Origin of the sequence: Catenibacterium sp. CAG:290, from assembly GCF_000437715.1 — a bacterium.
GTDB classification, from domain to species: domain Bacteria; phylum Bacillota_I; class Bacilli_A; order Erysipelotrichales; family Coprobacillaceae; genus Catenibacterium; species Catenibacterium mitsuoka_A.
In genome coordinates, this window is sequence record NZ_FR898808.1 from 1 (window position 1) to 49,534 (window position 49,534).

Annotated in this window: 67 protein-coding genes and 1 pseudogene; 10 read left to right on the forward strand and 58 right to left on the reverse strand. The window is 34.5% G+C overall.

Annotated features, from left to right (window positions below; all coding sequences use genetic code 11):
* Positions 1–37 precede the first annotated feature (37 nt).
* The 7 genes from QVO42_RS04680 (at position 38) to QVO42_RS04710 (ending at position 5,629) form a co-directional block, all read left to right on the forward strand.
* Complete coding sequence (locus tag QVO42_RS04680; protein ID WP_022425012.1) at positions 38–778, forward strand: putative ABC transporter permease; 741 nt, start codon at positions 38–40, stop codon at positions 776–778.
* A gap of 59 nt (positions 779–837) precedes the next feature.
* Complete coding sequence (locus QVO42_RS04685) at positions 838–1,434, forward strand: flavin reductase (RefSeq protein ID WP_022425013.1); 597 nt, start codon at positions 838–840, stop codon at positions 1,432–1,434.
* A gap of 15 nt (positions 1,435–1,449) precedes the next feature.
* Complete coding sequence (locus tag QVO42_RS04690) at positions 1,450–2,796, forward strand: oxygen-binding di-iron domain-containing protein (protein ID WP_022425014.1); 1,347 nt, start codon at positions 1,450–1,452, stop codon at positions 2,794–2,796.
* A 109-nt stretch (positions 2,797–2,905) separates the two neighbouring features.
* Positions 2,906–3,253, forward strand: a complete 348-nt coding sequence (locus QVO42_RS04695; RefSeq protein ID WP_006505676.1) for an ArsR/SmtB family transcription factor — start codon at positions 2,906–2,908, stop codon at positions 3,251–3,253.
* Positions 3,254–3,266: 13 nt separating this feature from the next.
* Complete coding sequence (locus QVO42_RS04700) at positions 3,267–3,485, forward strand: cation transporter (protein ID WP_022425015.1); 219 nt, start codon at positions 3,267–3,269, stop codon at positions 3,483–3,485.
* Positions 3,486–3,500: 15 nt separating this feature from the next.
* Positions 3,501–5,378, forward strand: coding sequence for a heavy metal translocating P-type ATPase (locus QVO42_RS04705; protein WP_022425016.1), 1,878 nt, complete (start codon positions 3,501–3,503; stop codon positions 5,376–5,378).
* Between the two features lie 74 nt (positions 5,379–5,452).
* Positions 5,453–5,629, forward strand: coding sequence for a hypothetical protein (locus QVO42_RS04710; RefSeq protein WP_022425017.1), 177 nt, complete (start codon positions 5,453–5,455; stop codon positions 5,627–5,629).
* Positions 5,630–5,699: 70 nt separating this feature from the next.
* Here the strand turns inward: QVO42_RS04710 and QVO42_RS04715 are convergent, their stop codons facing one another.
* From QVO42_RS04715 to QVO42_RS04730, 4 genes are all read right to left on the reverse strand, one after another.
* Positions 5,700–6,113: a peptide deformylase gene (locus tag QVO42_RS04715; protein WP_022425018.1), complete on the reverse strand. Its 414-nt coding sequence runs from the start codon at positions 6,111–6,113 to the stop codon at positions 5,700–5,702.
* Between the two features lie 65 nt (positions 6,114–6,178).
* A complete protein-coding gene (locus QVO42_RS04720; protein WP_022425019.1) occupies positions 6,179–7,579 on the reverse strand; it encodes a 6-phospho-beta-glucosidase in 1,401 nt (466 codons plus the stop codon).
* A gap of 125 nt (positions 7,580–7,704) precedes the next feature.
* Positions 7,705–8,592: a MurR/RpiR family transcriptional regulator gene (locus tag QVO42_RS04725; RefSeq protein WP_022425020.1), complete on the reverse strand. Its 888-nt coding sequence runs from the start codon at positions 8,590–8,592 to the stop codon at positions 7,705–7,707.
* Positions 8,586–9,116, reverse strand: a complete 531-nt coding sequence (locus tag QVO42_RS04730) for a GNAT family N-acetyltransferase (protein WP_022425021.1) — start codon at positions 9,114–9,116, stop codon at positions 8,586–8,588. Before QVO42_RS04730 ends, QVO42_RS04725 begins: the two co-directional genes overlap by 7 nt.
* Positions 9,117–9,520: 404 nt before the next feature.
* Between QVO42_RS04730 and QVO42_RS10530 the strand changes: the two genes are divergently transcribed.
* The 3 genes from QVO42_RS10530 to aguB are packed head-to-tail and all read left to right on the forward strand — an operon-like array spanning position 9,521 to position 11,031.
* Positions 9,521–9,964 (forward strand): agmatine deiminase family protein, encoded by a 444-nt coding sequence (locus QVO42_RS10530; protein WP_022425022.1) that lies wholly within the window; start codon positions 9,521–9,523, stop codon positions 9,962–9,964.
* 7 nt (positions 9,965–9,971) lie between these two features.
* Positions 9,972–10,145 carry an agmatine deiminase family protein gene (locus QVO42_RS10440; protein ID WP_353867240.1) on the forward strand — a complete coding sequence of 58 codons (174 nt, stop codon included), beginning with the start codon at positions 9,972–9,974 and terminating at the stop codon, positions 10,143–10,145.
* Positions 10,146–10,155: 10 nt separating this feature from the next.
* On the forward strand, positions 10,156–11,031 hold the full coding sequence (gene aguB, locus QVO42_RS04740; RefSeq protein ID WP_022425023.1) for an N-carbamoylputrescine amidase: 876 nt from the start codon (positions 10,156–10,158) through the stop codon (positions 11,029–11,031).
* A 110-nt stretch (positions 11,032–11,141) separates the two neighbouring features.
* Here the strand turns inward: aguB and QVO42_RS04745 are convergent, their stop codons facing one another.
* From QVO42_RS04745 to lepB, 54 genes and pseudogenes are all read right to left on the reverse strand, one after another.
* On the reverse strand, positions 11,142–12,077 hold the full coding sequence (locus QVO42_RS04745; protein ID WP_022425024.1) for an Abi family protein: 936 nt from the start codon (positions 12,075–12,077) through the stop codon (positions 11,142–11,144).
* A gap of 374 nt (positions 12,078–12,451) precedes the next feature.
* Positions 12,452–12,916 carry a group II intron maturase-specific domain-containing protein gene (locus QVO42_RS04750; RefSeq protein WP_353867241.1) on the reverse strand — a complete coding sequence of 155 codons (465 nt, stop codon included), beginning with the start codon at positions 12,914–12,916 and terminating at the stop codon, positions 12,452–12,454.
* Between the two features lie 21 nt (positions 12,917–12,937).
* Positions 12,938–13,159: pseudogene (locus QVO42_RS04755) on the reverse strand (reverse transcriptase domain-containing protein); the annotation flags it as partial.
* A gap of 99 nt (positions 13,160–13,258) precedes the next feature.
* On the reverse strand, positions 13,259–14,266 hold the full coding sequence (locus QVO42_RS04760; RefSeq protein ID WP_022425026.1) for a site-specific integrase: 1,008 nt from the start codon (positions 14,264–14,266) through the stop codon (positions 13,259–13,261).
* On the reverse strand, positions 14,253–14,996 hold the full coding sequence (locus QVO42_RS04765; RefSeq protein WP_288163846.1) for a tyrosine-type recombinase/integrase: 744 nt from the start codon (positions 14,994–14,996) through the stop codon (positions 14,253–14,255). The genes QVO42_RS04760 and QVO42_RS04765 overlap by 14 nt, the downstream gene beginning before the upstream one ends.
* A 211-nt stretch (positions 14,997–15,207) precedes the next feature.
* Complete coding sequence (locus tag QVO42_RS04770; protein WP_022425028.1) at positions 15,208–16,455, reverse strand: site-specific integrase; 1,248 nt, start codon at positions 16,453–16,455, stop codon at positions 15,208–15,210.
* 109 nt (positions 16,456–16,564) lie between these two features.
* On the reverse strand, positions 16,565–17,203 hold the full coding sequence (locus QVO42_RS04775; protein ID WP_022425029.1) for a reverse transcriptase domain-containing protein: 639 nt from the start codon (positions 17,201–17,203) through the stop codon (positions 16,565–16,567).
* Between the two features lie 722 nt (positions 17,204–17,925).
* Positions 17,926–18,672, reverse strand: coding sequence for a TSUP family transporter (locus QVO42_RS04780; RefSeq protein WP_022425030.1), 747 nt, complete (start codon positions 18,670–18,672; stop codon positions 17,926–17,928).
* Positions 18,673–18,889: 217 nt separating this feature from the next.
* Positions 18,890–19,282, reverse strand: a complete 393-nt coding sequence (gene rpsI / locus QVO42_RS04785) for a 30S ribosomal protein S9 (RefSeq protein WP_006505661.1) — start codon at positions 19,280–19,282, stop codon at positions 18,890–18,892.
* 12 nt (positions 19,283–19,294) lie between these two features.
* Positions 19,295–19,729, reverse strand: a complete 435-nt coding sequence (gene rplM / locus QVO42_RS04790) for a 50S ribosomal protein L13 (RefSeq protein WP_006505660.1) — start codon at positions 19,727–19,729, stop codon at positions 19,295–19,297.
* 217 nt (positions 19,730–19,946) lie between these two features.
* Positions 19,947–20,825: a PHP domain-containing protein gene (locus QVO42_RS04795; protein WP_022425031.1), complete on the reverse strand. Its 879-nt coding sequence runs from the start codon at positions 20,823–20,825 to the stop codon at positions 19,947–19,949.
* Positions 20,809–21,546 carry a tRNA pseudouridine(38-40) synthase TruA gene (truA, locus tag QVO42_RS04800; protein WP_022425032.1) on the reverse strand — a complete coding sequence of 246 codons (738 nt, stop codon included), beginning with the start codon at positions 21,544–21,546 and terminating at the stop codon, positions 20,809–20,811. The genes QVO42_RS04795 and truA overlap by 17 nt, the downstream gene beginning before the upstream one ends.
* Positions 21,543–22,343, reverse strand: a complete 801-nt coding sequence (locus QVO42_RS04805; protein ID WP_022425033.1) for an energy-coupling factor transporter transmembrane component T family protein — start codon at positions 22,341–22,343, stop codon at positions 21,543–21,545. The genes truA and QVO42_RS04805 overlap by 4 nt, the downstream gene beginning before the upstream one ends.
* On the reverse strand, positions 22,336–23,187 hold the full coding sequence (locus QVO42_RS04810) for an energy-coupling factor transporter ATPase (protein ID WP_022425034.1): 852 nt from the start codon (positions 23,185–23,187) through the stop codon (positions 22,336–22,338). Before QVO42_RS04810 ends, QVO42_RS04805 begins: the two co-directional genes overlap by 8 nt.
* Positions 23,163–23,993, reverse strand: a complete 831-nt coding sequence (locus tag QVO42_RS04815; protein ID WP_022425035.1) for an energy-coupling factor transporter ATPase — start codon at positions 23,991–23,993, stop codon at positions 23,163–23,165. The genes QVO42_RS04810 and QVO42_RS04815 overlap by 25 nt, the downstream gene beginning before the upstream one ends.
* 40 nt (positions 23,994–24,033) lie before the next feature.
* Entirely contained in the window at positions 24,034–24,912 is an 879-nt protein-coding gene (locus QVO42_RS04820) for a MurR/RpiR family transcriptional regulator (RefSeq protein ID WP_022425036.1), read from the reverse strand.
* Between the two features lie 61 nt (positions 24,913–24,973).
* Complete coding sequence (locus QVO42_RS04825) at positions 24,974–25,498, reverse strand: hypothetical protein (protein ID WP_022425037.1); 525 nt, start codon at positions 25,496–25,498, stop codon at positions 24,974–24,976.
* A gap of 166 nt (positions 25,499–25,664) precedes the next feature.
* The gene (locus tag QVO42_RS04830) at positions 25,665–26,009 is read right to left on the reverse strand and encodes a hypothetical protein (RefSeq protein ID WP_022425038.1); all 345 of its coding nucleotides are present in this window, start codon (positions 26,007–26,009) and stop codon (positions 25,665–25,667) included.
* Positions 26,010–26,023: 14 nt separating this feature from the next.
* Positions 26,024–26,374: a hypothetical protein gene (locus QVO42_RS04835; protein ID WP_022425039.1), complete on the reverse strand. Its 351-nt coding sequence runs from the start codon at positions 26,372–26,374 to the stop codon at positions 26,024–26,026.
* Between the two features lie 184 nt (positions 26,375–26,558).
* Complete coding sequence (gene rplQ / locus QVO42_RS04840; protein ID WP_006505650.1) at positions 26,559–26,921, reverse strand: 50S ribosomal protein L17; 363 nt, start codon at positions 26,919–26,921, stop codon at positions 26,559–26,561.
* A gap of 21 nt (positions 26,922–26,942) precedes the next feature.
* Positions 26,943–27,887 carry a DNA-directed RNA polymerase subunit alpha gene (locus tag QVO42_RS04845; RefSeq protein WP_022425040.1) on the reverse strand — a complete coding sequence of 315 codons (945 nt, stop codon included), beginning with the start codon at positions 27,885–27,887 and terminating at the stop codon, positions 26,943–26,945.
* Positions 27,888–27,940: 53 nt separating this feature from the next.
* Complete coding sequence (rpsK, locus tag QVO42_RS04850; RefSeq protein WP_006505648.1) at positions 27,941–28,330, reverse strand: 30S ribosomal protein S11; 390 nt, start codon at positions 28,328–28,330, stop codon at positions 27,941–27,943.
* 15 nt (positions 28,331–28,345) lie between these two features.
* On the reverse strand, positions 28,346–28,711 hold the full coding sequence (rpsM, locus tag QVO42_RS04855; RefSeq protein WP_022425041.1) for a 30S ribosomal protein S13: 366 nt from the start codon (positions 28,709–28,711) through the stop codon (positions 28,346–28,348).
* Positions 28,712–28,736: 25 nt separating this feature from the next.
* Complete coding sequence (gene rpmJ / locus QVO42_RS04860) at positions 28,737–28,850, reverse strand: 50S ribosomal protein L36 (protein WP_006505646.1); 114 nt, start codon at positions 28,848–28,850, stop codon at positions 28,737–28,739.
* A gap of 26 nt (positions 28,851–28,876) precedes the next feature.
* Positions 28,877–29,101, reverse strand: coding sequence for a translation initiation factor IF-1 (gene infA, locus QVO42_RS04865; protein ID WP_006505645.1), 225 nt, complete (start codon positions 29,099–29,101; stop codon positions 28,877–28,879).
* On the reverse strand, positions 29,082–29,864 hold the full coding sequence (gene map / locus QVO42_RS04870; RefSeq protein ID WP_022425042.1) for a type I methionyl aminopeptidase: 783 nt from the start codon (positions 29,862–29,864) through the stop codon (positions 29,082–29,084). Before map ends, infA begins: the two co-directional genes overlap by 20 nt.
* A complete protein-coding gene (locus QVO42_RS04875) occupies positions 29,864–30,517 on the reverse strand; it encodes an adenylate kinase (protein WP_022425043.1) in 654 nt (217 codons plus the stop codon). Before QVO42_RS04875 ends, map begins: the two co-directional genes overlap by 1 nt.
* Before the next feature lie 22 nt (positions 30,518–30,539).
* A complete protein-coding gene (secY, locus tag QVO42_RS04880) occupies positions 30,540–31,838 on the reverse strand; it encodes a preprotein translocase subunit SecY (protein ID WP_022425044.1) in 1,299 nt (432 codons plus the stop codon).
* Position 31,839: 1 nt separating this feature from the next.
* Entirely contained in the window at positions 31,840–32,280 is a 441-nt protein-coding gene (gene rplO, locus QVO42_RS04885; protein WP_006505641.1) for a 50S ribosomal protein L15, read from the reverse strand.
* A 12-nt stretch (positions 32,281–32,292) separates the two neighbouring features.
* On the reverse strand, positions 32,293–32,481 hold the full coding sequence (gene rpmD / locus QVO42_RS04890) for a 50S ribosomal protein L30 (protein WP_022425045.1): 189 nt from the start codon (positions 32,479–32,481) through the stop codon (positions 32,293–32,295).
* Between the two features lie 13 nt (positions 32,482–32,494).
* Positions 32,495–33,058: a 30S ribosomal protein S5 gene (rpsE, locus tag QVO42_RS04895; RefSeq protein ID WP_022425046.1), complete on the reverse strand. Its 564-nt coding sequence runs from the start codon at positions 33,056–33,058 to the stop codon at positions 32,495–32,497.
* Between the two features lie 15 nt (positions 33,059–33,073).
* Positions 33,074–33,430 (reverse strand): 50S ribosomal protein L18, encoded by a 357-nt coding sequence (gene rplR, locus QVO42_RS04900; protein ID WP_022425047.1) that lies wholly within the window; start codon positions 33,428–33,430, stop codon positions 33,074–33,076.
* Positions 33,431–33,457: 27 nt separating this feature from the next.
* On the reverse strand, positions 33,458–34,003 hold the full coding sequence (rplF, locus tag QVO42_RS04905; RefSeq protein WP_006505637.1) for a 50S ribosomal protein L6: 546 nt from the start codon (positions 34,001–34,003) through the stop codon (positions 33,458–33,460).
* A gap of 24 nt (positions 34,004–34,027) precedes the next feature.
* Positions 34,028–34,423 carry a 30S ribosomal protein S8 gene (gene rpsH, locus QVO42_RS04910; protein WP_022425048.1) on the reverse strand — a complete coding sequence of 132 codons (396 nt, stop codon included), beginning with the start codon at positions 34,421–34,423 and terminating at the stop codon, positions 34,028–34,030.
* 33 nt (positions 34,424–34,456) lie between these two features.
* The gene (locus tag QVO42_RS04915) at positions 34,457–34,642 is read right to left on the reverse strand and encodes a type Z 30S ribosomal protein S14 (RefSeq protein ID WP_003536834.1); all 186 of its coding nucleotides are present in this window, start codon (positions 34,640–34,642) and stop codon (positions 34,457–34,459) included.
* Between the two features lie 16 nt (positions 34,643–34,658).
* Positions 34,659–35,198 carry a 50S ribosomal protein L5 gene (rplE, locus tag QVO42_RS04920; protein WP_006505635.1) on the reverse strand — a complete coding sequence of 180 codons (540 nt, stop codon included), beginning with the start codon at positions 35,196–35,198 and terminating at the stop codon, positions 34,659–34,661.
* A gap of 18 nt (positions 35,199–35,216) precedes the next feature.
* Complete coding sequence (gene rplX / locus QVO42_RS04925; RefSeq protein WP_022425049.1) at positions 35,217–35,531, reverse strand: 50S ribosomal protein L24; 315 nt, start codon at positions 35,529–35,531, stop codon at positions 35,217–35,219.
* A 14-nt stretch (positions 35,532–35,545) separates the two neighbouring features.
* Positions 35,546–35,914 carry a 50S ribosomal protein L14 gene (gene rplN / locus QVO42_RS04930; protein WP_022425050.1) on the reverse strand — a complete coding sequence of 123 codons (369 nt, stop codon included), beginning with the start codon at positions 35,912–35,914 and terminating at the stop codon, positions 35,546–35,548.
* 25 nt (positions 35,915–35,939) lie between these two features.
* Entirely contained in the window at positions 35,940–36,200 is a 261-nt protein-coding gene (rpsQ, locus tag QVO42_RS04935) for a 30S ribosomal protein S17 (protein ID WP_006505632.1), read from the reverse strand.
* Positions 36,201–36,210: 10 nt separating this feature from the next.
* Positions 36,211–36,405, reverse strand: a complete 195-nt coding sequence (gene rpmC, locus QVO42_RS04940; protein ID WP_006505631.1) for a 50S ribosomal protein L29 — start codon at positions 36,403–36,405, stop codon at positions 36,211–36,213.
* Between the two features lie 3 nt (positions 36,406–36,408).
* The gene (gene rplP / locus QVO42_RS04945; protein WP_006505630.1) at positions 36,409–36,819 is read right to left on the reverse strand and encodes a 50S ribosomal protein L16; all 411 of its coding nucleotides are present in this window, start codon (positions 36,817–36,819) and stop codon (positions 36,409–36,411) included.
* 2 nt (positions 36,820–36,821) lie between these two features.
* On the reverse strand, positions 36,822–37,475 hold the full coding sequence (gene rpsC, locus QVO42_RS04950) for a 30S ribosomal protein S3 (protein ID WP_022425051.1): 654 nt from the start codon (positions 37,473–37,475) through the stop codon (positions 36,822–36,824).
* Between the two features lie 11 nt (positions 37,476–37,486).
* Entirely contained in the window at positions 37,487–37,819 is a 333-nt protein-coding gene (gene rplV / locus QVO42_RS04955; RefSeq protein ID WP_006505628.1) for a 50S ribosomal protein L22, read from the reverse strand.
* Between the two features lie 19 nt (positions 37,820–37,838).
* A complete protein-coding gene (gene rpsS, locus QVO42_RS04960) occupies positions 37,839–38,111 on the reverse strand; it encodes a 30S ribosomal protein S19 (protein WP_006505627.1) in 273 nt (90 codons plus the stop codon).
* Between the two features lie 18 nt (positions 38,112–38,129).
* Positions 38,130–38,963 (reverse strand): 50S ribosomal protein L2, encoded by an 834-nt coding sequence (rplB, locus tag QVO42_RS04965; protein WP_022425052.1) that lies wholly within the window; start codon positions 38,961–38,963, stop codon positions 38,130–38,132.
* Between the two features lie 57 nt (positions 38,964–39,020).
* Complete coding sequence (gene rplW, locus QVO42_RS04970; RefSeq protein ID WP_006505625.1) at positions 39,021–39,314, reverse strand: 50S ribosomal protein L23; 294 nt, start codon at positions 39,312–39,314, stop codon at positions 39,021–39,023.
* Positions 39,314–39,937: a 50S ribosomal protein L4 gene (gene rplD / locus QVO42_RS04975; RefSeq protein WP_022425053.1), complete on the reverse strand. Its 624-nt coding sequence runs from the start codon at positions 39,935–39,937 to the stop codon at positions 39,314–39,316. The genes rplW and rplD overlap by 1 nt, the downstream gene beginning before the upstream one ends.
* Before the next feature lie 23 nt (positions 39,938–39,960).
* Positions 39,961–40,644, reverse strand: coding sequence for a 50S ribosomal protein L3 (rplC, locus tag QVO42_RS04980; RefSeq protein ID WP_022425054.1), 684 nt, complete (start codon positions 40,642–40,644; stop codon positions 39,961–39,963).
* A 21-nt stretch (positions 40,645–40,665) separates the two neighbouring features.
* The gene (gene rpsJ, locus QVO42_RS04985; RefSeq protein WP_006505622.1) at positions 40,666–40,974 is read right to left on the reverse strand and encodes a 30S ribosomal protein S10; all 309 of its coding nucleotides are present in this window, start codon (positions 40,972–40,974) and stop codon (positions 40,666–40,668) included.
* A gap of 379 nt (positions 40,975–41,353) precedes the next feature.
* A complete protein-coding gene (locus QVO42_RS04990; protein WP_022425055.1) occupies positions 41,354–42,175 on the reverse strand; it encodes a class C sortase in 822 nt (273 codons plus the stop codon).
* Between the two features lie 69 nt (positions 42,176–42,244).
* Positions 42,245–43,546, reverse strand: a complete 1,302-nt coding sequence (locus QVO42_RS04995; RefSeq protein ID WP_022425056.1) for a SpaA isopeptide-forming pilin-related protein — start codon at positions 43,544–43,546, stop codon at positions 42,245–42,247.
* Entirely contained in the window at positions 43,506–43,793 is a 288-nt protein-coding gene (locus tag QVO42_RS05000) for a hypothetical protein (RefSeq protein WP_022425057.1), read from the reverse strand. Before QVO42_RS05000 ends, QVO42_RS04995 begins: the two co-directional genes overlap by 41 nt.
* Positions 43,790–48,550, reverse strand: coding sequence for a SpaA isopeptide-forming pilin-related protein (locus QVO42_RS05005; RefSeq protein ID WP_022425058.1), 4,761 nt, complete (start codon positions 48,548–48,550; stop codon positions 43,790–43,792). Before QVO42_RS05005 ends, QVO42_RS05000 begins: the two co-directional genes overlap by 4 nt.
* Positions 48,551–48,569: 19 nt before the next feature.
* Positions 48,570–49,118: a signal peptidase I gene (lepB, locus tag QVO42_RS05010; RefSeq protein ID WP_022425059.1), complete on the reverse strand. Its 549-nt coding sequence runs from the start codon at positions 49,116–49,118 to the stop codon at positions 48,570–48,572.
* Positions 49,119–49,534 lie beyond the last annotated feature (416 nt).

The following is a 49,534-nucleotide window of genomic DNA, read 5'->3' on the forward strand; positions in this document are numbered from 1 at the left end:
AACTGATTACGTACATATTATACGAGGAGGTTAATATATGTTAGATGCATTTGCGAATAACTGGACAATACTTGTTATTTCCTTCTTTATCTATAGTTTCTGTGGGTGGATCTGGGAATCACTTATCTGCCCTATTGCCACAGGTCATAAGATACATAACAGTGGTTTCTTAACTGGACCTTGTATTCCTATTTATGGATCAGGTGCGATTGTTGTATGTGCTTTATTTCCTATCTCTAAAGATTGGTCTCTCATCTTTATAGAAGGAGCTATTGTCGCATGCTTTATTGAATATCTCACATCTTATTTCATGGAAAAGATGTTCCATGCAAGATGGTGGGACTATTCTCAAATGAGATTTAATTTAAATGGTCGTATCTGCTTAGAAGGTTTCTTTATCTTTGGTTTCTTCTCCGTGACTGCAGTGAAGAATGTACAGCCACATCTGACTCATATGCTTATTCAATATGATTATATTCCAATGGTTATTGCTTCTACTGTGTGTATCACACTATTCACAAGCGACTTAATTACTACATTTGTTGAAGCCACTCATCTTGCGAAAAAGCTTGAGACAGTCTCTCAGGATCTTAAGAAGTTTGCAGATGAACTAGAACTAGATATTCATAATGAAATTACAACAGATGATATCTTTAAGATTGCACGTCAATTAAAGGATAGTCACCGTGAACATCTTATTAAGAAATATTCACATCGTCGTTTAGTCAAGGCATTCCCTGATATCTTAAACAAATATCACGCAAAAACTCAGAAATAACGCATCTGAGTTTTTTTCTTTTGTGTAAACGTTTATAATAAACAAGAGGAGGTATGACCATGGAAAAGAATGCATTATTTAAACTCAGTTATGGTTTGTATGTATTAGGTGTAAATGATGGTAATAAGTCTAATGGCTGTATTATTAATACAGCCGTACAGCTCACAAGTAATCCTTATCGTATTGCAGTGACTGTGAATAAGGCGAATTACACTCATGATGTATTGATGAAGTCAAAGAATATGACTTTATCTGTACTTGATATTACATGCCCTTTTGATATCTTTAAACGATTTGGTTTCCAGAGTGGTAAAGAGGTTAATAAGTTTGATGGTTTTGATATGTATGATTTGAAAGACTCATTACCTTACTTAACACAATATGCGAATGCATATATGAAAGGTCATGTTATAGAAACATTGGATGAGTTAACACATACGATGTTTATTGTAGAACTTGATGATGCTGTTATCTTAAATGATCATGATTCTATGACATATGACTATTATTTCAAGAATGTGAAACCAAAACCAGAAAAGAAGAAAAAAGGATGGGTATGTAAGATTTGTGGATGGGTCTATGAAGGTGATGAATTACCTGAGGATTTAATCTGTCCTATCTGTAAACATCCAGCATCTGATTTTGAGCCACTTTAAGCAGGAGGAAAAAGAATGTTTAATGTAAGACAAATAAGTGATGATTTTTATTATGTAGGAGGCAATGATAGACGTTTAGAACTATTTGAAAATGCTTATCCTATTCCTGATGGAATAAGTTATAATTCTTATTTATTACTAGATGATAAGACTGTCTTATTAGATACTGCAGATGCAGCGATTGCTCATCAGTTCTTAGAAAATTTAGAACATGTACTAGATGGTAGAACACTTGATTATGTAGTAGTCAATCATATGGAGCCTGATCATTGTGCAACACTTTGTGATATTGTAGTACGTTATCCTGATGTAAAGATTGTGGGTAATACTATGACATTCCGTATGATGAAACAGTTCTTTGATTTTGATGTAGATAGCTATGCTATAGTTATCAAGGAAGGCGATACTTTAGAAACTGGACATCATGTATTAAGCTTCGTTACTACACCAATGGTTCATTGGCCTGAAGTCATGATGACTTATGATTCTACAACAGGTATCTTATTTAGCGCGGATGCATTTGGTACTTTTGGTGCACTTCATGGCAATCTATTTACAAGTGAAATGGATCTAGATGAATCATTTTGGAATGAAGCAAGACGTTATTATACAAATATTGTTGGTAAATATGGTGTACAGGTGACTAATGCCTTAAAAAAAGCATCTACTCTTGATATTTCAATGCTTTGTCCACTGCATGGGCCTATCTGGGATGAAGATATTAACTTAATGGTAGAACATACTGCTTCTTGGGCTGCTTATAAACCAGAAGTAAAGGGTGTTATGATTGCTTATGGTTCTATTTATGGCGGTACTGCCAATGCAGCTGAGATTCTTGCAAGTAAGTTAAGTGAAAAAGGTATTCACAACATTAAAGTATATGATGTATCTAAGACCGATCCATCTTATATCCTATCTGAAAGTTTCAAGTATTCTCATCTAGTATTCGCAAGCGCATCTTATAATGCAGGTTTATTCACACCTATGCAGAACTTATTGATAGAAATCAAGGAACATCTTTTACAGAATCGTACATGTGTTTTAATTGAAAATGGTACATGGGCACCAAGTGCTAAGAAGACTATGAAAGCTATTCTTGAACCATTATCTTGGAATTATATCGGTGAAGAGCTCACTATTAAATCACGTATGAAAAATGCAGATTATGAAAAAATTGAAGCTCTTGCTGATGTAATTGTAGAAGTTATGAATAAAGAACATCATATAAAAGAAGAAGCTCCTGTGCGTAAATGGCGCTGTAAGATCTGTGGTTATGAATATAGCGGAGAAGAACTTCCTGAAAACTTTATTTGTCCTCTATGTAAACATCCTGCTTCAGATTTTGAAGAAATAACTGAATAATACATACAGCCAAGCCGAAGAAACATTTGTTTCTTCGGCTTTTCTATTGACAACATATAAACATATTCATATAATTAAATATGTAAAAACGTTTATATGAGGAGGAGCCATGGAAAAGAGAAATGAATTCTTAAATGCGAATGAAGATGTTGTTTCAAAGGTTTTAGAGAATCAACCTGATGATGAATATCTTTATGATTTAGCAGATTTATTTAAGACATTTGGTGATTCTACAAGAATCAAGATTCTCTATGCTTTATTTGAAGGTGAACTATGTGTAGGTGATTTAGCTACTATATTACAGCTTTCTCAACCAGCCATTAGTCATCAGCTTAAAGTATTAAAGGATGCGAAACTAGTAAAGTTTAGAAGAGAAGGAAAGGTTATCTTCTATTCATTAGATGATGATCATGTAAGAAGTATTTTATCTATTGGAATGAATCATATTGAAGAGTAAAGGAGAAAATAATATGAAAAAGACTTATAAGGTAGATGTAGATTGCGCAAATTGTGCAAATAAGATGGAAGAAGCAGTAAAGAATACTGAAGGTGTTAAGGATGCCACTTTAAGTTTTATGACTTTAAAGTTAAAGGTTGAGTTTGAGGAAGGTGTAGATCCTCAGGAAGTTATGGAAAAAGCAAGAGAAAATTGTAAAATTGTTGAGGATGATTGCGAAATCTTCCTTTAATAAGGAGTGATTGAAATGACAAAGAAGCAAAAAAATGTTTTAAATAGAATTATTATTGCGATTGTCTTATTGATTGTGATTACTGTATTTAAGACAATTGTCCCTGTACCAGGCTATGTTGAGTTTATCCTCTATTTAATCCCCTACTTTGTGATTGGGCATGATATTTTAAGAAAATCTATTAAAAATATCAGTCATGGTCAGGTATTTGATGAAAACTTCTTAATGGCAGTGGCTACTATCGGGGCTATGTGTCTTGGTGAATATCTTGAAGGTTCCGCCGTTATGGTTTTCTATCAGATTGGTGAATTATTCCAGAGTATTGCGGTTGGTAAAAGCCGTAAGAATATCGCCGCTTTAATGGATATTCGCCCTGATTATGCCAATATTATGGTGGATGGAGAGATTGAAGAAGTGGATCCGGATGATGTAGAAATTGGTAGTGAAATCATTGTTAATCCTGGTGAAAAGGTGCCTATTGATGGAATTATTGTAGAGGGTGATACAACACTCAATACAAGTGCCTTAACAGGTGAAAGTGTGCCTCGTAATGCCCATTGTGGTGATGAAATCTATAGTGGTTCTATTAATATGACAGCACGTATCACAGTAAAAACAACAAAAGAATTTGGTGAATCAACAGTTTCTAAGATTCTTGATCTTGTAGAAAACTCAAGTATGAAGAAATCTAAGACAGAAAACTTTATTACGAAGTTTGCAAAGTATTATACACCTGTTGTATGTTATAGTGCGCTCGCTTTGGCTATTATTCCCCCTATTGTCTTAACAATTATGAAACAGCCTGCCCATGTTGGTGACTGGATCTTTAGAGCCCTCACATTCTTAGTAATCAGCTGTCCTTGTGCTCTTGTTATTTCTATTCCATTAAGTTTCTTTGGTGGTATTGGATGTGCCAGCAAGAACGGTATTCTTGTAAAAGGTTCTAACTACCTAGAAACATTATCTGATGTTAAGTACTTTGTATTTGATAAGACAGGTACATTGACTAAGGGTGTATTTGAAGTGACTGATGTTGTACCTGCAGAAGGTTTTGATAAAGACAACTTACTTGAATATGCTGCTTATGCAGAAAGTGCTTCAACACATCCTATCAGCGTCAGCTTAAAGAAAGCTTATAATCAGAAAATCGATAATACACTTGTAGATCATATTCAGGAAATTGCAGGACATGGTGTAGAAGCAGACTATAAGGGTCATCATATTCTTGCAGGTAATGCGAAATTAATGAAGTTAAAAGGTATTGATTATAGTGCTTATACAAAGGCTGGTACACTTGTATATGTAGCAGTTGATGACAAATATGCAGGTTGTATTGTAATTTCTGATATTATCAAGGATCATGCAAAAGAAGCTATTAGTGGTTTGAAATCATTAGGGGCAAAGGAAACTGTTATGTTAACAGGTGATAGTGCTTCTACTGCAGATCTTGTAGCCAATACAATTGGTATTGATACAGTACATAGTGAACTTCTTCCTGCAGATAAGGTAGAAGAAGTAGAAAAGTTGTTAGCTAAGAAATCAGGCAAAGAAAAACTTGCCTTTGTCGGTGATGGTATCAATGATGCACCAGTACTCTCTCGTGCTGATATTGGTATTGCAATGGGTGGTCTTGGTAGTGATGCTGCCATTGAAGCAGCAGATGTTGTTTTGATGGATGATGATCCATTAAAGATTTCCCTTGCAATGAAGATTTCTACTAAGACATTAAAAATTGTGAAACAGAATATCGTCTTTGCATTAGCTGTTAAGTTCATCTGTTTAGTATTAGGAGCACTTGGTATTGCGAATATGTGGCTTGCAATATTTGCAGATGTAGGTGTTATGATTCTTGCAGTAATGAACGCAACACGTGCTCTCACAATTCATAATTAAGGGTATCCTCAGGGATGCCTTTTTGCATAGATAGAGCTTCTTATATTTGATATACTTAAATGGAGGTGTTCTACATGGCAACTACAAATTTAAATATCTACACAGATCAAAAAGAAGAAATATTCAATGAACTTGAAATACCTAATGATACTACAGCTGCTGCCATTGAAGAAGGCAGAAAAATAATGAATGATCCTTCTACTCCTAGATATTCTAATATCGAAGCGCTTAAGAAAGCATTAGACGTATAAAATAAAAACAGGTGGAATATGCCATTATGCATAATCTCCACCTGTTTTCTATTCTGTATAGAGAAATCATCTAGATAAGTATACCTTTTAGATGATCACATTCATGCTGAATGATCTGTGCTGTAAAACCTGTAAAGGTTTTAATCTTCTTCTTAAATGATTCATCAAAGTAAGAGACCTTGATTGTTTCATAACGTTTAACTGACTTTTGTCCTACATGAGATAAACATCCCTCTTCACATTCATGACAGTTACCACTTGTTTTAATGATTTCAGGATTATACATCACATGCATCTTTTCATCTTCTAAAAAGATAATGACTGCTTTATTATAGCCAATCATATTTCCTGCCATACCAACACATTCATGAAGATGTGCTTGAAGCGTATCCTTTAAATCAGTTCCTATATATAAATCTTCTTTCGTCGCTTTTTCTGCCACCTGAGATAAGAAGAAATTATCCTTTACTATTTCTCTAATCATTTCTACATCCTCCTAAAATCCATTATAACATAAGAAAACAGGCTCATAAGAGCCTGTCATGCATATTATAATCCTTTTTCAGTTAATTCTCTTGCAACATCATCTTTGATAGTTACGCCTTCTTCTTCAAGTCTTGCAATAGTATCTGCAAACTGAGGAAGGTATTTCTTATGGGCGATTAATAATTCATCCATAATACGTTTAGCTTTAGTACCCGCTACAATCTGTGGGTTGATTATGAAAGCCTGTAATAGAGTTCCATAATCACCTGTTACAGCAGCTTCTTCAACACATAATTCCATGTTCTTCATGCACTGTACCCATCCTCTTTCTGCTGGTTCTAATGGACCAAAAGCGATTGGACGTGCACCAGTACTTCCAATATAAGAAGATACTTCTACTGCACAATCAACTGGAAGATCAGGTACTGCACCATTATTCTTAGTAGTTACAACGATATGACTTAACTTATTTCCATAAATAGATGCAATTGTTTCACAAGCTGCATCACTGTAATGTGCACCACCACGTTTTGCAAGCTGTTCTGGCTTATGATCTAAGTTAGGATCCTTATATAATTCAAATAATTCATGTTCAGTCTTCTGTACCTGCTGACCTCTTGTTCCAACATTTGGATCATTGTATTCCTTTAAACCGTGTGCCAACATTTCTTCTTCACGATAGTAATATCTATGATATCCACAAGGAATCATATTCATACGTAATAACTGTTCTTTAAAGAATGGGATATCATGAATATTAGCTGGAATACCCATATCTTTACCTTCATACATTGCATTGATAATGTCTTTAGTCACTTCATGACCATTTTCATCATATACTTTATGCCAATGGAAATGGTTTAAACCTGCAAACTTGTAAGTTAACTGATCCAATGTTTTTCCGATTGTTTTTGGTTCATCCATCATAGCACCTACTGGTACGTTACATAAACCAATAACCTTATCCCACTTACCATATTTCATAACTGATTCAGTAACCATTCCACTTGGGTTAGTGAAGTTGATTAACCATGCATCAGGACATAATTCCTTCATATCTTCTACGATACTTAAGATAACTGGAATAGTACGTAATGCCTTAAACATACCTCCCGCACCATTTGTTTCCTGGCCTAACATTCCATAAGAAAATGGAATTCTTTCATCCTTGATACGTGCATTTAATAAACCTACTCTGAACTGTGTAGTAACGAAGTCAGCTCCTGGTAATGCTTCTCTACGATCTAATGTAAGATGTACTTTTACATCATAAGGAGATGCATCCCACATTCTCTGTGCCATTTCTCCTACGATTTCAAGTTTTTCTTTACCATCTTCGATATCACATAGCCAGATTTCTCTGATTGGTAATTCATCATATCTCTTGATGAAACCTTCCATTAATTCTGGTGTATAGCTGCTGCCTCCACCAATAGTAACGATTTTTACGCCTTCTTTATTCATTGTTGCGTTCCTCCTTCAACAACAACATTATACGTAAAAGAAATAAAGAAAACAGTAAAATGTAAGCGAAAACAACAGTGTTCTCTTTTTGTTCCTTATTTCTAAGGTTTTTAGGGAACACTGTTCTATTTGATGATTGGATTATCTGTTTTTCTACCATGGTCTGTAAATATGTTTTCACATTCCACAGAAGTCACTGTTTTATTTTCTAAATGTTCATCATAGCTGGTATTAAAATAACCTGCATAAAGAACATCAAGTAAATAAAGTAAAGAAAGATTAAAAGAGAATGCACCTAAATTATCAATTAATTTTTCTCTTGTGGATACATATAAACAACAGTCTGACTGACTAGAAAGAGAGTTAGTCCCATAGGTTGTAATAGTAATAAAAGGTAGTTTTCTTTCAATTAATTTATGACAGATAAAAAGACATTTTGATGTTTCACCAGAATAGCTGATAAGAATAAATAATGTATTGCTGCTACAATAACATGCTTCATAAAAAGCTTCATCCATGCTATCAAAAATATCTACCTTCTTACCAATTTTCATCATCTTTTCTTTAAAGGTATACGCAATTCCCTTCTGTGCACCTGATACGACAATCGCAATATGTTCCTTCTTTTCAATACGATTGATGGCTTCCTGGAGTGTATCATGATTGAGTAAAGAAATCGTATCCTGCAACGTTTCATCATAAAGTAATCCTACTTTATTCGCAATCACTATATTCTTATCATTTTGGGAGAATGGTCTATTACTATCTATTTTCTGAAAGTGTGTGGATAAGTATCGTATTTCTTCTAAATATTGTTTCTTGAAGTCATTAAATCCTTCAAATCCTAATTTCTGTACAAAACGGACAACTGACGATGGGGCTAAAAATACTTCCTTTGCGACTGTTCTTACTGTCGCATTTTCTAGTTGTATGCCCTGACTTGTCAAGTACTGTCCCAATCTTTTTTCATTAGGATTCATTGGACATTTTTCTAATGATTCTCTTATTAACATAGTTCTTTAAAAGGTATGAATGGCTCAGTCGTTTTATCTAATCTCTTTTCTAGATAAACTACATCTAGCCACTGATCAAACTTATAGCCACATTCATGGAAATGAGCGGCTTCTTTAAAACCATATTTTTCATGAAAAGCGATACTTGCATCATTTGGATAAGTGATGCATCCATAAAGATTCGTAATATTCATTCTTGTAAGATAGTCAATCAAAGCATTATAAAGAAGATGACCTGTCCCTTTATGACGCTTTCTATCATCGATATAAATAGATAATTCTGCAGAATGATCATAGGCACGACGATCATACAATGTCCCTGCATAGGCATATCCTATCACTTCTCCCTCTTCTACTGCGACTAGATATGGGTATTTTTCTAAAGTATGCCTGATACGATCTGCCATTTCTTTAACTGTCGGTGGTTCTAATTCAAATGTGATAGTTGTGTTAAGGACATAAGGTGCATAAATCTTCTGGATAAACTCTGCATCCTCTACTGTTGCGATTCTAATAGTAATCATCATTGCTCCTCCTTATTATTTATCATATTTTATAATATTCTCAAAAAATTATAAAGTCTTAAACAATCTACTTAGCACTATTTGTGAAAACAATTTTGTGTCTGATAATCAGTATTTTCTTTTAAAATATTACTGATTTTCAAAAATGAATTCTAGTTAAAGATTAAGTTAAGATTAAATTTTTAAGTTGATTACTTTACAATCGTCGCTTAGAAATAAGCACATCATCTTATGAAACGGTCAATATAGTACGTGACATTATATTTATGCATATGAAGAGAGGGATTCTCTACTGGTTTCGCATAGAAAAAAAGTACCATGTATCACATTTTTTACACGTTTGACAGATGATGAATAATCATCTGTCTTTTTTTATGTTTAGACATGATGAGGAAAGGGAGATTATGGACTTAAAAAGACAAGCGAGTGCACCGCTTTATGAAGCGATTGAGACATTTAGAAAGAAAAGAATCGTACCTTTTGATGTTCCTGGACACAAGAGAGGAAGAGGGAATCCTGAACTTGTGGATTTACTAGGAGAAAGATGCGTAGGAATTGATGTGAATTCAATGAAACCACTTGATAACCTCTATCGTTTTGTTAGACCTGGTGAATTACTTCTTGCGTGGACTGATGATGAAAATGATCCACAATATGTAAGAAGTCATATGGCTTATGAAATCTTATCTAGTCAAAAGGATGCAAAAGGAAGACCAATAAAAATTCATAAGCTCCCTATTCCACATATTCCTGTATGTATTACTGAAGAAGATTTAAAGGGATATGAGTTTGAAGAGGGAGAAGATACAAGAGAAGTTGGAGAACGTTTAGCTGCAAGCTTATATTAATTTCTATATTGGCAATCATTGTGTATTAGTTCCACAGTTTGGGGATGAACATGACAGTGTAGCTGTAGAGATATTAAAAGAGTGTTTTCCTGAACGTGACATCATCCCTGTTGAAGCACGTGTTATTTTAACAGGTGGAGGGATCATTCACTGTATTACACAGCAGATTCCTGCAAAGTAGGAGTTTTTTTATGAGAAAGGTCAAAGTTGCTGCATTACAGTTTTCATGCAGTAAAGATGTACAAGAAAATATTAATAAAGCAGAAAAGATGGTCAAAGAGGAAGCAGACAATGGTGCCAATATCATTCTGCTTCCTGAATTATTTGAACGTCAGTATTTCTGTCAGGAGAAACGCTATGACTATTATAATTATGCATTACCTCTTGAAAAAAATCCTTCCGTGAATCGTTTTAAAGAAGTCGCAAAGGAATTAGGTGTAGTTATTCCTGTGAGTTTCTATGAAAGAGATATAGATCGTCTCTTTAATACTGTCGCAATGATTGATGCCGATGGAAGTGTGTTAGGTATTTATAGAAAAACACATATTCCTGATGATCATTTTTATCAGGAGAAGTTCTATTTCACTCCTGGTGATTCTGGTTTTAAAGTATTTGATACACGTTTTGGTTGTATTGGTGTAGGCATCTGCTGGGATCAGTGGTTTCCTGAAACAGTCAGATGTATGGCCGTACAGGGTGCAGAAATGCTACTTTATCCTACTGCGATTGGCAGTGAACCTATTCTAGATGTTGATAGCAATAGTCCTTGGAGACGTGTAATGCAGGGTCATGCAGCCGCTAATTTAATGCCTGTAGTTGCTGCAAATCGTATTGGAGTAGAAACAGTTGAACCTTGTAAAGAAAATGCCGGACAATCTTCTTCTTTAGATTTTTATGGCTGCTCTTTTATTGCGGATGCAACAGGAGATATTATTGCCTCAGCAAAGCAGGAAGAGACAATACTTTATGGAGAGTTTGATTTAGATGCATTGAAAGAAGACCGTTTATCTTGGGGATTGTTCAGAGATAGACGTCCTGAGACATATGTCGTGATGACAAAGAAATAAGGACTGAACCTTCATGGGCTCAGTCCTTTTAAAATACAAAAAATGAGAGGCGCGCAGGTCCTCTCACAACGTACATTTATATTACCTTATTTTTCTTTGAATGTAAAGAATTATTTGATTTTTCTATTATAAATTATAGAGAAATTGAAAGTGGTATTATACTCTTTATTTACTTCCACAAGAATATTTTCTATTTTTTGTCTTAATGATAATGTCAAATTATCCTTAAATAATAAAGAGGGCCAATGACAAATAGAAACATATCCTAATGAATATATTGAATAAAATTTTCCTTTAACAATATATGGAGATTGTTTTCCTAAGATATTGGAATGATGGGATATTTTATTACGTAACATGTGGATAGCTTTTAAATCAGTTCTACTAGGATCCATGGCTCCTTTAACCTTTTTATAAGGTTTTCCTTCCATAAACTCATTCAGTTTCACTGTAGTCAAACAATCAATCATCTTAATTAAAGTGCCAAAACTAATAAAATTAATCGCTACCCAAATAGGAATAATACCATTATATTCATCTATATAATGTTTAATTGCGGGTTCTTCTCTTGTTTTATGAATATCGTCATAAAGTACCTTACCCAAAATATTATCATATTGATCATTCGCAATAAATTTCTCTTTTACATGATTAATCAAACAATAATTATGATCTAATAGAGCTAATCCATTGTCATTATCAAGTTTGAAGGTTACCATATCATCTTGACCACATAGATTTGCTAATCTAGTTCTTAATGATTCTTCTATCTTTCTTATTTCTTGAAAAAGCATTATAGAGATTTTTCTATCTATTTCACTTAAAGCTATTAACTCAGTACTTTTGTGATTGTAATAATTATCCTCTTTAACATCATAATTATCCAATAGAAATCTATATCCAGTAATGTGATAATAAGTATTAATATTTTTTATATAATCATATAGTAATCCATAATCATCTATTAATAGATTTCTTTTTTGCAATTTATTTATTCTTTCTCCAATTGATAGCGACTTTTTTGAATCTAAAACACTTTCTGACATATAGTCACTTCCTTTACCATTTTTTTAATTATATCAAGTATTCTAATAGCATTCTATATATTCAAATTTCTTAAAGATAATATTTTCTTATAATTACGCCAAAGAGAACTTTGGCGAGTTATAAATTTTTCAATTATCAAAGCATGAATACACAAAAAAAAATAACTAAGTTAAAAATGAAGGATATAATTATGATTGTGGATTATTTAGAGATAGACGTCCTGAGACATTTATCGTAATGACAAAGAAATAAATATTAATAGAGTAGACAAGAAACAATGTTAATATTGGATTTAATTATTATTTCTGTGCCTCTCATTGCACCGTACGTACGGGTCTCGTATACGGCGCTACATTTATATGATAATTTCAAACTAACTTAGATAGTAGTTAAGAGGATTGACCAAACCTGGTCTATCCTCTTTCTTAATGGCTAGAATCTTGGGACTAAGTAGAAAATTGACTACATGGCCATTGGCCTGTCTGTATAGACCTAGCCTAGTGTTTGCTACCGAAAATATTAGTTCATCTGTAAAGTGACAACTGAGTTTATTATTCAGTTTCTGTAGATTAATATATATTCTTTTTGGTTTCTTCCACTGTTTAAGAATGATAACTCTGATTTTATGGCGAAGCCATTGACCAAAGACGTCAATGAAGTATTTCATCACACCTATTCGATAATAGTTAATCCACCCCACTACAATCTGATTGATTCTTCTGAATGTGACTGCAATAGAACGTGCAATTCCTATCCTTCTTACAAGTTCCTTTCTACATTTATCGTAGAGTTTCATCTTGCTCTGATTGGAAGGCTTGCATTTCCATTCCCCATTCATTTTGAGGTAAGTGAATCCAAGAAATTTACTTTTGGTTGGTCTGACCACCTTGGTCTTAGTAGCGCTGACTTTAAGAAATAGTTTTCTTTCTAGCCATGAAGTGACTGACTTCATTACTCTATTCGCACTCATTTCGCTCTTGACGAAAATATTGCAGTCATCTGCATATCTTACAAAGCGCAATCCTCTATTTTCTAACTCCTTGTCGAACTTATCTAGGTAGACGTTAGAAATAATTGGAGAAAGAGGGCCGCCTTATGCGGACAAAGATATTATGCCGAGTTAATTTAGATAACCCTTTAATAATCAGAAGGTTTTCTTTGTTTTCTCGGCATAATAATACTATTTAAAGCTGTTTAGGAAGTCTAATAAATCTTGATCCTTACTCCAATCAACATAATTTTCTTCAATTAATTTCGGTGCCAAATTATTTATGGCTTCATTTTTCTTTCTTGAATCTGCTCTTGCATAAATCATAGTTGTTGAAATATCTTCATGCCCCAGAAAATCTCGAATATAGACAATAGGAATATCAACTGCAAGCATGTGCATTGCTTTACTATGTCTAAACATATGGGGATGAACTTTTGATGGAAAACTAGGATCATTGTTTTTTAAGATTGTTGCATATTTCTGAACTATATATTCTATCCCATCTCTACTCATCTGTTGATTATTTTTATTCTTAATCAAATACTCATTTTTCAATTTAATATCTGAAAAAAATTTAGATATGTACACTTCTAGTATCTGATTCATATTTTTAGAAATAGGGACTATGCGTATTTTTGAACCTTTACCATGCAGTTTAACTGTAGGATTATTACCTAAATTGATATCTTCAATTTTTAAATCACATAATTCCTGTACTCTAGCACCTGTATCATATAATAAGCACATGATGATACGATGTCTAATTCCTGTAGATGTATCTATATGCGGAAGATTTATCAAGTTATTCATTTGTTCTTCAGTTAGATAATCAACTTGTCTAGTAGTAGTTTTTAATGACTTAACTGATAAGACAGGTTGTAAATAAGCCAGATTTTCAACACTTTCATACTGTGCAAAATTTATAAATGATTTAATCCCTGCTAATCTATGGTTGATAGTAACAGGTGAATTTCCACGATTTTCCAACCATTCAATAAATTCAAGAATAAGTTCTCTATCAATCTGGCGCATCTTAAATTTATTAATGTTCATACTTTTGTGATTTCTTAGAAAGAGAATAAATAATTTCAAAGAATCCTTATAGCTGCTTATAGTATTTTTTGAACAGTTTTGATGAAGAGGTAGATATTCAGTTAAAAACTTGGTTATGAGAACTGCGAAATCAGTTGCTGTCATATTCTTCAATCGTTTCAATTATATTAGGATAGGAACTTTCAAGCTTTAACTGAATCATCGGAAAAAGTGTAGCTGTCAATTTAAGATAATAGGCTGTTTCATCAAAACTTTCATGACCTAACATTGTTTTCATATATGGCAGATATACCAATAGATTCTTTTCCTCATATACCCATTTCTTTAATAAGTTGACACAATAAGTATGGCGAAAGTCATGGACTCGTGGGCCACGTCCATTATGCGATATTTCGGTCTTATCAAGATATCTTCTGAAATTTTTGTACACACATTGAAGTGTCAGTGGTTTGCCAGGCAATTTCATAAAGAAATATTCTGATTCATCAGAATCAATATGAATAGTTGATTTTAATTCCTTACATTTTTTTACTAATACAGGATGAATTGGAATTATTCTATCTTTATTATTCTTTCCGCTTTTAACTATAAAGTAGCCTTCATCCAAATGAAAGTCCTCGATTTTAGCCAGTCTTAGCTCAGATACACGCAATCCGCTTGTATATAGTATTCTAAAGAATATAGGCATAATAATATGGCGATATGGGCATTCAGAAGGAACTGATCGACTCTTATCAACGGCTTCAAAAAATCTTCTTAATTCATCATCAGTATAGATATGTGCATTATATTTCGGAGCTTTTCTAGTCAGTCTTTTTGGAGGAACATATGCATCAAATCCTAATTCTGATAAATATGAGCATAGTATTCTCATAATTGATATTCTACTGTTTTGGTTTGTTTGTGTTTCATATGTCTTTCTTAAACACCATTCATCAACTACTGATTTAGTAATCACTTTTTCTTGTATGTTTTTACCTGCAAGATACTTATCTATTCTTTTTAATGCGAATTCTTCTGTTACGTATTTAAATCCTTGGGCTCTCTTTAAATTGATCAGATCTTAAATTTCATTTTTGAAAATACTATCGAATATCAATGTATTCATCATCGAACGTCAAATCCAAAACGCATTCTTTTAACTTATCAAGATCTGTCTTTAAATAAATAGAAGTTATATCAGTACTAGAATGTCCAAGAATTGATGTGATGACTGGTAATTCAACCCCTGCATCGAGAAGCATTGAAGCTGATGTATGCCTTAGAGAGTGAAAGCCTCTGTGACAGTTTTTGTTTAATGGGATTTTCGCCTTTTTCATATAAAAATGGATTCTACCTGACAAATGATTTTCATCACTTAGCATATCAAAGGGCGGCATATGCTTTAGAAATATGAATTTTGATTCGTAATATTTAGGTCTTCCATTCTTTATATAATCTATTACTGCCCATCCAACTGCATCAGGGATAGGCAGTGTTAATGGCTTTTTTGTCTTGTGTTGAATGATGCTCAGCTTTTTTTCTTCCCAGTTAAAATTATCAAATGTTAAGTTCTTAATGTCAGAAATACGTAACCCTAAAATACAAGCTAACACTATCATTGCGTAATCCCTTTTTCCAATAGGACTGTTTCTATCAATAGCCTGTAATAATTTTTTAATTTCATCTTCAGTCCATACCGATGGTATCTTAGTCGATTTTGATATAGCTGGCATATGAATAAGAGAAGCAACATCACTTTCTAGCACATTTTCTTCATTTAAGTATCTTAAAAAATATCGTAATCCACAGATATGTTGTTCAATCGTTTTAAAAGACATACCAGTAAAAGTTCTTATATAATCATTACATATGGATAAATCAATGTGACTAACATCAGTTATTCCTTTTTGATTAAGATAGTCAAGAAATATTAGAGAAATTTTAATATAATGCTTTTTGGTGGACTTCGACAATTCGGTGTGATCTAGATAATCATTAAAACGAATATGAATATTTAAATAATCACCCTCTAATCTGATTGGATTTTTAGATGCATGATATCGTCTAGTAAGTACACCGTGAAGCTTATAATCCTGTAAGATTTGAATCGATCTAATCAACTGCAACTGTTGATCTTTTAATTTGGATTCTTCAAAAGATGAAACAATACCATGAATCTTTTCTAAAAAGATTAAACCTTTATCAATAGAAAAAACATCATCCCCATATTCTAATAAAAGAAAATCATTTAGTTTTTTCCATTCTCTTTTATAAAAGTTTATGGTTGTTGGACTATAGTTATTATCTACTAATAATTTTGTTAATCCACTACAAATTAGTTCTAATCTCATAATCATCACGCTCCTTTAAATAGAAATAGAACTATAATTCTATTTAAAGTGTGATGCATTATGCCGAGAAAATAAAGAAAATTGTATGATTATTAAAGGGTTATCTAAATTAACTCGGCATAATATCTTTGTCCGCATAAGGCGGCTTATGCGGATATCGGCATAAGCCGCCCTGCGGCACGCCGATTCTAGAAGGTTTTACTAAACCATCTTCCATAATTCCTGCCTGCATGAACTTGCGAATAAGATGTAATGTTGTTGAGTCATTCACATTCTTTTCTCTAAGTATTGAGATTAACTTGTCATGATTTACAGTGTCAAAATATGCTTCAATATCTAAGTCTATAACCCAGTCATAGCCTTCATTAATGTATTCTAGAGTCTTCAATACAGCCATCTGTGCACTTCTTCTTGGTCTGAATCCATAACTGAATTCACTGAATGAAGAATCTAATTTCTTCATTAACACTTGTGCAATAGCCTGTTGAATAACTCTATCTACTACTGTAGGTATACCTAATGGTCTTTTCTTACCATTAGGCTTTGGGATATAAACTCTCTTAACTGCTTGGGGCTTATATTTCTCATTAAGTATAGAATATCTAATCTCTCTTCTATGCTTATAGAAATATTCATCAAGTTCATCTACTGTCATCTTATCGACTCCAGATACACCTTTGTTTCTCTTGACTTGTAGAATAGCCCTGTCGATATTTGAATCACTGAGTATTTCATCAATTAGTCTCATGTCTGTGTTCTCCTTTTCATATCGTAGATTTATCTAGAACCGTTCCCTCTTCCTTCATCTCCACAGAATTACGTTTTCCATTTATGAGATGATTCCAATTTCGAACTATCTAGACATTGCTTTATGATGAGTGACATCATATAAACATTAGGTCCTTTGGTGTTGGTGAGACACCTACTATGACCTCAGCTGACTCCTCACAGTAAGCTTTTTATCGCACAACTTACCATCACTGATTTTAAAGATATTGGACTTCATTGCCTGTGAGGCCTCCCGGGGTAATTCACTAATCCTATTTCCTTCACAGCGCCTTGATTTACTCTCTTGGTTTTACGTTTACCTTTAGGACTTCGGTTTGTTCAGCAACCTTATCCACCATTTAGCCTTATATCAAGTTTCTGTTCGTACGCTCAAAGAAATCGCTACACCACTTCCTTCACTCCTACCTTTATGGTATCGGCTTGTGGTTCACTACACTTGGCGGTAAATACCTGTGGTCGGTTTATCTCCGACTGAATTAGTGCCATGCCCGGCACACTGAGAAAAGGACTGACCTTTACATAAGGATCAGTCCTTTTAATATACAAAAATGAGAGTTTTACTGGTTCTCTCACAATATCATGGATCTTTAAGCACTCCATTCTATTACAAATGTAGAATTAATTATATTCGTATATGAGTATATAGCGCTTAAGCTCGCATTTACCTCGCAAACTTTAATACTATATTCCTGATACAACTTTAATCATTAATAATACTAATACAATTGGAATTAATGGTTTAATAATCTTAGAACCGTTATTCACAACCATTCCAGCACCTACATAATGTCCTGCAATACTAAAGCATGAAGCAGCAAGTCCTAATCCCCATAGAATCTTTCCTGCTAAGATAAATGTGACTAATGCTGAAATGTTTGAAGATAGATTTACTACCTTTACATTTCCTGTTGCCTTATCTATTGGCATCTTCGCAAACTTAGTAAATACAAGTAATAAGAATGTACCTGTTCCTGGACCATAGAATCCATCATAGCAGCCAATCACAAATGAGCATACAATCGCAATCAAATACTGTTTAGTCTTTGTCATTCCCACTGGAACTTCTACATCCATATTCTTATCTTTTAATATACAGATTGCGACAACTGGTAAAAGAACAACTAATACCATCTTTAGAATATGATCACTCATAATGAGTGTAAGATTTGCGCCTGCGACAGAACCAAGGAGTGCGCCAATGACTGTTCCTGGTACAAATCCCCAATCTACTTTTTTATTCTTAATAAGTCTTGCAGTCGATACAACAGTGCCTGTTGATGATGATAGCTTATTTGTCGCAATTGCGGCGTGTACTGGTATTCCTGCAAACATATAGGCTGGAAGCGAAATCAGACCTCCCCCACCTGCAATTGAATCTACAAAGCCCGCTAGAAAGACTAACGGACATACAATGAAATAAATCCCCATTTTCCCTTTTCCTTTACATAAGATATAAGAGGTGAATACCTCGATTCCCTATTGTAGCGATTTAGGAAAGAGATGTAAACTACCTTTTTACCTGAGAAACATTTAATATATTTTGTTAGACAGTGTCTAGCAAAGTTCAAAAACTCTATTTTAAGGTAAAACAAAAACTCCCAAAAGGGAGTTCTTGAATGTCTCTTGTAATAAGTGATAAATAATATTATCTCTTTGAGAACTGTGGAGCACGTCTTGCTTTTTTAAGACCGTATTTCTTACGTTCTTTAACTCTTGAATCACGAGTTAATAAGCCAGCAGCCTTTAATGTTGGTCTGTAATCAGAACCAGCTTCAAGTAAAGCTCTTGCGATACCATGACGGATAGCACCAGCCTGACCTGAGATACCTCCACCATTAACATTAACTTTTACATCGAACTTATCCTTTGTACCAGTTAATTCTAATGGCTGGTCAACGATCATTAATAATACGTCTGAAGGAAGGTATTCCTTAGCAGCCTTACCGTTGATTTCGCATTTACCAGTACCTGGTGTTAAGATAACACGAGCTACTGAAGATTTTCTACGACCTGTTCCTCTGTACTGTACGTTTGCCATTTATTCTTCCTCCTACTTTAACTTTAATTCTACTGGTTTCTGAGCAGCATGTGGATGTTCACTACCAGCATAAACAAATAATTTCTTAGCCTGCTGTCTGCCAAGAGTGTTGTGTGGAAGCATACCTTTGATGGCAGTTTCTACGAATCCAGTTGGATTCTGTTCCTGGAACTGTCTAGCAGTTTTAACTTTTAAACCACCTAAGAATCCAGAATGGTGATAGTACTTCACCTTGTCTAACTTCTTACCTGTCATTACTACTTTTTCTGCATTGATGATAACTACATAGTCACCAGTGTCTACATGTGGAGTATAAGTAGGCTTGTTCTTACCTCTTAATACTGTAGCAACCTGAGATGCTAAACGACCTAATGTAAGACCAGTTGCATCTACAACATACCATTTTCTTTCAATTGTGGCTTCTTTAGCCATTGTTGTTTGTCTCATTCTTTTTTCTCCTTTTAAAATAACCTTACCGGGGTCTTTTTAAAATGATTTTATCCAGGGAAACGTATTGTCCGTTGATAAGGGTCAGACTGTTTCCTGAACAAACAAACTCATGCATTCTTGTATCAAGGTGTAATACCCCTTGAACAGAACAATCTTATTATAGCAACACTCGCACTTTTGTCAATGATTAAAGGAAAAATTCTCTTGAATTTTTCTATTGTTTTCCTTTCTTGAATTCGATGTGATCAAGAACATGAAGATGATATTCTTTAGCTAGTTTTTCTAGGTAATGATACATCTCACAGCTGAGTTGTTCTGGTGAATGAGCATCTAATCCAAGAATAATATCATTGCCTATCATAGAGGCAATCTGGAAGAAATAGGCATTGGCATAAGGATAAACATCCTTCCCATTCATCTTCACTTCACCTTTACGTACACCTCCCGCATTAAGTTCTAGAGGGGTGTTTGTAGCTTTTGCCTTCTTACATATACGTAAAATAACTTCTTTGCTGACATCGTCTATTTTCCCATATCCCATTAAAAAGAGATCTGGATGGGCAATGTAAGTGAATAGTCCAGTATCCATTGCTTTTTCTAATTCTTCTACATAATTGAGTAAATCTTTTTTTGTAAGATTCTTTCTTCCATAGTAACAGTCATGGATGCTATGTTTATGGAAATGATGCCCTAGAATCAAATAATCGACTTCTCCAGAGCTTAATAAGTTCTGATAGTAATCTAGGTAGTCTTCGAAGTATTCTGCTTCAAATCCCTTATATATCTTGATATAGTGAAAATGCTTCTGACAGTTATTAAGCGCATCTAGATAATCTTCTTTTTCATCATAAGGCATACGCATCTTAGGACCATTTCTTAAAAAAGCACCTATACATGATTTAAGACCTTGAATAGAACGAATTGAAGGAAGTGAATGAAGAAGATGAGAACGGTAATGAGGTAAAGCGATATGACAGCTCATGCCTATTTCTTGATAGCCTTCATGTAATGCTGCTTCTATCATTTCATATTCATTTCCTACTGCATGTCCACAGCGATATGTGTGGGTATGATAGTTAATCATCTTCTTCATAATACACTTCCTGTAAGTAAAGACCTTCTGGTTTGGCCTTAAATAAACATTTTTTCTTTCCTTTTGATTCAAGTAGTTCTTCTACAAATTCCTTTGTACGCCAATGAGATCCTACTTGAATAAGTGCACCAGAGATTAAACGTACCATATAGCGACGGAATCCATTGCCTACAAATCTCATTGTGACAATCCCATCTTCTTCTTGTATATCAATTGTTTCTATAACGCGGATTGTATCCCCTAAACCGTTAAAGACACAGAAAGAGGCAAAGTCATGTTCTCCTAGAAAGATTTGAGCACACTCCCTCATAGCCTCTATATCTAATGGGCGATTGTGCTGATAGACATAGAGTCTCTCAATTGGGTTATAAGGTTTTGTAGAAACAAGATAACGATATTCTTTCTTTTTTGCACTATAGCGTGCATGAAAAGATTCATCAACTATGAATGAATCTTTGATATAGATATCTTCAGGAAGGAAATTGTTTAAGGCACGAATCCATTGTTTTTCAGGTATTTCTTTATTAATATCAAAATGAAATACCTGTCCTACTGCATGGACACCTGCATCTGTTCTTCCTGATGAGTGAATTGTGACTTCTTCATGAGTGATCTTATAAATGGCTTTTTGTATTTCTTCTTGTACTGTACGTTTATCTGGCTGGATCTGCCAGCCATAGAAGTGTGTACCATCATAAGTCACTATACATTTTATTCTCATAGTATAAAGCTCAATACTACAACACCTGTCACAACAATGAGTGAAAAGATAAGAGAAAGTGTATCACCTAAATCCCACTTTACCTGATGGTAACGTGTTCTAGTTGCTTCTGGGTTATAGTTTCTACTTTCCATAGCATTTGCGAGATCATCTGCACGCATGAAGGCAGAGATAAATAGCGGAATAATTAAAGAGACAATAGCGGATACCTTCTCTTTAAATGTGCCTTCCTGGAAGTCTACACCTCTAGATGCCTGTGCTTTCATGATTCTTTGTGTTTCTTCTAATAATGTAGGAATGAATCGTAAAGCGATAGAAATCATCATCGCAATTTCATGAGTTGGGAAACCAACCTTCTTAAGTGGTCCAAAGAGTTTTTCTAGACCTAGTGTTAAGTCTAATGGCTTTGTACAAGCTGTTAGAAGGGTTGTCATAGAGATAATTAAGATTAAACGTATAAGAATATAGGCTGTCTGTTTTAAGGCTCCAGAATAGATTTTAACAGGTCCTAGAGTACATACAACAGAACCAGTCTGTAAGAATAAGAGATTGAATAAGGCAAGAAAAGCCATCATGAAAATCATTGGCTTCATAGCCTTCATAACATCCTTAAATGAAATCTTAGATAAAAGAAGACATAAAATGACATAGGCAGATAAAATACCATAACCAATAAAACCTGCATCAAAAAATACAGCAATTAAGAATAATAAAAGAAGACCTATTTTTAAACGTGGGTCTCTTTTATGTATAAAAGAGTTAAGAGGAAGATAACGTCCTATGATCATACTATCCATTGTATTCTCCTCCTATTGCGTGAACTAATTCATCTATATCTTTAATAGATGGGTTGATATGGAAACCACCAATATTAAGTTCTTGAATGAAATCAGTGATAACTGGTAGATCGATACTCATTGATTCAAGATAATCTCTTTCACTAAAGAGTTCATCTACATCGCAATATCGTTCTACTTCACCATGGTTCATGACTACTACATGATCACAATATTGTAATACATGGTTCATATCATGAGAGACCATGATAACTGTCTTGCCGCTTTCCTGGAACTTCTTAAATAGTTCCAACATTTCTTTAGCCCCTTGTGGATCTAAACCTGCTGTTGGTTCATCTAAGACAAGAATATCTGGTTCCATGGCAAGTATTCCAGCAATGGCTACTCTTCTTTTTTGTCCACCTGATAATTCAAATGGTGATCTTTCAAGATATGATTCATCTAAGCCAACAAGCTTTAATACCTTACCTGCACGTTCTTTCGCCTCTTCTTCAGACATACCAAAGTTAGTAGGTCCAAAGATAATATCTTTCTCAATTGTTTCTTCAAACAACTGATATTCTGGGAACTGGAAAACTAAACCAGCTTTTTTTCTCAACGGTTTAAGTACTTCTGGTTTTTCTCCAGCACGAATCACAAATTCATCAATATCTACTTCACCATCAGATGGTAAAAGTAAGGCATTGATATGCTGGATGAGAGTAGATTTACCACTGCCAGTATGACCAATAAGAGCTGTAAAGGAACCCTGAGGGATTTTTAAAGAGACATCCTTTAAGGCAATATATGAAAATGGAGTGTTTTCTCCATATATATAATTTACTTTTTTAAATTCAATTGACATAATTCTTTCACCAGCTTTTCTTTGTTTATGATTGGTTTAATTGGATAGCCTGAATCATGAAGCTTTTTAGAAATCTTATAGGCAAATGGTACATCTAAGCCAATACGTTCTAACTCTTCCTTTTGTGTTAATACTTCTTCAGGAGTTCCTTTATCAATAATATGACCATTATCTAATAATATGACATGATCTGAAAGAGCTGCTTCTTCTATATCATGAGTAATAGAAAGAATAGTCATATTCTGTGTTTGATTGAGTTCATGAACAAGATTATTGATTTCAATCTTACCACGAGGATCAAGCATACTTGTGGCTTCATCTAAAATAATAATAGATGGATGCATTGCAAGAATTCCGGCAATAGCGACACGCTGCTTCTGTCCTCCTGATAGTTTTGTAGGTTCATGATCTAGGAATTCAGTCATATTGACTTTTTTCGCATATGTCTGAATGATATCTTCCATATCTTCTGTAGGAACACATAGGTTTTCTAAACCAAAGGCAATATCATCTCTGACTGTTGAACCAATAAACTGGTTATCAGGATTTTGGAATACAATACCTACCTTTTCTCTGACATCATAGAGATGTTCTTCATCTAAGTGGATACCATCTACAGTGATATCACCTGTTTTTGGTTCTAGTAATCCTATGATTAATTTCGCAATAGTACTTTTACCAGAACCATTATGACCTAATACAACTGTATAGCTGCCTTTAGGTACTGAAAAAGAAATTTGATCAATTGTTTTGGCACCTTCTTCGTACTCAAAACTTAGATTATTTATATCTACCGCATTTGCCATGGTTTGCCTCCTAATTATTAAAATACGTGTTCTAAGTGTATCATTTTATTTTTGTTTCATCAATATATTCATATTCTGAGTACTGATCATCTATTTCCCCGGCAATACTGAGTTTATAGTTAAGATTTTCTTTATAGTTAAGTGAGAAATAACAGCTATAAAGAATATCTAAAATACAGGTAATAGATTCAGTGGATGCAAAATCACCAATCTTAGTATTCAACATTTCTCTTGATGAGATTCTTAAGCTCACATCTGATAATTTAACAAGTGTACTTTTAGAGATACTAGTAATCGCAATAATTGGTGTATGTTTACTTTTTAGTTTCTTCGCAAGATGGATTATATGTGTTGTTTCACCAGAATAAGAGATAATGATGGCACAGTGTTCAGGACCACTCATGGATGCTTGAACTAGGTCATTACCAGATATCATAACGGTATCGACACGTTCTTGAATAGAATACATCTTCTGGGCAAAAGATTGAGCCAAATGTTGTTTATTAGGGCGAGTATAGATATCAATATACTTGGCATCTCTTAAGAGTTTTAATGCATTCATGAGATCATCATGTTTCATCAAGTTTTTTGTATCTTCTATTGTCTCTTCATGTAGTTTAAATATATTATTTGATATGACAGAAATATCATCACTTATTAGAAACGGAATAGATGCATCAATGTCTTGAGATGCATACATATACTCTAATTCTTCTAGAAATGCTTGTTTGAATTGATTCCAGCCATCATAACCCATTTTCTTTGCGATACGTATTAATAGTGAAGGGCTAGTAAAAGTAGCTTCTGCAATCTCTTTAGTAGTCATATTTTTGATATCCATGCCTTTATTTAAAATAAATTGGATAATGAGTGCTTCAGAGTCACTGAAATGTGTTTGTTCAATTTGATGAATGATCATAGTTTTCACCTCTATCGCCCATTATAGTGAAAAGAGGTCTAAAACGCAAAGAAAACAGCTTTTAGGCTGTTTTCTTTAAGTCTTCTATCTTTTGTTTAAATTCTTTCAGTCGTCTTTGTTCTTCTTGATAGCTAGAATAAAGATGATCGACTTCATCCAGATAATATTGATTTTTCTCTTTTGAGAAATAATGCCCTATGCTGTTTTTAGCACGTTCATTTAGTTCTTTTTTTATTGCTTCTAGATTTTCCATATGACCCATTAACTGATTCTTCTTTTCATCATATGTTTCCTCAAGTTTATCTACATTTATAAGTATATCGTTATTCTTATCAATGTCTTTTAAATGTTTCTGATCACTAAAATAACGATTGAATGAATCTTTTGCTCTACTAATAGCCTTCTTATAAAGCTCATCTTTATCATCACACTTCAACTGAGTGGATAATATATGCAGAGATATATTATAGTGATCGGAAGCGGGAGTTTGATTTACTGAAGGTTTTGGACGCTTTTTGCTGACTTGTCGAGGGTCAGTGGAATATGTATAAGAAGCTTGCTGAAGGCTTTTTATGTTTGATTTCATACTAGTGACTCCCTCCTTTCCGATTACAGTTGTATCATAATCAAGAATTTACACGATGACAACAGTATTTTTTTAATTGTAAACAACGTATACAAATGAATTCCCTTACAATGTGAAATTGTGTGAATGAATTTTTCGTAAAAAAAATACCAGAATTCATCTGATATTATTTCTTTAGTGTAGCTAATTTTTTCTTTAAATCTGCAATTCTGTTATTTTCTTCTTCATAATCAGCTAACATCTGATTAACAGCTTTCTTTGCATATTCAGCAGAATCTTCTGTAAATGTCTTATTTAATTTATTAGTTGCTGTCACTTCGATTTCTTTCTTTAATGCATTGAGGTTTTCTACATGACCATCTAATTGAGCTTTCTTTTTTTCAATGATTTTTTCAATTTCTTCTGTATTACAAACTACATCTTGTTCATGATTGTCTGGTAAAACTGGTGCATCTTTAAAGTAACGATCATAAGATTCTTTTGCTTTTTCAATAATTTTGTTAGTGTTCATAAATATTTCCTCCATTATTTCTTGATTTCATCAAGCTTCTTTTCTAAATCATCAATTCTTTTTCTTTCTTCTTCATAATCTTTAAGCATCTGGTTAACAGTTGACTTAGTATATTCTTCTTTATCTTTAGAGAATGTGTTATTAAGAACCGTTGCAGATTCACCTTCAAGTTCTTTCTTAAGTGTATTTAAGTTATTGACATGTCCTTCAAGCTGATTCACTTTTTTATTGATGATTTCTTTCATCTTTTCTTTATCAAAAACTACATCCTGTCCATGGTTTTCTGGTAATTGTGGTGCATCCTTGAAATAACGATCATATGAATCCTTTGCCTGATCTAAAATTTTTTTAACATCTATATTCATAATTGCTTCCTCCTCTTTTCTTTTCGAGTTCATCATAGTCTTATATTTACTCATAAACAATGATTTAAAAACTACTTTAAACCTAGTTGACAAAGAGAAGCACTTACATTTTATGAATTTGTGAATACCATTTACAAAAATAGAGGAAAATAAAAACCCCTATGAAACCATAGGGGCTTTGTGATTAGAATAATCCGATGATTGCCATTGGGGCATTGTCACCTTTACGGTTATAAGTTTTGATAACTCTAGTATAACCACCGTTCTTACCTTTGAACTTAGGTGCAACATCATCAAATAGAACCTGTACAGCTGTCTTTCCAGTTGCTGGATCTACTACATTCTGAAGAATAGCAGCAGCCTGTCTTCTAGCATGAAGATCTCCTCTAATACCAAGAGTGATTAATTTATCAACGACTTTACGTACTTCTTTAGCACGAGTAGCAGTTGTTTCAATCTTACCATGCATGATGACATCAGTAGCTAAGTTACGTAACATAGCTTTTCTATGACTAGATACACGGCCTAATTTTCTATTGTTTGCCATTAGTGTACTCCTTCCACAAACTTAGTCCATTGGTTTAAAACCAAGACCTAATTCATTTAATTTTTCTTTAACTTCTTTTAAAGACTTCTTACCAAGGTTACGAACCTTAATCATATCGTCTTCAGTCTTAGAAGCTAATTCTTGAACAGTCTGAATTCCTGCTCTCTTTAAGCAGTTGTATGAACGTACAGAAAGGTCAAGTTCTTCAATAGTCATATCAAGAACCTTGTTACCTGTATCTTGCTGTACTTCACTCATAACGTCCATATTCATTGCCTGATCAGTTAATTCAACGAACATATTTAAATGTTCAACTAATACTTTTGCAGCAATTGCAAGAACTTCATGAGGTTTAATTGAACCATCAGTTGTAATCTCCATAGTTAACTGATCATACTTTGCTGACTGACCAACACGAGTTGGTTCAACTAAATATGCTACATTAACAACAGGAGAGAAGATAGAATCAGTAGGAATTACGTCAACACTGTTAACGAACTTCTTATTCTGATCTGCACTCATGTAACCTCTATCTTTATGAGCATACATTTCCATATAGAAATGCTGACCTTCAGCAACATGAGCAATTACTAAATCATTAGAAATCATCTTAACTTCAGAAGGACATTGAATGTCTGCACCAGTTACAGTAGCTGGACCAGTTACATCAATAACCATTGTTACATCTTCATCAGAATCTAATTCAAATACTAATTTCTTAATATTTAAGATGATAGCTGTAACATCTTCTAAAACACCATCAACTGCTGAGAATTCATGAATAGCGCCATTGATTTTTACTGCAAATACTGCAGCACCTGGCATAGATGATAATAATACTCTTCTTAAAGAGTTACCTAAAGTAGTACCAAAACCTCTTTCTAAAGGTTCGATGATAAACTTACCATAATTTTCATCTTCATTGTATGTATCAACAGTGAAATTTGCTTTTTCAAACTTTTGCATTGTTTCCCTCCTCTTTGAGATATTTATTTTATATAAATGTAATATAAATCAAATTATCCACGAGGACGTTTTGGTGGACGACATCCGTTATGTGGGATTGGAGTAACGTCAGTGATTGCAGTTACTTCTAAACCAGCAGCTGAAAGAGCTCTAACAGCAGCTTCACGTCCTGGACCAGGACCTTTTACACATACTTCAACAGATTTCATACCATGATCCATAGATGCCTTTGCAGCAGCTTCAGCAGCCATCTGAGCAGCATATGGAGTAGATTTTCTTGAACCTTTGAATCCAAGAGCACCAGCGCTTGACCAGCTAATAACGTTACCGTGTTCATCAGCAACTGTTACGATTGTATTGTTGAATGTTGAATGAACATGAGCAATACCTTTTGCTATATTCTTCTTTACACGTTTTTTACCACGTACAACTTGTTTTGCCATTTGTTCTGCCTCCTACTACTTCTTCTTTCCAGCAATTGGAGTAGCTTTACCTTTACGCGTTCTAGCGTTAGTCTTAGTTCTCTGTCCACGTACTGGAAGTCCTTTACGATGGCGAAGCCCTCTGTAGCAACCAATTTCCATTAATCTCTTAATGTTTAACTGAGTTTCTCTACGAAGGTCACCTTCAGTTTTAATATGTTCAACTTCTTTACGAATTTTTGTTTCTTCTTCTTCTGTAAGATCCTTTACTCTAACATCTTCAGAAACGCCAGCAGCTGCTAAGATTTTCTTAGCTGTTGTTGGACCAATACCATAGATATAAGTTAAAGAAACTACCACACGCTTATCGCGTGGGATATCAATACCAGCTATACGAGCCATTGTCTATTGTTCCTCCTAAAAATAATTAACCTTGTCTCTGTTTATGCTTTGGGTTTTCACAGATTACCATTACTCTACCCTTACGCTTGATTACTCTGCACTTATCGCAGATTGGTTTTACAGATGGTCTTACTTTCATCTTGTGTCTGCCTCCTTTGGGAAGATCTATTTGTGTCTAAATGTGATTCGCCCACGTGTTAAATCATATGGAGAAATTTCTACTGTTACTTTGTCCCCTGGTAAAATGCGAATGTAATTCATACGGATTTTACCAGAAACGTGAGCTAAAATAACTACTCCATTATCCAGCTGGACTTTAAACATTGCGTTTGGTAATGTCTCTACGACCGTTGCCTGGACTTCAATTACGTCATCTTTCTTCTTTGCCAAAATCGATCAACTCCTTATGTACCTTTGTCATGATTTCATAGCCATCTTCAGTGATAGCTACAGTATGTTCATAATGTGCAGCTAATGAATGGTCTGCAGTCTTTACTGTCCAATTATCATCCATTACTTTAACCTCGGCTTTGCCTAAGTGCGCCATAGGTTCAACTGCAATACACATACCTTTTCTTAATTTTGGTCCTCTGCCTGGTTCACCCCAGTTAGGAATGCTAGGATCTTCATGAACCTCTGTGCCAATGCCATGTCCTGTATAGTCTCTAGGCGTTGAGCAGCCATGACTTTCAAGGTAAGTCTGAACAGCATGTGAAATATCAGAAACTCTGTTACCTGGTTTAACTTGTTCTAAACCAGCATAAAGCGACTGTTCACATACTTCCATAAGATGTTTAGCCTGTGGAGACACATTGCCAATCGCAAATGTCCACGCAGAGTCCCCATGATATCCTTTCCAGCATGCACCTACATCCACAGAGATAATATCTCCATCTTTAAGTACATAACCATTAGGAATGCCATGAACGACAACATCATTTACAGACGTGCAAACAGCACCAGGAAAATTATAAAGATTTAAGAAAGATGGTGTACAACCATTCTTTCTTATAATCTTTTCACAGAAATCAGATACCTGTTCTGTTGTTAAACCCGGTTTAAGCCATTTAGCGAGTTCCTGATGAACTAAACCTACAACATGACCAGCATGTCTCATTAGGTCAATTTCACGTTCATCCTTGATTGTAATCATTATTTGGCCTCCAGATTTTTCTTGATATCTGCATAAACAGCATCCATAGACTGGTCGCCATTAACGTTAGTTAATTCGCCCTTCATTGTATAATAGTCAATAAGTGGTCTAGTCTGCTTTTCATAAGTATCAAGTCTAACCTGTACAGCTTCTTCGCTCTCATCAGGACGCTGATAGAGTTCTCCACCACACTTGTCGCATACGCCTTCAGTTTTTGGTGGATTGAAAACGACATGATAAGTGGTTCCACAATCCTTACAAGTTCTACGACCTGAAAGTCTCTTGATTAACTTTTCAGATGGCACATCAATATTGATGACCGCATCAATATCAAAGCCAAATTCTTTCGCGATACTTTCTAGTTCTCTAGCCTGAATGATAGTTCTTGGGAAACCATCAAGAATAAAACCGTTCTTAAAAGAATCAATATTTTCCTTTAAGAATTCCCTTACCATTTCAACTGTATATTCATCTGGAACAAGATGCCCAAATTGAATAAAATAACTAGCAATTACCCCGAACTTTGTTTTTTCCTTTAAAGCTTTTCTAAAAAGGTCACCAGTTGAGATCTGGTACAAGCCGTACTCCTCCACTAATTTTTTAGCCTGAGTTCCTTTGCCTGCCCCAGGAGGGCCCATAAGAATAATATTCAAATTCTATTCCTCCTTCTAATTGCTACTTTCTTATATAACCATGATATTCTCTTCTTGTCAACATACTTTTTATTGCTCTTACAGTTTCTAACGCAACACCAGTTACGATAATCAATCCTGTACCCCCTAGAGACAATGCATTATTTGATGTCATCTTCCAGATTTCTGGAGCGATGATTGGAATAGATGCAATGATTGCTAGGAATAGAGATCCTACCACAGTTACACGATTTAAGACAGTTCCGATATATTTCTTTGTATCATCACCAGTACGAACACCAGGAATTGCGCCACCACTCTTCTTTAAATCTTCACTGATCTTCTTAGCGTCGATCTGTAAATTAGAATAGAAGAATGTGAATAGAATAATCATAACGATATAGAGAACAAATCCTATAGGTTTCTGATAATTCAAAATATTGTCAATCATCTTCGTTGTAGAAGTAGACTTCATGAAACTAATGATTGTTCTTGGTGCTGCTAAAACTGATGCAGCAAAGATAACTGGAATAACTGAAGAACTATTAATCTTAATTGGAAGATTAGTAGATTCCTTAGTATGCATGACTGTCTGTGTATTTGTTGCATAGATAATAGGAATTTTTCTAATTGCTCCTTCTTCAAATACAACAAACACGACAATGGCTAAATATACGATAACAAATAAGATGTACCAAGCTAAGCTTGTTGCAGTCTTATAAGCACTTCCGAATGTAACCATTGATTTAAAAGACGAGATAAAACTATTTGGAAGGTTAGCGACGATACCAGTGAAGATCAATAGTGAAGTACCATTACCTACACCTTTAATAGTAATCTGATCACCTAACCACATTGTGAACATAGAACCTGCAGCCATAACTATAACTACATAGACGTATGTCCAAATAGAACTACTCGCTAGAATACTATAACCCTTATCGAATGCATATGTCAATGACCCACCTTGAATTATTGCTAATGCAAGCGTTAACACACGAGTTACTTTATCCTTTTTCTTTTTACCTGTATTACCTTCTTTATTCCACTGAGTTAAAGCTGGGACAACATCCATAGATAATAACTCAATAATAATAGAAGATGTAATATAAGGAGAAACCCCCAAAGAAAATAATGAGAATTTCTCCAATGTTCCTCCACCAAGCATATTCATAATTCCGAAGATTCCTGAAGAGGTAGCAGCGCTTGTGATTGCACTTGTATCAATATAAGGAATCACAATGCCTGCTCCTAAACGGAATACGAATAGTATACCTAGTGTAAAGACGACCTTACGACGCAATTCACCTTTTTTAAATACTTCTTTAAAAAAGTTTAGCATCTTAGATCACCTCAGTTTTTCCACCTGCAGCTTCAATTGCCTTTACAGCTGATTTTGAGAATTTGCTAGCCTTTACTGTTAAAGCAACATTTAATTCGCCTCTGCCTAAGACTTTTAAACCGTCTAATGCTTTCTTAACTAGCTTAGCTTCCATAACTGCTTCTAAATCTACAACAGCACCATTTTCGAACTTGTTTAAGTCTTCAACGTTGATGATTGCATATTCCTTAGCATTATGATTAGTGAAGCCACGCTTTGGTAAGCGCATGAATAATGGAGTCTGTCCACCTTCAAATCCTGGTTTCTTACCTCCACCAGATCTAGCGCCCTGACCTTTCTGACCTCTACCAGATGTCTTACCATTACCAGAGCTTGTACCACGACCTACACGATTTCTGTTACGACGTGCGCCGTCATTGTATTTGAGTTCATGTAATTTCATTGTTTACACCTCCTACTTGTCTTCAACTTTTACTAGGTGTCTTACTGCGTTGATCATGCCTTTGATTGTTTCTGTTTCATACTTTTCAACAGAAGCATGCATTTTGTTTAATCCTAACGCTTTAAGAGTAGCCTTCTGGTTTTCTTTACCACCAATAGGGCTTTTTACAAGCGTAATCACAACTTTTTTATTTTCTGCCATTTTTACGCTCCTCCTATCCATAAATCTTTTCGACTGTGATGTCTCTTAATTCTGCTACCTGTTCAGCAGTCTTTAATGATGCTAAACCTTCGATTGTTGCTCTTACCATGTTAATTGGAGTTCTTGATCCAAGTGACTTAGATAAGATATCAGAGTAACCTGCTAATTCAACAACTGCACGGACAGGTCCACCAGCGATGATACCAGTACCTTTTGCAGCTGGTCTTAAGAATACTGAACCAGACTTGAAGTTACCTGTAATTTCATGAGGGATTGTACCATTAATTGATGGAACAGTGATAAGGTTTCTCTTAGCAGCTTCTTCAGCTTTTCTAATTGCATCAGGTACTTCGTTAGCTTTACCTGTACCGAAACCAACACGACCCTTTCTATCACCAATTACTACTAAAGCAGCGAAACGCATTTTACGTCCACCCTTAACAACTTTAGTAACACGGTTGATAGTAACAACTCTAGTTTCGAATTCCTTAGGAGCTCTCTGTCTTCTGTTGTTTTTTCTGTTTCTTCTAGGGTTATTGCCTCTTCTAGAGTTTTCTCTAGGTTTACGTTCTTCCATTATTTGACCTCCCTCTTAGAATTTTAATCCAGCTTCTCTTGCAGCTTCTGCAAGTGCCTTTACTCTACCATGATAGATATAACCACCACGGTCGAATACTACTACATCAATATTTTTAGCAAGTGCTCTCTTAGCGATTTCTGCACCAACAGCAGCAGCTGCTTCAATGTTTGAACCATTTTCTAACTTCATGTCTACAGAAGATGCTGATACAAGAGTTACACCCTTAGTGTCATCGATGATCTGTGCATGAATATGAGAGTTTGAACGGAACACATTAAGACGTGGTCTTTCTGGAGTTCCAGAAATCTTATTACGAACTCTAGCATGACGTCTTAAACGGATAACGTTACGTGATTCATTCTTTGCCATGATTCGATTTTCCTCCTTAGTTTATAACTACTTCTTACCAGCAGTTTTACCTTCTTTTCTGATGATATGTTCATCAGAATATTTAATACCTTTACCCTTATAAGGTTCAGGTTTCTTCCAAGCTCTGATTACTGAAGCGACATGTCCAACTCTTTCTTTAGAGATACCAGATACTGTGATTTCAGTAGCTGATGGACATTCAACTTTCACACCTTCTTCGATTTCAACTTCTACTGGGTGTGAATAACCAATATTCATTACTAATTTATTACCCTGCATCTGAGCTCTATAACCGATACCAACGATTTCAAGTTTCTTAGAGAAACCATCTTTAACGCCTTCGATCATGTTTGCAATTAAAGCTCTAGTTGTACCATGTAACTGCTTGTTTGTTTTTTCTTCACTGTGTCTCTTACATTCAATTTCATTACCATTTACTTCGATAGTAATTAAATCAGAGAACTTTCTTGTAAGAGTTCCCTTAGGACCTGTAACAGTGACAGTGTTATCAGCAGCAACGTCTACGTTTACACCTTCAGGTACGATAATAATCTTTTTACCAATACGAGACATTGTTTGACCTCCTAAATAATTTTATTACCAGATATAAGCTAATACTTCTCCACCGATATTCTTAGCTCTTGCTTCTTTATCAGTCATAAGTCCTTGAGAAGTAGATAATACTACGATACCTAAACCATTTAATACTTTAGGAATTTCGTTCACTTTAGCATACTGACGTAAACCTGGTTTAGAAACTCTCTTTAAACCAGTGATAACTCTTTCGTTACCTTTATATTTTAATGTAATAACAATATTCTTATGATTTCCTTCTTCATTCACTTCGAAGTCAGTAACAAAACCTTCATTCTTTAAGATTTTTGCTAAATCATTCTTTAGGTTTGAGTAAGGGATAGAAACAGTTTCATGTTTCTGCTGATTCGCATTACGAATTCTAGTTAACATATCTGCAATTGGATCTGTTGTAACCATTTATATGTCCTCCTTCCGTATGTGACTTATAAATTACCAGCTTGCCTTCTTAACACCAGGAATTTCACCTTTATAAGCTAATTCTCTGAAGCAAATACGGCATAACTTGAATTTTCTAATAACTGAATGTGGGCGTCCACAACGTTCGCATCTAGTATATTCACGAACTTTGTATTTCTGAGGACGTTGCTGTTTAACTTTCATTGATGTTTTTGCCATAATTCTGTCCTCCTAATTATTTAGCAAAAGGCATGCCAAGTTCTGTTAATAAAGCGCGACCTTCTTCGTCAGTCTTTGCAGTAGTAACAAATACGATATCCATACCTCTTAACTTTGCAACCTTATCGAAATCAATTTCAGGGAAGATTAACTGTTCTTTAACACCTAAAGTGTAGTTACCTCTTCCATCAAATGAATTCTTAGGTACTCCTCTGAAGTCTCTTACACGAGGAAGTGAAATACTTACTAACTTATCTAAGAATTCATACATTCTTTCACCACGTAAAGTGACTTTACATCCGATAGCCTGACCTTCACGTACCTTGAAACCAGCGATTGATTTCTTAGCAGTAGTAACGATTGGCTTCTGACCTGAGATTAATGTCAATTCTTCTACAGCTTCTTCTAAGAATTTAGAATTGTTGACTGCATCACCAACACCGATATTAATAACGATCTTTTCCATTTTAGGAATCTGCATTGTAGATTCATAACCGAACTTCTTCATTAAGTTCTTTGTGATTTCGTTTGTATAACGTTCCTGTAAACGGTTCATGTATTATCCTCCTTCCCCTTATTTCTTCTTATTTTCGATTACAGCACCTGTTTTCTTATTAACACGTACTTTTTTACCATCTTCAATTTTGTAGCCAAGTTTAACGATTTCCTTAGCTTTTGTATCATAGTAAACAACATTAGAAGCATCGATTGGAGCTTCTACAGTAATGATTCCGCCTTCAGGATCTGCCTGAGAAGGTTTAACATGCTTTGTTACCTTCTTGACACCTTCAACGACAACTCTATTACCTTTAATTGCAAGAATTTCGCCAGTCTTGCCTTTTTCGCTGCCTGCAATGACCTGTACTGTATCACCTACACGTAATTTCATATCTTTCGTTCCTCCTATAATACTTCAGGAGCTAATGATACGATTTTCATGAAATCAGCATCTCTTAACTCTCTAGCGACTGGGCCAAAGATACGTGTACCCTTAGGTGTATTGTCATCTTTAATGATTACGCATGCGTTATCATCGAAACGGATTACTGAACCGTTTTCACGCTGTACACCGTATCTTGTTCTAACGATAACAGCTTTAACGACTTCACCCTTCTTTACAGTTCCGCCTGGAGCCGCTTGCTTTACAGTAGCAACAACGACATCACCGATGCTACTTGTCTTTCTATTTGAACCACCAAGGTTTCTGATAACTAAAACTTCTTTAGCGCCTGTATTGTCAGCAACTTTTAATCTACTTTCGTTCTGGATCATAGTAGTGACCTCCTTTCAGACTGTATTAGATAATTTCTGCTTTCTTTACGATTTCTACTAAACGGAAACGCTTTGTTGCAGATAATGGTCTTGTTGCCATAATCTTTACTGTATCTCCAACACGTGCTTCATTATTTTCATCATGTGCATGGAATTTCTTTGATGAATTCATACGCTTTCCGTATAATTTATGCTTTACATGTGTTTCAACAAGTACAGTTATAGTTTTGTCCATCTTAGTAGAGATGACTGTGCCAGTATAGACTTTTCTGTTATTTCTTTCCATAATCTCTCTCCTACTTTTCAAGTTCTCTTTCTCTAATAACTGTTTTGATCTTTGCGATTGATTTTCTTACTTCTTTGATACGAGCAGTATTTTCAAGCTGACCAGTTGCCTGCTGAAATCTTAAACTAAATAACTCTTTTTTGAATTCTTCTACTTTCACAAGTAGATCTTTTGTTTCAATACTTCTAATATCTTGTACTTTCATGAGTTACTCACCTCTTCCAATAATCTTGCATCTGACAGGTAACTTATGAGAAGCAAGTCTTAATGCTTCACGAGCAGTTGCTTCATCAATCTGACCAACTTCGAACATTACGCGGCCTTTCTTAACTACAGCTACCCACTGTTCTGGAGCACCTTTACCTGAACCCATACGTACTTCCAAAGGCTTCTTAGTCTTTGCTAAGTGTGGGAAGATTCTAATCCAAACCTTACCACCACGGTTCATATGACGGTTGATTGCGATACGAGCTGCTTCAATCTGTCTTGAAGTGATCCAAGCACCATCAAGAGCTACTAAACCGAAGTCACCGAAAGCAACTGTCTTACCGCCCTTAGCCTTACCTTCATATTTAACTCTATGAGGTCTTCTATATTTTGTTCTCTTAGGCATCAACATGATTATTTATCCCCTTTCTTCTTTGCAGGAAGAATTTCTCCCTTACAAATCCAGACTTTAACTCCTAGCTTACCATAAGTAGTAGCAGCTTCTGCAGTGGCATAATCAATGTCAGCTCTGATTGTATGTAGTGGAACTACACCTTCAGAATATCCTTCACTTCTAGCGATATCAGCACCGCCTAAACGACCTGAAACTGAAGTCTTAATACCTTTAGCACCGTTTCTCATTGCATTCTGAATAGCTCTCTTCTGAACTGTTCTGAATGAAGCACGGTTTTCAAGCTGTTCTGCTATTCTATCAGCTACTAACTGAGCGTTAGTATCAGCATTCTTAATTTCTACTACGTTGATAAATACTTTCTTATCACTGATAAGACCCATTAATTCTTTTCTTAAAGCATCAATGGCTTCTCCGTCTTTACCAATCACTACACCAGGTCTTGATGTGTGAACAAAGATATTGACGCGTTTCTTTGATCTTTCAATATCGATCTTTGCTACGTATGCTTTCTTTAACTTAGCCATTAAGAATTCACGGATCTTAACGTCTTCTAATAAGTAATTAGCAAAGTCTTTCTTATCAGCATACCATCTTGAACTCCAATCACGGTTAACACCAACACGGAATCCAACTGGACTTACTTTCTGACCCATTGTTCGTCCTCCTATCTTTCTTCAACCACACAAGTGATGTGGCATGTTCTCTTTAAAATTTGAGTTCCAGAACCTTTAGCTCTTGCGCGGAATCTCTTTAATGTTGGACCTTCGTCAACATAAATCTTCTTAATATATAACTTATCTTCGTCTGCACCTTCATTATTAACAGCGTTAGCCTTAGCAGAGTTAACAACCTTGATAATAGCAGGAGTAGCACTCTTGTTTGTGAATTCAAGAATTCCGAGTGCTTCCTTAACTGACTTACCACGGACTAAGTCAACGACTAATCTAGCTTTCTGAGGTGATACACGAATAGTTTTTGCTGTTGCTCTTGCTTCCATGTTCAAATCCTCCTATTTATTAAGCAGCCTTATCATTGGCTGTGTGGCCTTTGAATGTTCTAGTTGGAGCAAATTCTCCTAACTTATGACCAACCATATCTTCTGTTACATAAACTGGAATATGTTCTTTACCATTGTATACTGCGAAAGTATGCTCAATAAACTGAGGGAAAATAGTAGAACGTCTTGACCAAGTTTTGATAACTTCTTTTTTACCAGCAGCATTTAATGCTTCAACCTTTTTCATCAAATGTTCATCGACGAAAGGTCCCTTTTTTAAACTTCTTGCCATGATTACTTATCCTCCTTCTTATTTAGCATTACGACGACGTACGATCAATCTGTTAGAATGTTTCTTGCTGTTTCTAGTCTTAACACCAAGAGCTTTCTTACCCCAAGGAGTAAGTGGAGCTTTACGACCGATTGAAGTTTTACCTTCACCACCACCATGTGGATGGTCATTAGGGTTCATTACAGAACCACGAACAGTAGGTCTAACACCTTTCCATCTCATACGTCCAGCTTTACCGTAATTAACAAGACCATGGTCTTCGTTACCTACAGCACCAACTGTAGCACGGCACTTCTTTAAGAATTTTCTTACTTCACCAGACTGAAGTCTAACAATTACATATTTTTCTTCAGAACCAAGGATCTGAGCTGAAACACCAGCAGAACGAGCTAACTGTCCGCCCTTACCAGGATGCATTTCAATATTGTGGATAGTTGTACCTTCAGGCATGTTACCCATTTCCATACAGTTACCAACTTTAACGTCAGTAGTTTCACCAGAAACAATTACAGTTCCTACTTCTAGTCCCTTAGGAGCTAGGATATATCTCTTTTCACCATCAGCGTAATTGATTAAAGCGATGTTTGCAGATCTGTTTGGATCATATTCGATAGTAGCAACCTTACCAGGTACTCCATCCTTGTTACGCTTAAAATCAATAACTCTGTATTTTCTCTTATGTCCACCACCATGATGTCTAGTAGTGATCTGACCCATGTTGTTACGGCCACCTTTTTTCTTATAAGGAGCAAGTAATGACTTCTCTGGAGTAGAAGTAGTGATTTCTTCTTTAGTCAAAGCAGTCATGTTTCTACGACCGTTACTTGTAGGCTTATATGCTTTAATTGGCATGTTTAATCCTCCTATTTAAATATCTGAAATGGAGTGCATTTCAATAGTTTATATTAATTATTCTTCTTCACCGAATAAATTGATGCTGTTACCTTCTGCTAAAGTTACGATTGCTTTCTTTCTTCTAGCAGTCTTACCAACATAACGACCAACTCTCTTAGTCTTAGCTCTAACGTTGATTGTGTTTACGCTAGTAACCTTAACATTGAACATAGCTTCTACAGCCTGTTTGATTTCAGTCTTGTTTGATGATAAAGCAACATCGAAAGTATATTTGTTTTCTTCCTGCATTAACTTCATAGTCTTTTCAGTTAAAACAGGTTTTCTTAGTACGTCAGTAATGTGAGCCATTATTTTAGTACCTCCTCAACTGCCTTGATAGCTTTTTCAGTCATCATAAGCTTTGTGCAATCCATAACGTCATAAACGTTTACGTTTCTAGCTTCGATAACTTTAACACCAGGAACGTTTCTAGCAGATAATACTAAGTTTTCTTCTAATGTATCAACAACGATTAATGTCTTTCTTGGGTTTTCGAAGTTACCTAAGAAATTAACAACATTCTTAGTCTTGATTGTATCAAAAGTAAGATTATCTAAAGCAACTAATTCCTGATCGATTACTTTCTGTGATAATACAGATCTTAATGCAAGATTCTTAACTTTCTTGTTAATCTTGAAGTCATAGCTTCTTGGAGTAGGACCAAAGACAATTCCTCCACCGCGCCACTGTGGTGCACGGATAGAACCCTGTCTAGCACGTCCTGTACCCTTCTGTCTCCAAGGTTTCTTTCCACCGCCTGAAACTTCGTGACGATTCTTCACCTTGTGAGTACCCTGTCTTAATGAAGCTCTCTGTAGTAAGACTACATCAAAGATTGCCTGGTTATTTGGTTCGATTCCGAATACGTTTTCGTTAAGTTCTAAATCGTTTAATTTTTCACCATTCTGATTAAATAATGCAATATTCAACATTAGTTTTTCCTCCTTCCACTTCATTATTCTGCAACTGCTTCAGTAGCATAATTTACTAATTCAGCAGCTTCGTTTGTTTTTCCGTTTGCCTTGATACCAGACTTAACGATTACTAAGCCTTTCTTTGGACCAGGTACTGATCCGCTAACTAGTAATACGTTCTTTTCTGCATCAACTGCAACAATTTCAAGATTCTGAACTGTTCTTGTGTTTCCACCCATCTGACCTGGAAGATTCTTACCAGGAGCAATTCTGTTTGGAGCGATTGGACCCATAGAACCTACGATTCTGTGAGCTCCAGAACCATGTCCCTTTGGACCGATGTGCTGTCCGTGTCTCTTGATAACACCCTGATAGCCTTTACCTTTACTTGTACCTGTTACGTCAACTACTTCACCAGCTACAAAGCTATCAACAGATACTGTCTGTCCAACTTCATAACTCATCATTTCGTCATAACGAAATTCCTTAATGAAGCGCTTAGGAGCTGTGTTTGCTTTAGCAACCACACCTTTTTCTGGCTTGTTTGCAAGCTTTTCTCTCTTGTCTTCGAAACCAACCTGGATTGCGTTGTATCCATCAGTTTCAACAGTCTTCTTCTGAAGAACTACGTTTGGAGTTGCTTCGATAACTGTAACTGGGATTAACTTACCATCAGTTGTGAAAACTTGAGTCATTCCGATCTTACGACCTAAGATTCCTTTCATGAGTTACACCTTTTACCTTTCTTATAACTTAATTTCAATATCTACACCACTTGGTACTTCTAATCTAGTTAAAACATCAACTGTTTCCGGTGTAGGGTTCACTACGTCGATTAAACGTTTGTGAGTTCTGATTTCGAACTGTTCACGAGAATCCTTATACTTGTGAACTGCTCTTAAGATCGTATAAATTTCCTTTTCTGTAGGTAATGGTACAGGACCAACTACCTGAGCGCCAGACTTCTTAGCTGCAGCTACGATCTTTTCTGCAGATGCGTCTAGGATCTTGTGATCGAAAGACTTAAGTCTGATTCTGATTTTGTTGTTTGCCATGATTATTCCTCCTTGTCTATTCGTTAGACAACGCTCAATGCGAATTCCCTGAGCACTCTTCCATTCATGACAACGGCTGTCAGCGTTTCAGCAACCTCGCACATCTTCGCGTTTCACAACGGTCATATAATACCGTAATAAAACAGAGAAATCAACCCCTTTTTACACTTTTTTTAGGTTTTTTTAATAAATTTTTCATTGGTTTATTCAATGCTTTTTGAATTATTAATGTAAGCGCAAACATTTAGAAAATAATATAAAATTAGTTGATTTTCTTTTCAAAAGGTCATTTTTTACGTATCTGAATCTATCTCAAATAAGATTGTATACAATGATCTAGTGTTCAGGGTATAAGAGAACACACCTATGAAGGTGTGTTCTATACTTTATGCCTTTTAATTTTCTTTATCGCCTTACCAACAGTATAACCTGTACATAAGATAATAACCGCAATACAGATTGCGACAATATATTCATTGATCTTAATTGCATCACCATTGAGCTTAGCACCATCAAGGGCATCAGAAATACGATGTCCTCGTACAACTAAACGCTGTGTATTGATTCCATAGGGTGTACATGTAAATAATGTACATAAATCTTTTCCTTCTTCTATTTCAAATAAACTATAGTCATCTGGTTCAATAGTTACGATATGGTCTACTTTATATGTTAATACACGGTCATAGACATGAAGATAGAAGATATCCCCTTTTACTAGTTCATCTAGCTCTGTAAAGAGTTTGGCACTTGGAAGACCTCTATGGCTAGATAAGACACAATGTGTTGATTTACCTCCAACAGGTAAGCTAGACCCTTCTAGATGTCCTACACCTACCTGTAGGACAGAATCATTCACTGTATGATGAATAGAGAGCTTACAGCTAATCTTCGGAATAACAATATAACCCATCATTCCTAAACCATCCGCATCCAATAAGCTATTGTATGTAGCTGATTGTTCCTCTGTAGGAGTAAAACGTGCATCATTTAATACTAATGTCTTATTGTAAGCAACAGCCGCATCTATTGCAGCCTGTTTTTGTTTTTGTGTCATCTTCTTCATTTTATCAGAGTAGTTTGCGACTACTTTTGATTGATATAATGAATTCCAACACTCACTTACTGTTGGATAAAGCAATAAGGAGATTCCTGTAATAAAAATGAGTACTGCGATAATTGTCGAAATATGTTTTCTCATCTTTACAATCCTCTCCTTTAATAACTAATAGGGAATGAAGATCATTCCCTAAATAATATATTTATATAATTAGTTAGTTCCTTCTTTTCTCTTAGAGAATAATACTATACCAGAAGCTAAAACTAAAATAGAACCTACAACATAGATTAATGTTGTACCCATACCACCGGTACTAGGTAATAATGAACCTGTGTTGTTTTGAACTTTTACTTCATCAACACTCTTATCAGACACTGTGATTATTTGCTTACCATTTTCATCAGTTCCAACAACAATCTTAATAGGTTCAGAGATTTTGTTGTAACCTTTTGGTGCTTCTGTTTCTTTGAGATAGTAAGTATCTGCTTGTAAACCTTGAATTGTAAAATGTCCAAGATCAGGAGATACTAAAGTTGTAGTTGCAGCTGCACTTGTCTGATCAGCAGCATAAGTATATTTTTTACCAGCTTGAGTGAATTTGATTGCATCTGATTCATCTGCATTTTTATTTTTTAATAAAATGAACTTCGCACCTGCAAGACCTACATCATTTCCAGTGTATTTGAATACTGGAATACCATAAGTATAAGTTTTTGTTTCAGATTCATCAGTCTTTAAATTGTTGTCACCATATGTTAAATATGTTGTGTTCTTCATTGCAGTGTTAATAGGTGCATCATCCTTTACTATTGCAACATATTCTACATAAATTGTTGTTATTTCTTTACTATCAATAGCTACTTTATTTTCAGAATAGAATTTATCAGTAAATTTTAGTTCGAAAGTACAGTTATCACCTAGTTCAGATTGAGTAACAACAAAATCTCCATTAGATTGACCTAAACTTTGATGAGTCAAATTTACATTTTTATTGTCTTTATTTTTATAATAAACATGTCCAACATAAACAAATTGTAAATTTTTATCCATAATATCATGTAAAACATAGTTTTTAGCACCAGGTTTTACGTTAATAGTTGTTTGGAATCCTACGTCTTTTCCAACGTTCACAGAGTTCATCTTTTTATCTTCACTTATTACACCACCCTCTATAATTAACTTGTTAACGCTTGGATTATCATGCTTGTTGCTAATTGTAGCATCTGGATTTGTAGTTGTAATAGCACAAGCTGTTCCTGAAGTTGATTCAACTACATAGTAACCTAAATCTAAACCATCAAATACAACTGAAGTTGTTGTAGTTTTAGAAGTTGCTATTGCAGTTACAGATTTTGTTGGTTTAACATCACTGTTTGCGTGCACAAAATCAATTGCATCAATTGCAAGCTGACGAACTGCATTATCGTTACTTAAATTTTTCTTAAGTATCACATAATTATCAGAATTTGTCTCAAAAAAAATCGGCACCTTTGCCTGTGGTAACAAATTCATCCCATTTATCACCAGTTTTCTTATATGAATAAGCATTATTAGCTTTACCATAACTTTCAAGTGACAAGATCTTATACACCTTATATGTGTCTCCTACGACTGCCTTTTGAAGTGTAATACTACCTTTTTCTTTTGTTGCAGTTGTTGCTGCAGCAGACGTATCATCTACCGCATTAACACCAGTAGCCATTGAAATAATCATCACAAAAGTGCAGACAATAGCTAAAATTCTTTTCATTAATTTCATTTCCCTCTCTCCTCTTCTCTTATCTTCTTCTCGCGATTTTTATATATGATCAACTGAACAATAAAACTAGTTCCTACCAGTACTAGTCCTAATTGTCTGTAAATCAGGGTTAATCGGCTACCTGAAGAAGGTAGCTTCTTTGTACGGAGACTATTAGTCACTATGACTTCATCTCCTATAGCTGCCTTACTTGTAGATTCTTTATTTACTTTATAATCTACGACATAAGGTAGTTTATTCACTGTTACTTCTTGAGAAGTATCAGCGATTGGATTACCTTCATCATCTAATTCAAATACATAATATGTAGTATCTAGATCAAGATTGATGAACTTCATGTACTTCTCTTCTGTTTCACCTGTACTATAAGTAATAGTTTTTACTTGTAGTGGTGAACCAGTCCCTTCTGAATTGTCATATAGTCCAAATGTATATGTTCCACTCACTGGTTTGTGAGAAGTACCCGCTGCATTATTAATAAATGCTTTTTTAACTACTATACCTTTCTGAGAGTTATATATAGTTAAGTTAAAATCTGTAGATGAGTATGCGACTTTATATTTCTTATTTGATTGTTTATCAAAATAAGCAATACATTGTTTTACATAGTCTGTATAATCATCACTATTCTTTTTATCTACACAGATAATATAGTAAGAACTATCGTCCTCCACATATCCATCCGGTGTATTTTTTTCCTTTACTTCATATATTTTGTTATAGGAAGTCACAAATGGTGCTTTTACAGTAAATACTCCATTTACTGTTTGACCACTTGTTGTCTTTTGAGTACGTTGAATAGTATCTCCTTTTAATTCACATTCATATATATCAAATGTGACCCCACTCATTGGATTCGCATTATCCTGATCAATCTTCTTAATAGAAAGTTCAGGGTTTTCTGTACTTGTAGTACTTCCACCTGCATTTAAATTGTATTTAAAGTCAGGTATGACATCATTTTTACCACCATTACTACCATATGACTTCCAATAAACCTTATTAGATACTTTGGATGTTGTATCTGGTGGAATGTTGACGGTGACTGTATAAATAATAATGATTTTCTTTTCATTAGGAATTGAGATTTCTAAAGTATTAGTTTCTGGATTAAATGCTTTTTCTATATCTACGGTTTCTCCAGCATCATCTTTTGCTTCAATACTTGTGATATCTAATTCTAATGTATCGCCTAACTCATCTACTAAAGTCAGCTTATTGCCATCATTAGATGGAAGCTTTTGTGCAAGAGTATTGGCAGTAATTGTATATTTGATTGTTTGTCCTTTAAAAGTATCTGGATGACTTTTATCTAAGCTATTCTTCTGAAGTGCTGCGGTGGAGCTAGCGGTTGCTAAATGTTCTTCTCCATTCTCATCCTGGAGAGTTACCTTATTCGCAAATGTCTTAGACTCACCACCTAGTAAGACTTTAGAATCAGTCACACGACAGACAACCTGTACATCGATAGAACATTCATCTCTTGTATGTTTATTCTCAAATTCACCTAGTTTAATAAGAGCTTTATTTGTAGTCTTATTATAGTAATAGGTTGTATTTTGACTTTGTCCGTTGTCATTCGTTGCTGTATTGGAATACTGCTTCCAATCATCACCTAAACCATCTATTGCTTTAGATACAACAGATCCTGCTTTAGTACCATGCCACTTGATACGTATATATCCTAACTCCATACCTTCTGGAATATCTTCTAATACTCGGTAGTCTCCTTTTAAGTCACCTGCATAATTGACTTTAAAGACCCAAGAAGCATATATACCATTACCAGTTGTCTGGTCTAATATATTTTTTGCTATTTTATTTGTGTTTTTATCTGTACCGGGTGTAAGAATAGTGGCCTGTTTTCCATCATAACTAAATGTACAGTTAAATTCCTTCAATAAATCTCCTCCACCATGAAGAGATTGAGTCGCATCATTTCGTTTATTAAATGATTTATCTGTCGTATCTTTTAATAACACTTCATTCTTGTAATCAAATGTTGTACGATTGACTGTTGGAATCTTGGAAGGTTCTGTTTTCACAATAATATAGATATTTTCATCATTTTCTAGATTGATTGTTTGTTTTGCAGTCAGTGTTAATTCACTCTTTTTGTTTTCACTAAAGTTCTTATTGTTTGTATATTCCTGATCAAATAACTCACTTTTATCTTTTAAGCCTTTATTTGAGTCTAAGAACTCTTGATAGTTCTTACATGCACCCACCTGTTTTGTAAGCTTTCCTTGATAGATACCTGCAACAGAATCAGAATGCAAATAAGAATCAGTGATGTTGTTTTCTTTTACTACTGCATCTCTAATTTGAGTTCCTTCCCTAATAGCTGATCCATTGACTTCAATAACCCAATAGAATGCACCATTTTCCCAAGTAGTCGCATTTTCTACTGGTCTTTCATAATACCAGGCACTCTTATTTACATTCAGGTTATAGAAACCATTGACCTGTGTTGTTTGAGAGGCTGTTTTATTATTGAATTTAAAGGTTTGATCACCTTTTACTACATCTCCATTTAATGTAAATGTATTAGTCGCTTTAATTTGACCAATTTCACTTAAATCTTTTGTTTGTGCATAGTATTCAAAACGATAACCATAACTGTTTGACCAGCCAAGCTCAGAGAGCTTTAATTCAAATAATTTCTGTTTGTCTATCTCTAACCATTTAGATTCTTTATCTTTATAGGTATTATAACTTTCATCGTATTCATAAGCTGTAATCTTTACATAACCAACATAATGCATAATATCAGAACTTAATGCATCCTTTAAGGTTGCATGAGTGATATCAAATTGATTCTGTGATTGATTCAAATTAACAGTATACTTATAACTTCCTTGTGGAACTACAAAACTATTGACTGAAGAATCTTTTTCATAACCATTATTCTTCTTTACATAGACATCTGAATTCATCTGGATTGTTTGCTCGTTTGAAGTAAGATTACTATCTTTGATTTTTTGAATCCATGTATAGTCATTCAGAGTAAGTTTTGCAATTGTTCGATCCAACATACCTGCGACTTTCTTTGCGTTATCTGCATCATTCGCATATATATTTTGGATTAATACTTGTCCTGCCTGCATTGCCGCATAGACTTCTGGTTTAATCTTAAGTTTATATGTTACATAATATGAATCACCTGGATTAATAGTAATAGGATGGTTTTCTGTACCACTTAACTTAAAACGTTTTGAATTACCATCATATGTATCTTTGTAGTTCGTACCATTTGTTTCCCATTGGACCTTATATAAAGAAGAATCAATAATCGTATCTGTGCTTCCTACAATTTGATGTAACTCTATAGAATTCTGCATATAAGAGATATAAGGTAACATCTTATTATCGTTCGCAAATCCACTATAATTTAAATAATCAAAGAATGCATAATTCTTTAAAGGATAGTTACTATTCGCATTTAAAGTGAAGTTTAATCTATATTGAACGATATAGTTTCCATCTTGATCCTTTGTATACTGTTTACCATTCGTAGAAATGATGTTTTTCGTCATACCATAGTTAATTGATGGAGTGAATGTTTTTTCAGAAGACCCCTTTAAGTATGTTTCATTACCTTTTTTATTAAGCACTGATGCTTTATTAGTAATATCCTTATTTCTGATATCTTGTTTATCAGTAAGTTTGACGTAGTAAGTCAATGTTCTTGATTCATTAGGAGCGAGTTGATCTACTGCCCAGACAATACTTCCCGGCTTGTTAATCTTAGTGCTATCAGTTACAGACTCAGGTATTTCTTTATCAGAATTAGGCTGATTCGTTAAATAAATCTGACCTGCTATATCTGTATTTCTTGTTTCATATGGCTTTTGTCCATCTTCTGTAATACCTAGTTCTGTAGGTGTATGAGAGATATCCCCTGCATAAGTGACTAGATTTTTATAAGTTGTAAACTTATCGACCACATAGACATTTTGACTGCCATCAGAACCTGCTGATACAGTGAGTGTATATTTGATATAATCACTGTTTGGATCTTTTGTATAAGACTTTTCTACTTTGACCTCACTGTACTTTTCTAAGTAGTGAGGACCATATTCCAATTTAATACTTCCATTAGGAAATGTAGCTTGTATAGAACCATTGTCTTTATCTAATGTACTCAAATCTACTTCTCCTTCTAAAAAGAAGTTTCCAGAAAGTGTTGCATGTTCACCTAGACTCTCTAAGAATTCTTTTGTATATGTGACTATAGCCTGTCCATTTTCTACATGAATTTTCCCAATTACTTTATTATTATCATCAATAATCGGTCTTTCTGTTGTACTTGTAGAACGGAAGAATTCAGGAAGATCATATGCAAAAAATCCTCCATATTGATTGTTTAGTATAGCAGCATGGATATTCTTGAATTCCACTTTAAGTTTAAGATATTTGGTATCAGGTGTAATAGTACCATTTTCTATACCATCGCTATTCTTATCTGTAGATACCTTTACAGATGCTATGTTGTTTTTCTTTAAGACATAGACGGGATGAGTAGACTCATCAACAGTAAGAAGTTGTAACGTTTCCTCTTCATCTAAATCAGATGATTGTGAATACGAAACATATGTGTAATTCTCTAAATTTTGTGTTTCAGCCCCAGCATAGGTTGTCAATACAAAGGCGGCACATAAGACAAAGACACATAATAAAGCATGTGTTAAGCGTTTATATTTTTTCTTATAGGCATTTAAATTTCTTGCATGTTTAAAATATTGAACAACTTTCATACGCTAAGGCGCCTCCTTTCTATTGAACTATTCTAAATTTATTGAGTGGCCAAATACTAAAAACTACGACTCCTTCTATTTCATCTTCTGAGATATCCCCTATGACTGAACTTCTTGAATCAACAGAGACTTCTCTTTCATCTCCTATACAAAACCAATGAGATTGGTCTACTTGATGAGGTAAGCTAATATCACATTTGCCTAAAGACAATTCTTCTACATAATCTTCTTTGATGCTTTTATGATCAACTGATACCTTACCATTCAGATCAATGTCAACGTATTGCCCCTGACCTGCAATCACACGCTTTACAAATAATTTATTCTTCTTTCTATAAGCAACTATATCTCCTGTCTGGACTTTCTTCTTTTTAAGGACAATCACAATTTGTCCCGCATCAATAGTTGGTGACATAGAAGAACTCTGAATTCTAAGTACAGATATCCATTGCGTCGCTATTAAGAAAGAGAATGCTATTACAACAATTAAAACAATGATCTTATGTAATTTCTTTGATTGTTTTTTAGACTTTTCTTTTTCTATATGAATTGACTCAGTTTTATCCATAATTTCATTCCAATCTCATTTAATTGCAACATTTATGTTAACCTACTTTAATAATAGTTATATCCGAAACAGTGGGTTTAATATAATATTTTTTCATGGACGTTTCAAGAAATATGACACAAAAATCAAGGCTTTTTTACATATTTTTATTGTAAAACATTTAAAATTATGTTAAGTAACATATTTACAATTTTTGTTTTATTGTTTTGAATTTACATAACGAAATTATTGCGTATTTATCGTTGTTTTTTTGATTTTAAAACAACATCTGATGTTACGCCTTTACGAAATATGTATCAAATATTATGTATGAAAATATTTTTTATATAATAAAAACACGCCTTTATAGCGTGTTAAATAAATATTGGTGTTGAAATTTTTTACATAAAAAAAGGACCTGGCAGCTTGCTATTGTC

Coding starts and splice junctions, on each gene's coding strand:
- QVO42_RS04825 (WP_022425037.1), bottom strand. CDS start 25,498: ATGAAATCAAACATAAAAAGCCTTCAGCAAGCTTCTTATACATATTCC.
- aguB (WP_022425023.1), top strand. CDS start 10,156: ATGAGAAAGGTCAAAGTTGCTGCATTACAGTTTTCATGCAGTAAAGAT.
- QVO42_RS04830 (WP_022425038.1), bottom strand. CDS start 26,009: ATGAACACTAACAAAATTATTGAAAAAGCAAAAGAATCTTATGATCGT.
- QVO42_RS04695 (WP_006505676.1), top strand. CDS start 2,906: ATGGAAAAGAGAAATGAATTCTTAAATGCGAATGAAGATGTTGTTTCA.
- QVO42_RS04990 (WP_022425055.1), bottom strand. CDS start 42,175: ATGAGAAAACATATTTCGACAATTATCGCAGTACTCATTTTTATTACA.
- QVO42_RS04770 (WP_022425028.1), bottom strand. CDS start 16,455: ATGAGATTAGAACTAATTTGTAGTGGATTAACAAAATTATTAGTAGAT.
- QVO42_RS04775 (WP_022425029.1), bottom strand. CDS start 17,203: ATGAGACTAATTGATGAAATACTCAGTGATTCAAATATCGACAGGGCT.
- rplB (WP_022425052.1), bottom strand. CDS start 38,963: ATGCCAATTAAAGCATATAAGCCTACAAGTAACGGTCGTAGAAACATG.
- QVO42_RS04705 (WP_022425016.1), top strand. CDS start 3,501: ATGACAAAGAAGCAAAAAAATGTTTTAAATAGAATTATTATTGCGATT.
- lepB (WP_022425059.1), bottom strand. CDS start 49,118: ATGGATAAAACTGAGTCAATTCATATAGAAAAAGAAAAGTCTAAAAAA.
- rpsE (WP_022425046.1), bottom strand. CDS start 33,058: ATGGAAGAACGTAAACCTAGAGAAAACTCTAGAAGAGGCAATAACCCT.
- QVO42_RS04730 (WP_022425021.1), bottom strand. CDS start 9,116: ATGATTACTATTAGAATCGCAACAGTAGAGGATGCAGAGTTTATCCAG.
- rplO (WP_006505641.1), bottom strand. CDS start 32,280: ATGAAATTACATGAACTCAAATACAATGACGGCGCACGTCGTAACAGA.
- secY (WP_022425044.1), bottom strand. CDS start 31,838: ATGCTAAACTTTTTTAAAGAAGTATTTAAAAAAGGTGAATTGCGTCGT.
- rpsH (WP_022425048.1), bottom strand. CDS start 34,423: ATGGTTACAACAGATCCAATTGCAGATATGTTAACTAGAATTCGTAAT.
- rplD (WP_022425053.1), bottom strand. CDS start 39,937: ATGTTGAATATTGCATTATTTAATCAGAATGGTGAAAAATTAAACGAT.
- QVO42_RS04750 (WP_353867241.1), bottom strand. CDS start 12,916: ATGAATGGGGAATGGAAATGCAAGCCTTCCAATCAGAGCAAGATGAAA.
- rplW (WP_006505625.1), bottom strand. CDS start 39,314: ATGGCTCACATTACTGACGTACTAAGAAAACCTGTTTTAACTGAAAAG.
- rpsK (WP_006505648.1), bottom strand. CDS start 28,330: ATGGCAAAACAAGTTGTACGTGGTAAAAAACGTGTAAAGAAGAATATA.
- rplF (WP_006505637.1), bottom strand. CDS start 34,003: ATGTCTCGTATTGGTAAAAAGATTATTATCGTACCTGAAGGTGTAAAC.
- QVO42_RS04805 (WP_022425033.1), bottom strand. CDS start 22,343: ATGGATAGTATGATCATAGGACGTTATCTTCCTCTTAACTCTTTTATA.
- rplC (WP_022425054.1), bottom strand. CDS start 40,644: ATGAAAGGAATCTTAGGTCGTAAGATCGGAATGACTCAAGTTTTCACA.
- QVO42_RS04690 (WP_022425014.1), top strand. CDS start 1,450: ATGTTTAATGTAAGACAAATAAGTGATGATTTTTATTATGTAGGAGGC.
- QVO42_RS04710 (WP_022425017.1), top strand. CDS start 5,453: ATGGCAACTACAAATTTAAATATCTACACAGATCAAAAAGAAGAAATA.
- QVO42_RS04795 (WP_022425031.1), bottom strand. CDS start 20,825: ATGAAGAAGATGATTAACTATCATACCCACACATATCGCTGTGGACAT.
- QVO42_RS04685 (WP_022425013.1), top strand. CDS start 838: ATGGAAAAGAATGCATTATTTAAACTCAGTTATGGTTTGTATGTATTA.
- rpsS (WP_006505627.1), bottom strand. CDS start 38,111: ATGGCAAGAAGTTTAAAAAAGGGACCTTTCGTCGATGAACATTTGATG.
- rpsM (WP_022425041.1), bottom strand. CDS start 28,711: ATGGCTCGTATAGCTGGTATTGATATCCCACGCGATAAGCGTGTGGTA.
- QVO42_RS04995 (WP_022425056.1), bottom strand. CDS start 43,546: ATGAATTTGTTACCACAGGCAAAGGTGCCGATTTTTTTTGAGACAAAT.
- QVO42_RS05000 (WP_022425057.1), bottom strand. CDS start 43,793: ATGAAATTAATGAAAAGAATTTTAGCTATTGTCTGCACTTTTGTGATG.
- rplM (WP_006505660.1), bottom strand. CDS start 19,729: ATGAGACAAACAACAATGGCTAAAGAAGCCACAATTGAAAGAAAATGG.
- QVO42_RS04760 (WP_022425026.1), bottom strand. CDS start 14,266: ATGACAGCAACTGATTTCGCAGTTCTCATAACCAAGTTTTTAACTGAA.
- QVO42_RS05005 (WP_022425058.1), bottom strand. CDS start 48,550: ATGAAAGTTGTTCAATATTTTAAACATGCAAGAAATTTAAATGCCTAT.
- rplV (WP_006505628.1), bottom strand. CDS start 37,819: ATGGAAGCAAGAGCAACAGCAAAAACTATTCGTGTATCACCTCAGAAA.
- QVO42_RS04915 (WP_003536834.1), bottom strand. CDS start 34,642: ATGGCAAAAACATCAATGAAAGTTAAACAGCAACGTCCTCAGAAATAC.
- QVO42_RS04820 (WP_022425036.1), bottom strand. CDS start 24,912: ATGATCATTCATCAAATTGAACAAACACATTTCAGTGACTCTGAAGCA.
- QVO42_RS04715 (WP_022425018.1), bottom strand. CDS start 6,113: ATGATTAGAGAAATAGTAAAGGATAATTTCTTCTTATCTCAGGTGGCA.
- rpsC (WP_022425051.1), bottom strand. CDS start 37,475: ATGGGTCAGAAAGTAAGTCCAGTTGGATTCCGTGTTGGTGTTAACCGT.
- QVO42_RS04835 (WP_022425039.1), bottom strand. CDS start 26,374: ATGAATATAGATGTTAAAAAAATTTTAGATCAGGCAAAGGATTCATAT.
- QVO42_RS04780 (WP_022425030.1), bottom strand. CDS start 18,672: ATGGGGATTTATTTCATTGTATGTCCGTTAGTCTTTCTAGCGGGCTTT.
- rplP (WP_006505630.1), bottom strand. CDS start 36,819: ATGTTGATGCCTAAGAGAACAAAATATAGAAGACCTCATAGAGTTAAA.
- QVO42_RS04845 (WP_022425040.1), bottom strand. CDS start 27,887: ATGCAAAAGTTTGAAAAAGCAAATTTCACTGTTGATACATACAATGAA.
- map (WP_022425042.1), bottom strand. CDS start 29,864: ATGATTACAATCAAGGATGAACGTGAAATTGACCTAATGAGACATGCT.
- rplX (WP_022425049.1), bottom strand. CDS start 35,531: ATGAAATTACGTGTAGGTGATACAGTACAGGTCATTGCAGGCAGCGAA.
- rplE (WP_006505635.1), bottom strand. CDS start 35,198: ATGAACCGTTTACAGGAACGTTATACAAACGAAATCACAAAGAACTTA.
- rplN (WP_022425050.1), bottom strand. CDS start 35,914: ATGATCCAGAACGAAAGTAGATTAAAAGTTGCTGACAATACAGGCGCT.
- rpsJ (WP_006505622.1), bottom strand. CDS start 40,974: ATGGCAAACAACAAAATCAGAATCAGACTTAAGTCTTTCGATCACAAG.
- rpsI (WP_006505661.1), bottom strand. CDS start 19,282: ATGGCAAACGTACAGTACAGAGGAACAGGTCGTAGAAAATCTTCAGTA.
- rplQ (WP_006505650.1), bottom strand. CDS start 26,921: ATGGCAAACAATAGAAAATTAGGCCGTGTATCTAGTCATAGAAAAGCT.
- QVO42_RS04765 (WP_288163846.1), bottom strand. CDS start 14,996: ATGAGAATACTATGCTCATATTTATCAGAATTAGGATTTGATGCATAT.
- rplR (WP_022425047.1), bottom strand. CDS start 33,430: ATGGCAAAGAATGAATCACGTAACGTTATCCGTTTAAGACGTCATGCT.
- rpmC (WP_006505631.1), bottom strand. CDS start 36,405: ATGAAAGTACAAGATATTAGAAGTATTGAAACAAAAGATCTACTTGTG.
- QVO42_RS04725 (WP_022425020.1), bottom strand. CDS start 8,592: ATGTTAATAAGAGAATCATTAGAAAAATGTCCAATGAATCCTAATGAA.
- QVO42_RS04810 (WP_022425034.1), bottom strand. CDS start 23,187: ATGTCAATTGAATTTAAAAAAGTAAATTATATATATGGAGAAAACACT.
- QVO42_RS04815 (WP_022425035.1), bottom strand. CDS start 23,993: ATGGCAAATGCGGTAGATATAAATAATCTAAGTTTTGAGTACGAAGAA.
- rpmJ (WP_006505646.1), bottom strand. CDS start 28,850: ATGAAAGTAAGACCATCTGTAAAACCAATCTGCGATAAGTGCAGAGTA.
- QVO42_RS04745 (WP_022425024.1), bottom strand. CDS start 12,077: ATGTCAGAAAGTGTTTTAGATTCAAAAAAGTCGCTATCAATTGGAGAA.
- QVO42_RS04700 (WP_022425015.1), top strand. CDS start 3,267: ATGAAAAAGACTTATAAGGTAGATGTAGATTGCGCAAATTGTGCAAAT.
- QVO42_RS10530 (WP_022425022.1), top strand. CDS start 9,521: ATGGACTTAAAAAGACAAGCGAGTGCACCGCTTTATGAAGCGATTGAG.
- QVO42_RS04680 (WP_022425012.1), top strand. CDS start 38: ATGTTAGATGCATTTGCGAATAACTGGACAATACTTGTTATTTCCTTC.
- QVO42_RS04720 (WP_022425019.1), bottom strand. CDS start 7,579: ATGAATAAAGAAGGCGTAAAAATCGTTACTATTGGTGGAGGCAGCAGC.
- rpsQ (WP_006505632.1), bottom strand. CDS start 36,200: ATGGAAAGAAATAACAGAAAAGTCTATACTGGCACAGTCATCTCTACT.
- truA (WP_022425032.1), bottom strand. CDS start 21,546: ATGAGAATAAAATGTATAGTGACTTATGATGGTACACACTTCTATGGC.
- rpmD (WP_022425045.1), bottom strand. CDS start 32,481: ATGGCAGAAAATAAAAAAGTTGTGATTACGCTTGTAAAAAGCCCTATT.